Raw genomic sequence first — 57,671 nt, 5'->3', positions numbered from 1 at the left:
ACGGGGACATTATCTCAATTCGGATCAATCGGGACACTTGTTCTCGTGCTTGTATTTATGGGTATTGTATCAGGAGAGAGAAATACCGGTGCTACGTCTATGATTTTGGTGAAACCTATTTCATTTGGAGCCTATATTGCGTCTAAATGGGTAAGCATGCTCATTTTGACATGGGGCTCATTGTTTCTTGGTTATTTTGCATCATGGTATTATACAGGGCAACTTTTTGAACGGGTTGCTATGGCACCATTTCTGAACAGTTATTTATTATATGGTCTTTGGTTTTCATTTGTAATGTCGATTCTATTGTTATTTAGTTCTATGCTTCGAAGTGCAGCAGGTGCTGCTTTTATAACTTTGGGTTTATCTATCTTTTTGACTGTGCTTGTTGGTTTAATGCCTAAATATTTGGAATGGAGTCCGGGTTCATTAAGCAACTATGCTTATGAAGCAATTAGTGGAAGTATTGCCGAACCAACACATTTGATTTGGACGATAGGGGTCACGGGAATACTTGTCGTATTGTTGCTCGTATGTTCGGTAGGAATGCTGCGGCGTTCACCAGCACTTGATTAAATTCTTCATAAAAGCTACATTACGCTTTGATGTCTCTCGGGTTATAATAGAATAACCATACATCAAGTAAGGAGCTGAGAGCGATGAACTTAGTGGTAGAAGAAGCGGCTGCACGCTGGTACAGAGAGCAAATGGGGTTAGTGGATGGCGACAACTTGCGTATTTTCGTAAGATTGGGTGGTTGTGGTAGTATTCACTCCGGATTATCGCTTGGTATTACGAAGGATGAACCAAGAAGTCCAGGTCTTAACCATACGATAGAAGGAATTAATTTTTATATGGAGGACGATAATCTTTGGTACGTTGAAAACAAAGAGCTTCGTATCTCCTTCGATGAAAAGGTTGAAGAAATAAGTATGATTGTTGGATAAATGTGATCAAAAAAGAGCTGGCGAAGGTAATTCCTTCGCCAGCTCTTTTTGTGCGGCGAACAATGTATATGACTCCGCCAATGCTCTTCGTTATTGCTTTCACAGATCAAGCTGGTCTACGAACGAAAGAGCGGCTTTCGATAGAGGCATGTGCTTGAGAGTAATGATTGCTACCTGTGATGGCGGCAATTGTCGATCTAATTGCAGCTCGAAAAGTTCGCCATTTTCTAATTCCTTGGCGACAAATTCTTTTGTGACGAAGGAGATGCCGAGCCCTCTTTTGGCAAATTCAATCAATAAGTCTACACTACCAAGCTCGAATTCTGGTTCCAGCGTATATCCTTGATCCTGAAATAACTTCGTAATAGCAGTACGGGAATGACTTGTACGTGAGAACATGACGATGGGGTAAGCGAGCAGCTCAGGCAAGGACAAAGTTTGACCCTGTAAGGCAGCATACTTCGATCCAGCTACAAAAATATCTTGCAGCGATATGCCCTCTCTGACTTCCAACTGTGCATCTGCAATTGGCATTCGTGCTACCCCTAGATCGATCTTGCCTTCTTTCAAGTATGCAACAATTTCTGGTGTTGTTCCGTGAAGCAGATGTACTTGGACGGAAGGGTGCTGCTTATGAAAGGTTTCTAAATAAGGAAGCAGATAATGCTTAAACAAGGAGTCGCTACCGCCAATTCGCAGCTCTCCACCCTCCAAGTTTTTGAGCTCCTCCATCTTCATCTCGGCCATATTTAAATAGTTAAAAGCGGGTTCTACAAATGAAAACAGCATCATGCCTTCACTTGTAAGTTCAACCCCTCGGGAACCTCTGGCGAATAGTGTTGTTGAAAAAGCTTGTTCCAATTGTTTGATTGCATGGCTGACGCTAGGTTGTGTAATGTACAAGGCTTTAGCCGCTTGGGTTAGACTGCCTGTCTTTGCCGCCCAATAAAACACGCGATATAGTTCGTAGTTTATCATAGACCCTCTCTATGGCTGGTAGTCGTATTATTAATTACTTGTATGGTAGCTGACCCTATTATACTGGAATAAGAACGTTCAATCCAGTAAATGGGGGATGAGATAATGACTACAGCGATACAAAATTTAAGTATTAATGCAATCAGAACATTAACAATTGATGCAGTAGAGAAAGCAGCTATGGGTCACCCTGGTATGCCAATGGGGGCAGCTCCAATGGGTTACGCACTATGGACGAATGGGATGAAACATAATCCAAAGGATCCAAGCTGGTTCAACCGTGACCGATTCGTATTGTCAGCAGGACATGGCTCTATGTTGCTTTATAGCTTACTACATTTAAGTGGATATGATCTTCAAATGGACGATATTAAGCAATTCCGCCAATGGGGAAGCCGCACGCCGGGTCATCCGGAATTTGGGCATACACCTGGTGTGGAAGCAACGACTGGTCCGCTTGGTCAAGGATTGTCAATGGCAGTAGGTATGGCAATGGCTGAAGCGCATCTAGCATCGGTGTTCAACCGTGAGGAATCCGCTATTATTGACCACCACACGTTTGTTATATGTGGAGATGGTGACTTAATGGAAGGTGTAGCCGGAGAATCTATTTCGTTAGCAGGGCATTTGAAACTAGGAAAGCTAGTTGTTCTTTATGATTCAAATGATATTTCTCTCGATGGCGAACTTGGAATGTCTTATTCCGAAGATGTTGCTGCGAAGTTCGGCGCTTGCGGCTGGCATTACTTACGCGTAGATGATCAGAACGATGTAGAAGCTATTTCTGCAGCAATCGCAAGTGCGAAAGCTGAACTTGATCGCCCTACATTAATCGAAGTGAAAACGACAATCGGCTTTGGTAGCCCGAATAAAGCGGGCAAAGGCGGCCATGGCGGTACTCATGGTTCACCACTAGGCAAAGAAGAATTGAAGTTAACTAAAGAAGCACTTGGCTGGCCGCTTGAGCCCGATTTCTTCGTACCGGATGAAGTATACACTCATTTCGAGATGGTGAAGGAGCAAGGTCAGAGGGAGCAAGATGCTTGGAATGAAACTCTTCAGCAATACCGCAAGTCCTATCCAGAGCTAGCTGCAGAGCTAGAACAAGCGATTCGTGGCGAGCTGCCAGAGGGTTGGGAAGGAAGTCTTCCATCCTTTAATTCAGAAGCTGCGGACGTTTCTACACGGGTAGCTTCCGGTCAATCGATTAATGCATTAGCAGAAAGCTTACCGCTCCTTATTGGCGGATCGGCAGATCTAGCAAGCTCGAACATGACAGCAATGAACAAATACGCTGCATTTAGCAGCGGTAATTACAGTGGTCGTAATCTTTGGTTCGGAGTTCGTGAATTCGCTATGGGTGCTGCATTAAACGGAATGATGCTGCATGGCGGCTTGAAAGTATATGGAGGAACTTTCCTTGTATTTAGTGATTACTTGCGCGGGGCGATTCGTCTATCTGCTCTGATGAAGTTGCCTGTTGTTTACGTGTTCACTCATGATAGCATTGCAGTAGGCGAGGATGGTCCAACACATCAGCCAATCGAGCAAATTCCTTCGATGCGACTGATTCCAAACTTGACCTTGTTCCGTCCAGCAGACGGAAACGAAACGGCTGCTGCATGGAAGCACACCCTTACTGCGAAGGAAGGTCCGTTCGTACTTGCGCTTTCCAGACAAAATCTTCCGATACTGCCTAACACAGTCCATCTTGCGAGCGAAGGAGTTTCTAAAGGTGGATACATTCTTTCAGAAACAGCGCAAGGAGATAATGCTGCAACTCTAGACATTCAATTGGTTGCTACTGGCTCCGAAGTTAGCTTAGCGATGGAAGTAAAAGCAATGCTAGAGAATGAAGGTAAGCGAGTTCGTGTTATTAGTATGCCAAGTCGTGAATTGTTCGAGATGCAGTCAGATGACTATCGCAAATCAGTTGTTAATCCTTCCGTCAAAGCTAATGTTGCCATTGAGATGGCTCATCCTAGCGGCTGGGAATCGATTGTTGGCAGCGAAGGTTTACTCATTGGCATCAAACAATTTGGTGCATCAGCGAAAGCAAATAAAGTTCTTGAGGAATATGGATTTACAGCGGAACGTGTTGCAGCACGCATTCGCGCAGCCTTTCTATAAGTAATTGTTGAGTCATCTGGACTGTAATTAAGCAGTCCAGATGACTCTTACACTTTTTCGACACATAATCGAATTGAATTACGATTTTCGATTAATTTGGGAATAATAGTGTTGACTAGTACTAAGAGTAGTGACATAATAATGTTGCTTATGATAATCATTATCATCCGTAGGAGGGTGTTTGATTAAAGGAAGTTTATTTTTTTGACCAAACATTGAGAATGATTATCTTTCTAAGCGGAATGAAAACAGACGTGATTTGAGGTAAAGATATGAAGTTATGGTATCTGATTGGAGCATTAGTTGTTTTATCAATTACTTCGCTGTTTATAGGAGTAAAAAATATATCGCCGCTTGATTTGTTCAGTATGACGGAAGCCCAGTGGCAAGTAATGTCAATCAGCCGAATTCCACGATTAGTCAGCATATTAATCGCAGGTGTAAGTATGAGCATCGCCGGGCTAATTATGCAACAGCTAAGCCGAAACAAATTCGTATCGCCGACAACAGCAGGTACGGATGATGCTGCAAAGCTTGGTATTTTAGTATCGATGCTGCTATTCGCATCTGCTAGTACGATGACGAAGATGTTAATCGCTTTCGCTTTTGCTCTAGCTGGTACTTATATATTTATGAAGTTTCTTGATCGATTAAAGTTTAAGGACACAATCTTTATACCGCTCGTTGGTCTTATGTTCGGTAGTGTCATTAATGCAGTAACAACCTTTTTTGCTTACAAACATGATTTGATCCAAAATATTTCTTCGTGGCTTCAAGGAAGCTTCGGATCAGTCATGTCTGGAAGATATGAATTGCTTTATGTAAGTCTTCCGTTATTAATTGTCGCTTTCATCTATGCTAACAAATTCACGATTGCTGGAATGGGCGAAGAGTTTTCTGTCAATCTGGGGCTAAACCATAAGCTTGTTGTGAATATTGGCTTAGTTATAGTTGCTTTGATATCAGTTGTTGTCATTTTAACAATAGGTACGATACCGTTTCTAGGTCTTGTTATCCCAAATATCGTCACGCTGTATATGGGCGATAATTTAAGGAAAAGTCTAATACATACTGCTGTGCTGGGAGCTGTATTCGTCCTAGCATGTGATATCTTGGGCAGGATCATCATTTATCCTTACGAGATTCCAATTGGACTTACTGTAGGTGTTATTGGAAGCCTATTGTTCCTGTACTTGCTATTGAGGAGAAGAGCATATGAAGCTTAAACTTACACTGCTCGCCGTCATAGCCATTGCAGTCATAACAGCATTTCTTTTTTTGGATCTACCGCACAACTGGGATTTTGCATTGCCGCGAAGAGCCAAAAAAGTATTCGCAATTACGTTAACGGGCGGTGCTATTGCCTACGCAACTTTAATTTTTCAAACGATGACAAATAACAGGATACTAACACCAAGTATTATCGGTTTAGACTCGTTGTATATGCTTATCCAAACTTTCGTTATTTTTACCTTCGGAGCGGTGAGCTTGCCAAATACAAGTAAGGAGCTTAATTTTGCCTTTACAGTTGGTATCATGATTCTTTTTGTAGCATTACTTTATAGGCTTATCTTTAAGAGAGAAGGGAAAAATTTATTTTTCTTGCTCCTTGTAGGTCTCGTAATGGGAACGATGTTTGGAAGTATGACAACCTTCATGCAAGTGCTCATTGATCCTAACGAATTTCTGATTCTTCAAGGGAAGATGTTTGCGAGCTTTAACAATGTGCATACGGACATGTTAGTGTTTTCTATCATATTGATTGGACTAGTTGTACTGTATGCGTTGCGGTTCACAAAATATTTAGACGCAATGTCACTAGGTAAGGAACATGCAGTGAATTTAGGCATTCCGTATGATTATGTTGTGAAAAATTTGCTCATTATCGTAGCTATTCTAATTGCGATTTCGACTGCTTTAGTTGGCCCGATAACATTCCTTGGCCTGCTCGTTGTCAATTTGGCATATCAGTTCATGAATACTTACCGACACAGCGTCCTCATTCCGGGGGCAATATTGATCAGCATTATAGCTTTGGTAGGCGGACAGCTTATAGTGGAGCGGGTATTCTCCTTCGAAACGACGGTGAGCGTTATTATTAATTTTGTCGGCGGAGCCTATTTCTTATATTTGCTGCTAAGGGAGAGTAAGTCATGATTGAGGTTAAAAATATTTCTAAATCATACGGAGGTAAACCGGTCGTTGAAGAGGTTTCGATCAACATTCGGAAAGGTTGTATTACTACCTTCATTGGACCAAATGGCGCTGGAAAGAGCACATTGTTATCGATCATTAGCCGATTGCTTGCTAAAGACAACGGTGAAGTACTGATCGAGGGCAAAGAAGTGAGCGAGTGGAAAAGTACAGAACTTGCTAAAAAGATTTCGATCTTGAAGCAATCCAATCATATTAATCTTCGATTGACGGTTAGAGAACTTGTGAGCTTTGGACGTTTTCCCTATTCTCAGGGCAAGCTAAAAAAAGAGGATTGGGCAAAGGTTGATGAAGCGATTCAGTATATGGACCTTAAAGAAATCGAGCATAAATTTCTCGATCAATTAAGTGGCGGGCAAAACCAACGTGCTTTTATTGCAATGGTTATCGCTCAAAATACGGAATACATTTTGCTTGATGAACCACTGAATAATCTGGATATGAAACATTCAGTCCAAATCATGAAGGTGCTTCGCAGATTAGTTGAAGAGCTTGGCAAGACGGTAGTTATCGTTATTCATGATATCAATTTTGCTTCCTGTTATTCCGATTACATTGTGGCGCTGAAGGATGGAAGGGTTGTCAAAGAAGGACCTACTGAGACGATCATTGACAGTGCCGTACTGAACCAAATTTATGATATGGACATTCCCATCGAGCTTTTTAATGGCAACCGAATAGGTGTCTATTTCAAATAAAAAAAGATATAGGAGTGGTACAAATGAAAAAGACGTTTAGTTTAGCTGCAATCATCCTTGTATTTGCGATGGTTATAACAGCTTGTGGCGGTAATAATGCAAAAAATAGTGGAGCGGGCAATGCATCAAACCCACCAGCTTCTGAGACTACTGCAACTGCAACACCAGCACCAACTGAAATTACTGTGAAGCATAAATTGGGCGAGACAAAAGTAAAAGTTAATCCAAGCAATGTTGTTGTGTTTGACTATGGTGCATTAGATACACTTGATAAATTAGGTGTTGAAGTTAAATCAGTTGCAAAAAAGAGTTTGCCAACGTACCTTGAGAAATACAAGGATGAAAAATATGTGAACGCAGGAGGCTTGAAAGAGCCTGACTTCGAAACGATTGATGGTATTTCTCCAGAACTAATCATTATCTCAGGTCGTCAATCGGATCATTATAAAGCATTGAGCGAAATTGCTCCTACAATCTTCGTAGGTGTAGATAATGCCAATTACATGACTTCCTTTGCTACTAATGTGAACATCTTGGCTGACATCTTTGGCAAACAAGAAGAGGCTAAAGCTGCTCTAGCGGAAGTTGAAGCATCAGTTAAAGCTGTTAACGAAAAAGCGACAGCAGCTGGCAAAAAAGGTTTGATCATTCTTTCAAATGAAGGCAAAATCAGTGCCTATGGTCCTGGTTCACGCTTCGGTATTATCCATGATGTACTGGGCGTAGCACCAGTAGATGCAGACATTAAAATTGATACTCACGGTAATGAAGTGACGTTTGAATATGTTGCTGAGAAAAATCCAGACTACCTGTTCGTTGTAGACCGTAATGCAGCTTTGGCAACAGAGAGCGCTGCTAAAGAAACAATTGAAAATGATTTGGTGAAAAACACAAATGCATTTAAAAATGGTAAAATTATTTATCTTGATCCACAATATTGGTACCTTTCAGGTGGCGGCATAATGTCTGTTGCTGCAATGGTTGCAGAAATTGATAGTGCTATCAAATAAATAACGAGTGTAAATCCCTCTTTCCGAATCGGAAGGAGGGATTTTTTTCGAATATAAGAACTTATAAGTTTTTCATCTTATAAGAGGCATAAATATCTCTGCGAAACGAAAGCTAAGCCTCCAAAGTACGGTTTTAGCTGTTTACCCTTCGTACTTGTGTTAAAGAAGTTAGGCCTTTGCTAATCGAATGTTGCCGTCGTGTTCAGGGAACAATGACAGGGACATTATTACGGGAGGTCATTACCGATGTTTAACAGAGGACTTGTCACAGCACTAACTGCAGTTGGTGCTGCGCAATTACTAAAGCTGCCGATGCAATATGTAAGGACATCGGAGTGGGATACAAAAAAGATCATTGGGTCAGGCGGAATGCCCAGCTCACATTCTAGCGGAGTAACTGCGTTAGCAGTTTATAGTGCAACTAAATACGGGGTTAGCTCTCCAGAGTTTGCAATTGCAACTATGCTTGGCTTAGTCGTTATGTATGATGCAATGAATATCCGAAGACATGCAGGTGAAATTGCCATTCAGGTGAATGACCTTGACGTAGATGTAGAGAAGCTTTCAGGGCATCATCCGGGTATTGAACACAAAAAGCGGAAGGAAAGACTGAAGGAAACACTTGGTCATCAACCAAGTGAAGTTGCAGCAGGCGCGGTATTAGGCGCAATAATTGGTTTCCTTGGTGCAGCAGTGGGGAAACGTTAATCAGGTTCCGTCAGGCTTACATAGTCTGACGGTTTTTTGTTATTTAGGGGCGCATAAAAAATATTGACTGTCCAAATTAAATTGTATACAATTTAATTAAATGATAGATAAGTTGGAGGCGAATACTAATGTCCATATATGATATTGAAGTAAAGACGATTCGAGGAGAAGTTCAAACACTTGCTCCATATCGTGATCAAGTATTGCTAATCGTCAATACAGCGACAGGATGCGGATTTGCGCCACAATTTAAAGGTTTGCAAAAGCTGCATGATGATTACAACGATCGGGGTTTTGCAGTACTTGGATTTCCTTGTGCACAATTTGGTAATCAAGAAAAAGGCAGTGACAGTGAAGTGGCCGAAGCGTGTGAAATAAACTTCGGTGTATCGTTTCCGCTTTATTCAAAAATAAATGTTAATGGCAATGATGCGCATCCTCTTTTCAAGTTGTTGACGAATGAAGCTCGTGGCTTATTGGGTTCCAAGTCCATTAAGTGGAATTTTACAAAGTTTCTTGTTGATCGCCAAGGTAATGTTGTAAAGCGCTTTGGTCCAACGGAAGAGCCAAATAAAATCGAAGCTGATATTGTTAATATTCTTTGATCATACTATTATAAATAACCATCTGATGAATGAGACTTCTATTGCAATAATTGCAAGGGGGTCTTATTTGTTTCCGTCTTTACTACTATTGAAGGTTTTTATCTTTAGAGTTAATATTATACAATCTACTTTTTGAGAAGGGGCGATTTGATGAAGTTTGTCCAGCGTTTGAGCTGGTTTTTTAAGGATAGATGGCGCAGTTACACAATTGCTATTAGCTTGATGACCATTGTAAGTATTTTGTCTTCTATCCCACCGAAACTGATCGGTAACACGATTGACGAAATTAGGCTCGGTCAATTAACTCGTGATGAATTAAGCAGTACAGTATTACTGCTTGTTGGTCTTTCTTTATTACTCTATGTGCTTGTCTATTTTTGGGTGACAACCCTGTTCGGCAATTCTGCTCTCATCGAGAAGGTTCTACGAAGCCGGTTGCTCACTCATTTGACACGGTTAAAACCATCATTTTTCCAACGTAACAGTACGGGGCAATTGATGGCTCTTGCTACAAATGACGTGCTCGCTATTGGGCAAACTGCTGGCTACGGAGTTATGACGCTCGTGAATACAATTGTAGGTGCATCAGTTGTCGTATTTATGATGACGTTTTTCGTAAGTTTCAAGCTAATGATTGTAGCATTAATTCCACTCCCGTTGCTGGCATTTGTTATTAGTAAGCTTGGTGGCAAGGTGCGTACACGTTTTATGGCGGCTCAAACTTCCTTCGGGAAGATGAACGATCATGTATTGGAATCTATTTCGGGTATTCGCGTTATTCGTTCCTACGTACAAGAAAGTCATGATTTAAATGCATTTGATAAAGTAACTGCTGATGTTATGGAGAAGAACAAAAGGGTTTCGTTTTTAAACGCCATGTTCCACCCGCTTATTTCGATTATTGTAGGAATCAGTTATGCGATAAGCATTGGATATGGATCATACCTTGTATTGAAAGAAGAAATATTGATCGGACAACTTATAACGTTCAATATTTATTTAGGTATGTTGATATGGCCAATGATTGCATTCGGAGAGTTTATTAATGTTCTTCAGCGTGGTACAGCATCGGCTGAACGACTAGAAGGTGCATTTGCGGAGAAGCCAGATGTCATTGAACCTGCAAATCCCGTTTCTGTTGATATTCCGACAAGTATTGAACTTAAGGGATATGGGTTTACATATCCAACCGCTAATACTGCAAGTCTAACGGATATTAGCTTCCGACTAGAGCGTGGTCAAACCCTTGGAATTGTAGGAAAGACGGGTAGTGGGAAAAGTACTCTTTTGAAACAATTGCTTCGGCAATATCCGGTTCAACCGAATGGACTACTAATGTCGGAAATACCAATTGAGCAAATATCCATTGATGTAGTGAAACGTTGGATCGCTTACGTCCCGCAAGAACATCTATTATTGTCAAAATCAATCCGTGATAACATTGCCCTAGGCAAACCGGATGCAACTGCTGAACAAATTGCAAAAGCAATCGAAATGGCATCTTTCACTTCAGACATAGCAGGCATGCCGGAAGGATTAAATACGATCGTTGGGGAAAACGGAGTTATGTTATCGGGAGGTCAGAAACAAAGGCTTGCAATTGCAAGGGCGCTGCTAATCGACTCTGAAATATTATTATTAGATGATTCGTTATCAGCTGTTGATGCACGAACTGAAAGTCGGATCTTACATCATATTCGATTGGAACGTTCGGGCAAAACAACGTTAATTAGTACGCATCGTCTCTCTGCAGTTAGTCATTCGGATTGGATTATTGTTCTTAATGACGGGCGTATTAGTGAAGAAGGTACGCATGAACAGTTATTATTGTTCGGTGGTTGGTATAAAGAGCAATGGGAAAGACAGCAGATGGAAGCGAGTCTTGAAGAATGAGGAGGGGGCAACCAATGTCATCGCATGCAGCACCGCAAGCAAAACAATCAACGGCAAGGCGTTTAATCGGTTACGCACTTGTCTACAAATATCGAATTGCTTTAGCGATTCTTATTTTGTGTACTGCGGTAGGAGCAGAACTTGCCGTGCCTTTCATCGTAAAGACAATTATCGACAACCATCTCACAGATTTAAAGGGGAATATGACTTCAATACTATGGCTGCTTGCCCTCTTTGTTGGATTAATCATTATTTCCGGTGTGTTTCATTTCCTCCAAGCCTATATTTTGCAAAGTACAGCCCTACGTATTATTAAAAACATGCGTATGGATCTTATGAAACATATTGGACGAATTCCACTGCGTTATTTTGATAACACGCCTATAGGTCAAATCGTTTCTAGAATTGCGAATGACACGGAAGCGATTAGAGATTTGTTCATGAGTTTTATGGCTACTTTTGTTGTCAGCTTCGTTCAGTTAATTGGGATCTACACGGCATTGTTTATTTTAGATGTGAATCTTGCCCTGTTTTGTTTAATGCTCCCGCCAATTTTTGCGATTATTATGGTTATTCATTTGAAGTATTCCAAAAAGTATATTGCTATTATGAGGGCCAGGTTAAGCGATATGAATGCGATGATTAATGAATCCATTACTGTCATGCCGATCATTCAAGCTTTCCGCAGAGAAGGCAAAACGATGGAAGAATTCGAAACGCTTAATGAAGACCGATATGTAAACCAAATTAAGCAGTTCCGCATATTTTCGCTTTCTTCACGTAATATCGTTGGCACCATTGGCAGTTTGCTGACTGCACTGGTCATCTGGTATTTTGGAGGGCAAGCATTATCTGGTATCGTGTTGTTTGGGGTATTTTATGCGTTTATCGACTACTTGGGACGGATCTTCCAGCCCATCATAGGTATCTTCGATCAACTTACTAATGCTCAACGTGCTTTTGTTTCTGCGGAAAAAGTATTTGCGATTATGGACATTGAAGGCGCAGAAGTAGAGGAAGTATCTGCTCTAAAACGTCCACAAGGAGATATTCGTTTTCAAGACATTACTTTTGCCTATAAAGAAGGAGAAAATGTACTGAAAAATATTTCCTTCGACGTGCGCAAAGGAGAGACAATCGCTCTTGTTGGTCATACTGGCTCAGGAAAAAGTTCCATAATGAATTTGTTGTTAGGATTTTATGAACCGAATAGTGGTGCAATTACGATTGATGGCAGAGATACCAAGTTAATGTCTAAACAAGAATTGCGACAACATATGGGTATCGTGTTGCAAGACCCGTATTTATTCGCGGGCGATATATCGTTTAATGTGAGCCTTTATAATAAGGATGTTACAGAAGAACGTGTGAAAAAAGCGTTGCAAGAAGTTGGTGCGTCTGACTTTATCGAGGCATTGCCGAATGGTTATAAAGAAGAAGTAGTAGAAAGAGGCAGCACGTTGTCAGCTGGACAAAGGCAACTCATTTCTTTTGCAAGAGCACTTGCTTTTGATCCTGCTATTCTTATCTTAGATGAAGCGACAGCAAGTATAGATAGTGAGACGGAAGGACTTATTCAACGAGCCCTGCAAGTTGTAAGTGAAGGAAGGACGACCTTAATTATCGCTCATAGACTTTCCACCATTCGAGATGCGGATCAGATTCTTGTATTGCACAAAGGTGAGATTGTTGAGCGAGGCAACCATGAAGCACTGATGGCGATGAAGGGCAGGTACTTTAAAATGTATCAGCTTCAAAAGGGTGAAGGAGTATCATCAGGAGCAATTGCGAAATGATAAATCAAGGTGATTGGCGGACGTTCGCGTCACCAACACCTTTTTTTGTTGTGTGTATAGGTAAAAAGATGCGCGAATAGGCCTAAGTTGTATATAATAAGATTGATGAGCAGAAAAACGTAACAAGAGGAGTGAACAAAAATGAGTGATCAAGTTAACGAGCAAGAACTAGTAGCGTACATTTCAGAACGTACTAAGCTAAACATTAAGGATATTCAGTTGGTTTTGAAGCATGAACAAACGTTCATTAATAACGCCCAAGAAGATAAAAAGGGTGAAGTGGATATTGATAGCGATGAGCTTGTTGATTATATTCTAAGCAAGCGCGACGTTGCATTGGACGAGTTGAAAGTCGAAGAAATATTGGATTTGGAGATGGAGTATTTGATGGACAAAGGATTAGCTGGTTATATAGATTAATGTAATCCATAACGAGTTAATCAATTGACTGTTTCGGACAAAAAGAGATGGGGGTGCGCCTATTTTGGCGAATAATAAAGTACATAAGAAACTACCTAAGCTTGAAATTTTGAAACGATTCGTATTTATTACGATAGGCTCTATACTAATGGGTGTGGCGCTTGAAAAATTTCTTGTTCCCTATGAGATTATTGACGGAGGAATAGCCGGTATTTCTATTATGTTGTCGACCTTAACTCCGGTGCCTCTAAGTATTTATTTGTTTGTATTGAACTTACCTTTTCTCGTCTTAGGTTATAAGCAGCTAGGGAAAACGTTTGCTATATCTACCCTATACGGCATTATAGTTATGTCACTTACGACAGCCGCACTTCATCATACGGGAGCATTTCCGGAAGACAAGCTGTTAGCTGTATTATTCGGTGGTATTATTCTTGGAGCTGGGGTTGGACTTGTCATTCGTTATGGAGGATCGTTAGATGGAATAGAAATTGTCTCCATTCTCGTATCGAAGAAGCTTCGTACTGCTGTCGGACAAGTTATAATGGTGTTTAATTTAATTATCTTTATCATCTCAGGGTTCGTGTTCGAGTGGACTTCGGCTATGTATTCGATACTCACCTATTATATAGCCATTAAAGTAATCGATATTGTTGTGGAGGGCTTGGATGAATCCAAGTCGGTAACGATTATTTCGAAGGAATATGATGAAATTTCGCAAGCAATTATTGATCGACTTGGTCGGGGTACTACACTAATACAAGCTCGCGGCGGATATTCAGGTGATGAGACAGAAGTTATTTATTGCGTAGTCTCGCGTCTAGAGTTAGCTAAGCTTAAGGGCATCGTTCAGTCCATTGACGAAAATGCATTTATAGCAATTGAGCATGTATCAGATGTGATGGGCGGAAACTTTAGTAAAAAGAGCATTCATTAATCGTTTAATGAATACTCATTTTGAAGAAAAACAAGGACTCAAGCCAACAGGCTTGAGTCCTTGTTTAATTAGGATTAAAGGGCACTAGCTTGCTGTTCAGGTGAGATAGGGTGAGCCATTCCTCTGTCTTTTACTCCAAGTACTAGTAAGAGAGCTATGATCATGCCGCCAGAAGCAGTATAGAACAAAGAAGAGTAACCAAATTTGTCAATCAATGTACCCATAATAGGGGGTGAGGTTAAAGCTGCTAATGATGAGGCAATGTAATAGATGCCTGTTCTTGTACCAATACTGCTTTCTTTCCCCAATGCGATTACAAATGGATACGAGTTAATATTAATGAGTGCCCAGAAAACACCACTTATGAGCAACAGTATGCGAAGAGCGAACATCGTTTCAACAAATGTGATTAAACTAAATGTAATAATAAGACCAATAACGCCAGATATAATAAGACGTTTTTTGCCGAATCGTCTTCCAAGCAAACCGCTTGGTATTGCGGCAGCGACGAATGCGACCGAAAAGAAAGCGAGAGAAAAACCAGCTTGAGCCTCACTGAGACCAATATGATTTTTACCGTAAAGGGTAAAAAGTGCTTCAACACCTTGGTAAGAGAAAAACCAAAAGAAGATTGCGCCAATTAGGAAGAGAGTGGGTTTATTCCACTCTCCTTTGAAAGAGGTAAAGGTTGGAGGGCTTGATGGCATATAAGATAGGGAGTCCCTCTTCTCGCGAATGACCCATAAAAGTATGGCTAAGCAAAGTAGAGTTAATAAAGCAGTAACAAGAAACGGAAGCGAGTTATGTGTTTTATATAAATATGAACCACCTGCAAAGGCCAGTATCGCACCAACCCCGCCCATAAAATTGATGATTCCGCTTGCTTGTGTTCGCTTATAGTCCGGGGTAATGTCTGGCATTAAAGCAATCGTTGGTGAGCGATATATACTCATGGATAAATTCATGCCTACCATAAATACGACTAGCATGAACAAACTGTTATGCCATGGAATTAATGCGGCGAATAATGCAGCAATAGGCATTCCAATCAGAAGGAATGGCATCCGTTTTCCAATGAACGTATTGATACGGTCACTACGCCTCCCAACGAGTGGCTGTATGACAATCGCGAAGTAATTATCAATTGTCATCATGAAACCAATCAATGTAACACTTTTAATAAAATCTTCGAGAAAAAACGGTACAAATGCATTGTAAAGGGACCATGTAAAACTAATACTGAAAAGACCTAAGCCGAGGAGCCAAGTTTTTTTCATTCGGTTGCAGCACCCCTCTTATCTATAAGAGTAATTAGTCGATCTGGATAATCAGTAATGATGCCAGCAACCTCTGCTTGTAGCAATCGTTCCATCTCAGCAATTTCATTTACCGTAAAAGGATTATAAGTGATTCCATGTTGTGTAGCTTGGGCAACCCATTCGGGCAATACTGCGTATTTGTAAGCATGCAGGGCATCAGCATTTAAAGTTAATGCATACTCCCATGGTTTGTATAACCCTTCCATATACAATATTCCTGTCTTAATCTCCGGCGCTAGTTGTTTACAATGTGCAAGTGAATAATGATTGAAGCTGGATATGATGACTTGCTGGCTCATTCCAAAAGAACGTACCACATCGATTACCTCTTGTTCCATGCCAGGATAGAGGAAGATCCCGTTTTTTAGCTCTATGTTAATGATGAGATTTGTATGACGAGTTATTTCGAGCAATTGTTGGAGTGTAGGAACTCGTTCATCAGAGAATGAAGAATCAAACCAGCTGCCGGCATCTAGCAGGGATAATTGTTCGTAGCTAACATCTTTAACAAGCTTATCCATACCAGTTGTACGTAGTAATGATTCATCATGTATAAGAACAAGTTGACCGTCTTTTGTCCGTTGTACATCCGTTTCAATACCAGTAGCTCCGAGTTCAATTCCTTTTTTAAATGCAGCTAAAGTATTTTCCGGGCAATAAGCGCTTGCGCCTCTGTGTGCGAATATAATTGGTTGTTTCATGATGTTCATCCTCTCATTTAATGTTGCTGGTTATAAGTTACTTTTAGCATACTAGTGTTAAGACAGTGTTACTTTGGACTTTAAAAATGATTATATCTCTATTTGCTTATCGTATTGAAAACAAGACTTACTATTATTTGGATCGTAGCATAACTATGCGAATAATCATAGTACTAAAAGAATCGTATGATGGATGGAAAAAGGCTCTTTACATACCCTAAGGGGGTATGATAATATCATATTATAAACAGAATACCCTATGGAGGTATACGAAATGGACATAGTGGATGAAACTGCACAAGATAACAGCTGTCACTCTGATCCAGAGGACCGAAAGAGTCATCACTCCGATAAGTTAAAGCAAAATTTAAATTCTCGACTTAATCGGATTGAGGGCCAAATAAGAGGTGTCAAAGCAATGATTGAAAAGGATACTTATTGCGATGATGTCTTGACACAGATAGCTGCTGCACAATCTGCACTTGGCAGTGTAGCGAAGCTCCTGCTGGAGGGCCACTTGAAGAGTTGTGTAGTTGAGCGAATTCAAGCTGGTGAGAATGAAGTAATTGAAGAATTGTTAGTAACCGTAAATAAACTAATGAAATAATGAGAGGAGAATGAAAGATGGCAAATGCAGTATTGAATGTTGAAGGTATGAGCTGTGGACATTGCGTTAATTCGGTTGAGAAGGCACTTGGAGAAATTGGAGTTAGCGGAAAGGTCGACCTAGCTGGCAAAAAGGTGTCTGTAGATTACGAGGAAAGTAAAGTCACTATCGAAGCAATTAAGGCGGCAATCGAAGATCAAGGATATGATGTAGTGTAAAAAGCTTCAATAATATAGCTTTTTAAATTGGACAGGGCAGCCCTTATTGTTGCTTATATTTAACCGATCTGCCCATCAAGAACAGCGTGTTTGTATCCCCTTGTAAACTGCTAACAACATGTGTACTAAGTTGTGTGGTGTAGCATCCTAAAACAACGAAAGCCCTACCTCTCTTTCGTCCTTGCGGCTCCGTGACCGCGCCAGTGTGAATCAGAATTACATTGTGAAACATGAGTTGGAATGGTCAGTCATGAAATCAAAATCTGAGGGAAATTATTGAATCTCACTGGGGATTACCGGGGTTAAATATAACATTCCTTTTACTTTAACATATTATTGGGAAGAATGCAAGGAAATGCGCATGAGTTCACATAATTTGGACAATATAGAGTTGGAAGGGAGAGAGAGCAATGCCAGAATGGATACAAATTGTGTTGAGAACGTTAGTTGCCATCGTCATCTTATTTATAATGACGAAACTGCTAGGCAAAAGACAAATATCAGAGCTTTCCCTATTTGAGTATATTACGGGTATATCCATTGGGAATATTGCTGCTTATATTTCTCTTGATTTGGATAATCTCTGGTTTTTAGGACTAGTATCACTGATCGTTTGGGTTAGTGTATCTGTTGGAATTGAATTGTGGACACTTAAGAGCAAGAAGTTAAGAGATGTTATTGATGGCAAAGGAACTGTACTTATTCGAGACGGTAGATTGTTTAGGGACAAAATGAAAAAAGAACGACTAACATTGGATGAACTTCTGAATCAACTACGCAAAAAGGATGTTTACCGAGTTGCTGATGTCGAGTTTGCCGTTATGGAAGCTAGTGGCGAAATCAACGTTTTATTAAAGAAAGAACTCCAGCCAATTACGCCCGATATGTTAGGCTGGAGAATGGCTGAAGAGAAGGCACCATATACACTTGTAATGGATGGTCATATCCTTGAAGAGGAATTAAAAGATTCTGGTCATGATGCAGAGTGGTTTAACCATGAGCTGAATCAGCATAAACTCAATCTGGAGGATATTTATCTTTCGCAGCTCGACAGTAAAGGTGGGCTGACATTTATGACGATAGATGGGCGGAGTTTTCCAAAACAACATTCATCGAATGCTGGAGACAAAATTCAAGGGTTGACGAAGCAACTTGAAGAAGAGTTGAAGCGGCTAGTGTATCTTTCTAGAAACGAATCTGATCGCAAGATGTACCAATCAGCTATTCATCATCTTAATCAAGGGGTAGAAGCAATGCGATTGAAGGGTACAGAAAATTAACTTTATTTAAAGTGAAATAGGAAGAGGGCTCTCAATTGAGAACCCTCTTCAATAACGCATATATATAGGAAGAGATTTTTTAGCGACGCATTTGAGACTCAGAAGGAGTGTACCTACCTGGCTGAGTAATTGGTTCGGGCATAACGTTTCCTCCTGCGAAATGATACTGCACTACTGTGTTAAAGGAATCGATCCAAGGTGTAAGAGAGCGACCACCCCAAGCTTCTTTGGCGAATTGATTAAAGTAATTGACGAATTCCATGTTAGCAGAGATATGAACCTCCTGCACAGTAGGTACATATTGTCGAATAAGCTCAGCTACTGTCTGTTTTAACTCAGGTGAAAGATTGTTATGATCATTTACTGAGAAGTAGGAGTTATAAGGGTATACTAATACACCACTGGTACCAAATGGGCTTCCTGTATCTGCATTATAAACGCCACCATTTAATCCTGTATTATTTTGTTCTTCAGTACCTCCTGAACTTTTTGTGCCTACTGCCGTCCAATCGAGCATGAGACCAACGTATGCATTTTTGTCCGTAATCATGACGATTGCTGATGCAATTCCATTAACAGAGCTGACTTTCCCCGACAAAATAGAGCTGTACTCAAAGAAAGTATTGTTATGTCTATTGCTGTCCTTTGATAACGATCCATAGGCTTTCGCTTTTATTGTTTTTGGATCATGAGCTTTCCTGCTTCCATAATCGGAGTCACTCCGTTCAACAACCTGCTTGTAATTGCAGCCGGACATCGTACATATAAGAACAGTGGACAACAGGAGAAAGACTAAACGCTTCATCATTAATAGCTGGCCCCCATTTCATAATTGATGTCTTTAGTCTTGATCGAGGCGTAAGAAATATACGTTTCGGTCACTATACATAATTGACCATGGATTTGGTACACAATGAAGAAGTGATATATCGCCAAGAACGAACACATAGAGACTAATCAAGGGCCCAAAAGTGCCCGAAACACGCCTTTTTGACAGCTTTGAGAACAATTTGTGAACTCTCTGTGGAACATTGACAAATAAGGGCTTCAACTTTATATTTAATAAAGTGATTTAAGTTGCAGGAGTTGTCAAAACATCTGTGGAACACGCAGCAAAGCCGCTTGCCACGTGAAAAAAAAGGCAGCTGCGAAAAAGTCAAAAGTGGGGTTGATTAATGATGAATCGGTGGCAATTTTTAAAACGGCTAGCGCCGCTAATGGCCATGATGGCTTTAGTACTGGCTGCTTGCGGACGGGAAGACTTGTCGACGCTAAACCCTCAGGGGCCAGTAGCGCAACAGCAATTCGATTTAATGAAAACGTCAATCATTATTATGTCGGGCGTTGTCGTTGTCGTATTTGCGATTTCCTTGTATGTAATCATTCGTTTCCGTAGACGTTCTGGAGACAAAACGATCCCAAAACAAGTAGAAGGAAGCCATAAGCTAGAGATTATCTGGACGGTTATTCCAATTATTTTGCTTGTTATTCTTGGCGTGCCGACTGTACAATCGGTATTTGATCTATCTAAGGATTACAGTAAAGATCCTGATGCCGTAAAGGTTATTGTTACTTCACATCTATATTGGTGGGAGTTTGAGTATCCTGAACTGGGTATCAAGACAGCTCAAGAATTGGTTATTCCAACGGGGAAAACGATTGCAATCGAAGCCAAGACAGCTGACGTTCTTCACTCATTCTGGGTTCCATCACTTGCCGGTAAGATTGATACAAACCCAGCAGGCAATGAGAATAAAATGTTTTTCTCCGCTCCCAAAAAGGGCGTTTACTTAGGTAAATGTGCGGAATTGTGCGGACCATCTCATGGATTAATGGATTTTAAAGTTAAATCAGTGGATCCTGCTGCGTTTGATCGTTGGACAGCGGCAATTAAAGCTCCAGTAGCTTTACCAAGTGACCCAGCTATCGCTAAGACATTCGAAGACAGATGTCTTTCTTGCCATGCTGTCGGAGATATGGGCGGACCTGCTTATCCGAACCTTACTGGTATCGGCAGTCGTGAAAGTGTAGGCGGTATACTAGTCAATGTTGAAGCTGATGATAAGAAATACAGTCATGAGGATACAATATATAACAATCTTTACAAATGGATCAAAGATCCTGAGAAGTTTAAGCCTGGTAACCAAATGCCAGATCATAAAGATTTGACTGAGGCTGAACTAAAAGGAATTTCAGAATATTTGGCTGGTCTAAAGCTGGACTACGAGTAAAACTATCATCAGTGATTGAAGGAGGTACCTACATTGGCTCATGCACATGCACATACGCATGAGGTCAAACGTTACAGCGGCATAATGGACTGGCTGACTACGGTTGACCACAAAAAGATTGGCATTTTGTATTTGATAGCAGGAGGATTTTTCTTCCTTGTAGGCGGTTTGGAAGCCATTCTAATCCGTATACAGCTTTGGAAGCCGCAAAATACTTTCGTTTCTGCAGATACATATAACGAACTGCTTACGATGCACGGGACTACCATGATATTTTTGGCAGCGATGCCATTACTATTTGCTCTAATGAATGCTGTCGTGCCGCTGCAAATCGGCGCACGCGACGTTGCATTCCCTTTCGTTAACTCACTAGGTTTCTGGACTTTCCTATTCGGTGGTATTTTGTTGAATATCAGCTGGTTAACTGGAAGCGTTCCCGATGCAGGATGGACGTCTTATGCACCGCTCGCAGGTACAACCTATAGCGGGGATCATGGGGTCGATTACTATGTATTAGGCCTCCAGATAGCAGGTATAGGTACACTAATCGGGGGCATTAACTTCCTAGTTACTATTATTAACATGCGCGCACCTGGTATGACATTTATGCGTATGCCATTGTTTACATGGACTGCGTTCATTACTTCTGCGCTAATCCTTTTTGCTTTCCCTGCGCTAGCAGTAGGACTTGCAGCATTGATGTTCGACCGTTTGTTCGACGCAAACTTCTTTGATCCTGCAGGTGGCGGTAACGCAGTACTGTGGGAGCATATTTTCTGGATTTTCGGGCATCCTGAGGTTTACATCCTTATCTTGCCGGCATTCGGCATAATTTCAGAAGTTGTTAGTACATTTTCGAGGAAACGTCTATTTGGTTACAGCTCGATGGTATTCGCAACCATTTTGATCGGTTTCTTAGGTTTCATGGTTTGGGCGCATCATATGTTTACAGTAGGTTTAGGACCGGTAGCGAACGCACTGTTTTCTATCGCAACGATGTTGATTGCAGTACCGACAGGTATTAAAATCTTCAACTGGCTGTTCACGATGTGGGGCGGTTCCATTAAGTTCACATCAGCTAATTTGTATGCAGTAGGCTTTATCCCGACATTCGTATTAGGCGGGGTAACAGGAGTAATGCTTGCAGCTGCACCAGCTGACTACCAATATCATGATACGTATTTCGTAGTAGCACATTTCCATTACGTTATCGTAGGTGGATTGGTACTCGGTATATTCTCTGGTCTACACTACTGGTGGCCAAAGATGTTCGGTCGTGTACTTAATGAAACGCTTGGTAAATTTACTTTCTGGATGTTCTTTATTGGCTTCCACTTAACATTCTTTATCCAGCATTTCCTTGGACTACTTGGAATGCCTCGTCGTATTTGGCAGTACCTTGATGGTATGGGATTCAATGAAATGAATATGATCAGTACTGTTGGTGCTATTATGATGGGTGTCGGAACAATTATGTTCCTGCTCAACGTTGTTATTACACAAGTAAGACCACAAGACGCTCCTAACGATCCTTGGGAAGATGGTCGTACGTTGGAGTGGACAATTCCGTCACCTCCACCTGAGTACAACTTTGCTCAAACACCGTTGGTTCGTGGTTATGATGCTTACTGGAAAGAAAAACAAGATGGTCATAAGGGCATGACGCCAGCTGAGCCGATTGGTCCAATTCATATGCCATCTCCATCAATACTTCCATTCTTTATGGGTCTTGGATTATTTATCGCAGGTTTCGGCTTTATGTATGCTCCAGATTGGGGACATATCGGTCCGCTTAAGACAGGTCATGCTATCGGTATCGTTGGACTTGCAATTTTATTCCTTTGTATGTTCCTTCGTTCTGTTAATGATGATCCTGGCTTCCATATTGAAGAGGATGAAATTATTAGAGATATGGGGGGAAAAGCATGAGTGCACATTCACATTTAGACGGGCAACTGCCTCATGAGCCTGAAAAGGCTACCCTTGAGGGACGTAATAAAGTTTTAGGTTTCTGGCTATTCCTTGGAGGCGAAACGGTATTGTTCGGAACGTTGTTTGCAGCGTTCCTTGCATTACGTGATCAAGTACTGGATGGACCAACAGAAAATCACTTATTTAACCTTACATTGGTTGGAATTGCTACTGCAATCTTGTTGACTTCAAGCTTAACTAGCGTATTCGCTATACAGGCGATGCATCAACAAAATGTAAAAAGTCTTATAAACTGGTTAATTGTTACTGTCTTATTAGGAGTTTCCTTCCTAGGACTTGAGATTTATGAGTTTTACCACTATGTACATGAAGGACATGGCTTTACAACAAGTGCATTTAGTTCTTCATTCTATACACTTGTTGGATTCCACGGCGCTCACGTGTTGTTCGGAATAATGTGGATCACGCTTCTAATTGTTCAACTGAAAAGAAAAGGTCTGACCGTTGTAACAGCTCCTAAGGTCTATGTTGCTGGTATGTACTGGCACTTTATCGACGTTGTGTGGGTATTCATCTTTACAGTCGTGTACTTGATGGGAAAGGTGGTTTAACTTATGGCAAGTAATCATCCAGCCACAGAGCAAAACACCAGACGTCATAAGGTCGAAGGATCTAAAAAGCACGTCATTGCATTTATTTTCTCGATCTTGCTAACGTTTATTGCATTCGCAACTGTAATCAGCGGAGAGATTAACAAAGACTTCATCTACATCATCTTGCTTGGAACTGCGTTCCTACAAGTGTTTGTACAGATGGCATTCTGGATGCATATGAAGGACCGCGGTCATATGTATGCATTAATTGGAATTCTTATGGGTGTGTTTATCGTTTTCACATGTGTCATAATGGCAGAATATTGGGTTTGGTGGTAGGACAGGGATTTTATCATCAATTGAACGAAGTAGCGGAGGGTCCCGGTTTGGGTCCCTCTTCTTTTGTAAAATAAAGAGTTGTGTAAGAGAAAGGAGCCTCCATGATGTTAGACTTAAACAAATATTTCTCCTTTGCAGAATTGTGGACACCTATGTTTTTATTTGCTATGATCGCTGTGGTCATATTGTATTTCTATTTAATAGGGCCATGGAGAGAGAAGCACTTCCCAACTGAAACGAAGGCTACTGCTAAACAAAAATGGTTGTTTGTAGGCGGCATTTTTCTCGTTTATTTATGTCACGGCGGACCTATAAATTTGTTAGGACATTTGACGTTCACGTACCATATGGTCAATATGTCGATCTCTTATTTGGTCGTCCCGCCTATGATTCTTTTGGGGTTGCCCGCTTTTGTATGGCGAAAAGTGTTTTCGACTAACTTCTGGAGGAAGTTCCGCTTCTTAATGAATCCGATCATAACTCTAATCTTATTTAATATGCTGTTTTCTTTCTACCATATTCCAATGGTACATGATTACGTTATGACGAACTTCACCGTACATCGACTTTATTATGTTATATTGTTTATCACCTCATTCATGATGTGGTGGCAAATTGCTTGTCCTGTACCGGAATGGTCACGCCTCACAGACGTGAAGCGTATGGCATATGTATTCGCTAATGGAGTATTACTGACGCCTGCATGTGCACTTATCATTTTCGCTCCAGAGGCACTGTATGCAACGTATAGCGACCCTGAAGTATGGGCAACAGCAATGGGTTATTGTATGCCAGGGGATACAAGTTACCTTGTAAGTGAATTTGGAGGTCCTCAATTTTTTAATACGATGAGCATTGTAGAAGATCAGCAGCTTGGCGGTATCGTTATGAAGCTAGTGCAAGAACTAATGTATGGCGTTATTTTAGTATATATTTTCAAACAATGGTTCAAACGCGAACATGCTGATGATCTGCCAGATCCGGAAACAGCTTAGTCATAGGCAATTGAATTTTTTAATATGGATTGAGGGTGATTATGATGGATCTTAATACGCTTATGCCTACGGTCAGCACCTTTTTTATTGTGCTTAGTGCAGTGCTTGTAGCGATTGGCTGGAGACTAGCTATTAAACGCAAGCTGGAGCAACATCAGAAGATGATGGTTTATGCGGCAGTTGCAGCTACAATCTTTTTTATCATCTATGCTTCACGAACAATTTTTATAGGCAGTACGCCTTATAACGGTCCTGATGGACTGAAGCCCTACTACTTAGTTTTCTTACTGTTTCATATAGTAATGGCTACGGTTGCAGCGGTATTTGGTATTACAACTCTTACTTTGGGGTATAAAAAGAAATTCGCGAAACATAGGAAGCTTGGACGTGTGACGTCAATCATCTGGTTTTTCACAGCAATAACCGGTGTTATGGTATATTCTATTTTGTATGTACTATATCCAGCAGCAGATGCGAAGCCACTGTTTGATGCGATATTCGGATAAAGAGATGGTAAGAGAGTCGTCCTGAGGGACGGCTTTTTTATTTGAAATATTTACCCAAAATTGTATTGACATATAACAGAAGCCTGCATATACTGTGTATATAGATATATACAGTATATAGAGAGAGCACAGTATGCACAGTAAGCGATATAAGTAAATAAGAGAGACTTAAAGATGTATAGGAGGATATGGCATATGAGTACATGGCGAGGAGCTTGCTTTTTTGCCAAAGAGGAATTAAAAAAAGTTCGTTGGAAACATTTACTTACACTTATCATTATCGGCTATTTGACCCTGTTCATGACCTCAATGCTCCCTGTAGCAATTAAAGGTGAGGATGTTGGATTAGTTAACTGGGGGATAGACTTTGTGACATTTTCAATGTTGCCGATTCTTGGATTTATGTCAACGCAAACGACAGGGTTTTATTGGAAAACAGATGCGTTTACAAAGAAGCTAATTGTTTGGAGAATAATGCCAATACCTGTTAAACAAATTGCGCTGGGCAGGTTTTTAATCTTCATAACCATTCTACTTCCAGCACTTGTACTGCTTTTTATTTTATTATTTGTAACTTTAAGAGCAAACACTTCTGAAATAGCTTTATTACCGTTTAGTATGTTCGCCATATTTTGGACGGGGTATGCAATAACAGTTGGTTTAATTTATCTCTATTTCGAACTAACACAATCAGGGAAAGTTTACTTCTGGTTTAGTACGCTACTGCTATTCGGTTTCTTGGCTATCATGATTATATATACGTTTACCTTTAAGCAAAGTGTAGTCATTATGACATATAACACATTTGTTCAAGGAAATTGGTGGGTTGCACTTATATCTATACTCATATCAGTGTTAGCAACACTTTTCATGATTCCGAAAATTACTCAAAAATTAAAAGCACGAAGTTATATTAGTTAACTGATTGAAAGCAGGTGAAATGATGCAACTGCCCATTCAAATAAATGAGCAAAGTGCAGAGCCGCTCTATCAGCAAATTGAAGTTCAACTAAGAGCTTTAATAGTGAGCGGACAATTGGGTGAAGGTACGTTGCTTCCATCCATTCGAGAGCTTGCTCAAACCGTAAAGTGCAGTGTCATCACCGTAAAACGTGTATACAGCGATCTTGAAGGAGAAGGTCTGCTACGTACAAGGCAAGGTACGGGTACTTATGTAGCCCGTGTTGATAAGCAAGAGCGGGATCGACATCGACTTTCCACCGTTATTGAAGCGTTGGAGCAAGCTGTTACATCAGGCAAGCGGATGCAATGTTCGGAGGATGAGCTTAAGCAACTGTTTATGGAAGTGCTAAAGAAGCAATACGATCAAGGAGGTAATACGTGATGCATGATAGTGATGTAGCGATACAGTTCAAAGATATTGGACTGAAGAAGTCAAACTTTAAGCTAGGTCCTATAACACTAGATATTCCAAGCGGATTCATTACTGCAATTGTCGGACCTAACGGTAGCGGAAAGAGCACCTTGTTCCGAATGGCACTTGATCTAACAAAACCTGATCAAGGATCAGTTACTTTGCTAGGACACAAAGTTGGTCATGGCGACGATGAAGAAATGAAAGGTAAAATAGGTTTTTTAGCTGAAGAACCATACCCTCATGAAGACAGTATGAAAGCATATGACAAAGCAAACTTTAATAGTTTTTGGTATAACAATTGGGATGTTAATCGCTATCAAGAACTTCTACACATCCTGCAAATTAATGATAATAGCACATTAGGCAAAATGTCTAAAGGAATGAGACGAAAGTTTGAGCTTACTTTATCGTTATCACATGGGCCAGATCTATTATTGTTAGATGAGCCATCATCGGGTCTTGATCCGCTAGCTTGGAAGTCAATGATTGAAATTCTTCATCGATATATGGAAAAAGGCAATCGAACTATTTTAATGACGACCCACATCATAGATGAAGTAAAACGCCTAGCAGATTATATCGTGTTTATGGCTCAAGGCCGGGTGTTAGGTGTTTATGAGAAAGATGAATTATTTAGTAGCTGGTTTACCATTTATATACATGGCGAGGGACTGACTGCTGCGGCTGCAGCGAAGATGCCAGGACAATGTATCGTTAAACATGCGGGAGAAACAACTTACGCAGTAATCACTAACAAAGCGTTGGAAGCTGAACAATGGTGCCAGTTTGAAGGGCATCATATTGTAAGCAGGCAGGCGCTAGAGCTAGACGAAATTATGGAAACGTTACTTCAGCAAGATGGACTTGGAGCAAAAGTACATGAAGCGAGGGGAAAAAGCAAATGAAACCACTAGTAGTCGACAAGGTAATGAAACAGTACGGAGAAAAAACAGCAGTAAACAACATTAATTTTGAAGTTAGCGAAGGTGAAATTTACGGATTGCTTGGGGCAAACGGCGCTGGCAAAACAACAACAATGCGTATGGTACTTGGACTTATTTACCCGGATGGTGGAAAAATATTATACAACGGTAAGCCATATAGTAACGATATTCTTAGTAAACTGGGCTACTTACCGGAAGAAAGAGGTATGTATCCAAAGGTCAGTGTAAGCGACCAAATTCTTTATCTATCTCAGCTTCGCGGTATGTCCAAAAAGGATGCCGATAAAAATTTAAAATATTGGCTCGAAAGATTCGAAGTTCCTGAATACTACAATAAGAAAGTAGAAGAGCTTTCCAAAGGGAATCAACAAAAAATTCAGTTTATCGCAGCAGTTAACCATAAACCAAGCATCGTTATTCTTGATGAAGCATTCAGCGGCCTTGACCCTGTCAATGTAGAATTGCTTAAATCGACAGTGAAAGAACTACGTGACTCTGGTACGAGCATACTGTTTTCAACTCACCGTATGGAGCATGTAGAAGAATTGTGCCGCAATATTACAATTTTACATCGTTCAAACACAGTGTTAAAAGGTAGCCTAAAAGAGATCAAAGGCCAGTTTCCAAAAGAGAAAGTTTTACTAAATACAGACAAAGAAATTAGCGGTTTAGACAAAATAGTTGGTGTTAATAGTGTGACTCGTCTTGAACATGGATATGAAATCGGTATTCAGAAGGAAGAAGTAGGAGACGACATTTTACGATTAGCCATATCACAATCTAGAGTTAGCAAATTTGAGATTAAAGAACCAACTTTAAACGAAATCTTTATAAAAATGGTGGGTGATAAGCATGAATAGTATATGGACAGTAGTAGGGTTTACGATCAAAAACAAAATTAAAGGGAAAGCATTTCTTATTACAACATTGATTCTTGCTATCATACTTTGTATTGGAGCTAACCTTCCTTATCTTCTTACTCAACTTGATAAAGGCGAAAAGATTACAAATGTTGGTTATATTAAGGCTGTCGGAGGAGATCAGGCAGCAGGTACTATTACGGGGGACAGCTTAAAAGCTTATTATGAAAATCAAGAGAAAGCATCGATTAAGATGGTTCCGTTCCAAGATAAAGGTGATATAGCTGCTAATGAAAAGCAGCTTCAAGAAGCGATTGAATCAAAAGATATTAAAGGATTTCTAGATTTTGAAGTCGTCAGCGGAAGTATGCTTCCAAAAATGACTTATAAGTCAAAAAGTGTTATGGAATTTTCGATAGCAGCCAGTCTTCAAGGTGCTCTTCAGAAAATTCTTCAAGACGATATACTTAAAAATGTAGGCTTAACAGCAGAGCAACAAAACTTGCTCAATACACCAATTAAGATCGAAACGGCACAAATCTCAACTGGAAATAGCGGAGGAACAGCAACTGGAAAGTCACCAGAGGAGCAAGCTGTCAACATGGGGCTTATTTACGTCATACTATTCTTCCTCTTCTTCGCTATAATGATCTCTGGTCAATTAATAGCTACTGAAATTACAGCAGAGAAAAGTTCACGTGTAATGGAAATATTGATTACAAGCGTTTCACCACTAAAGAGCATGTTCGGTAAAATCTTTGGAATGTTCGTAGTCGTTGTGTGTCAGGTTTCCGTATATGCCATTATTATCTTCATAAATGCTTCTCTACCTCATAACAGAGAAACGTTAAATAGCCTTGATATTGATTTATCTTTGATCGATCCATTGGTGCTCATATACGCTATTTTATTCTTCTTAACAGGTTTCTTTTTATTCGCAACGTTGTACGCTGCAGTTGGTTCTATCGTAAGCCGGACAGAGGATCTTGGCCAAGCGACAATGCCAATGATGATCATCTCGCTTGCAGGATTCTATATCGCAGTCTTTTCTCTTTCGAATCCAGACAGTATGTTAGTAAAAATATCGTCATTTATACCACTGTTCTCACCATTCGTGATGATGCTTCGTGTAGGTTTGACAGATGTTGCATTATGGGAAATACTTCTTTCCTTCGGTTTGTTGCTTTTAGCGATCTATTTCTCGGTTTACGTATCGGCAAAAATCTACCGCACTGGTGTACTTATGTACGGTAAACGCCCGAGCTGGAAAGAAATTCGTAAGGCTATGAAGGCTTATAAGATTTAATCGATCATTTAGCTAACTTAATCTGTTTGTGACACGTAGAAAACCTTGATGACCAACAACATTGGTTATCAAGGTTTTTGCTTTTTACAATATTCATTGTGACCAGATTCCGTGATGCAGTTCGCTTATTTTACCTAGGAAAGTGAACACGTGCACTTGTAATTTTTTTTGTTTCTGCAACAAAAAGTAAAAATATACAGTTATATAAGAGTACAGATTTAATTACATATAAAAGAATATGAAAGGAATACTATATGAAAAAAATGATTGCTTTGATTGTGACTCTATTATTTATTGTTGGATGTGAAAACGCCCAAAAGAACGATGTGGTGGAATGGACTATTAGTCCATTATTTGAGTCAGGCTCATATTCAATGATTGGGGAAGAAGGAAAAGTTGGTTTTATTTATGATGATAGTGAGGTATTGAGGTTTTATCCTGAAAAAATCCAAAAATACATGTGGCATTTTTGGGGGGATAGTAAAGAACTTGAAGGCTCATTAAAAATTACAGCAACTAGTAAAGATAGCGGTGAGGTCATAATAGTTCATGAAGGAGCAGTTTCAAATCCCCTTAATGGAGCAGATGGGCATACTCCATCAAATCTTTCTTTACCAACAAGCGGGCTATGGAGATTTGATATTCAAATTGCAGGTAAACATTTTGGTTCCATAGTTGTGAAAGCTCATGAAGCAACTAATTAATTGTAGCCATTAGAGTTGATTTACGAAAATAGCCCACTCTCCAACGTACAAGTGGGGGAGTGGGCTATTTTATATCGACTATTCTATTGTCTACGTTCTTATTGGATTACAACCTTCTCTCCAACCTTTAACCCTTTCACAACCTCTGTTTTGTCCGGAGTTTCTTGTCCAATTTCGATATCTTTCCGTTCGTATACGCCGTTGCCTTTGTCTAGCATTACATAATGTTTGTCTGACTCACGCAAGATTGCAATCGTAGGTACAACAACAACATCTTCTTTACGACTAATTTCAATTTCGCCTTTTAGACTAAGTCCGGCAATTAAGTATTCGCTTGGTTCTAAACTAATAACAACTTCAAATTGAGCTGCTTGATTAGCAGTGGATTGCTCTGTACTGGCTTTAGCAAATTTAGAAACGCTAAGCACTTTGCCTTTAAGCGGGACTTCCTTCATCGCATTCATCTGTACAGCTACAGACATTCCTTCCTGTATACGGAACACATCACTTTCACCCACAAATACAACCAAATGAAGGGTACTCAGATCGACAACTTTACCAATGTACTCACGATCAGCTACAATTTGTGGAACTTTACTCGCAACGTCGAACAGAAATATACCTGACATTGGTGCTGTATAACGTGCTTCATTCAATTTTTTGCGTTTACGATCGAGTTCTTTTTGTTGAAGGGCAATCGTTTCAGTATTTAATTGCGCTTGCAGCTTATCAACTTCACGTTTTGCGAATGCTTGCTTCCGCTGCTCTACTGAGGCTTCAGTTGTTAATTCATCGCCGCTTGTATCGTTAATAAGTTTCTTAAGTTTATCTTCTAGAGCAACCTTTTTTATTGCTGCTTCTTCTTGAGTGATTTGATCTTGAAGCAATGATTTATCAAGCTCGAACAATGGCTGTCCTTTTTCAATTTGCTGACCATTTTTGACATGCCATTTCGCAACTTCTGCTCCATAAGGTGCATAGACGAGCTGTTCATGCTCATAAATTGATTTTCCTTTTACTTCAACAGAGCTAACAATTGTCTCTTTTGTTACATCAAACGTAAGTGAAGCTTCAGTCATAGTTGGTGCAGGTTGATTAGATGGATTAGCCATGTTGTACAAGAGAAAGCTAACTCCTGCTAATACGACCAATATTACGATCCATTTTATTTTTTTCTTCATAATGCAATCGGCTCCTTTAAGTTGTTAATCTCTGCGAATGGCAGTTAGTGCATCAGTGCGTGATGCGTTAATTGCGGGATAGATACCTGAGAGAATACCTGTCATAATAGCGAATATCATTCCAATCGGTATGACGCTCAGGGGTATATAGATATTAAGAGCACCCGTTTCTCCGCCTGACATGGCAATAATCAAAATATTTATTCCCCATACGACCCAGTGGGAGAATAAAACTCCAAGTAGCCCTCCAAGCAAGCCTAGTAATGCAGCTTCAATAATAAACATGTTCCGAATTTGTGCGAGATTCGCACCCAAAACTTTCATAATACCAATTTGTCTTCGACGTTGATACGTAGACATGGTCATTGCAACTACAATAGAGATAGATGCAATGATTAGTATGAAGATTCCTCCACCAAGTGCAACAGCTTTAATCATTTTGAACTGAGAGGCAATTCGCTCTTTTTGATGAAGGTTGGTGCTCGTTGTTAATGTTAATTTTTTGATTTTATCCTCCACAACCTTGACGTCTTTTTGATCTTTAACCTTCACAGTTAAGGATTGATAGAGCATACTGTTTCCGCCATTTTGAAGTAGAGGACTGTTCCGCAGTTGTAATATTTGTTCAGCCGTTTCCAGCGAAATATATGCTCGTTTGTCAAAAGCGATACTATGTGCATCATTAGATTTTGGTTTTTTTAGTACGCCTGAGACAAGGTAAGGAGCACTCGTTTGCAATTGACTTCGGTCATCATGCATACGAAATTGAATTTGTCTTTGATAAAGTGAGACGGGAACCTTGTTTAAGTTTTGATATTGATCCATCAACTCGTTATTGTAAGGATCTTTCTCCAACTGATCATACAAATTTTGTCGTGTTTTCTCATCCACAAGCCCAAGTGTTGCCCCGTAGCTTAGTATGACATTTCCTACAGTATTTGATGACGATCCTTGTCCTAGTGATTCTCCTAGACTCTCAAGCTGCTCTAGGTCAGTTGCGAAAAGTTGCAAATGAGCAGTCTTTCCATCCGTAGTCATATACTCTATGTACTCCATACCTAGCATGGGTACAACAGCTTCTACTTCAGGGAAGCTTGCGATAGCCTGCATCTTCTGCTCGGATAGTTTACCTCTTTCTAGCGTAGCTGTATCTATGTTAGAGCTTGCTTCTTTTACCCCTTCATTTGCACTGACCGTAATTTCATCCATCTTAAAAAAAGTATTCATCTCTTCTTCAATATAACTTTGTGCAGATTCCCCCATGCTCATTGCAACGATAATGGCGGCACAGCCAATAGAAATACCGATCGCGCATAGGCTGGTTACCACTTTCCTACGTCGTACCTGATCCCAAGATAGTCTTGTCAGATCTCCAATTCTCATCGTGCAACACCTTCTTCTGTGAGCATCTCATTTGTTGAAAGAGTGTCTGGCATCTCTTGTACTAAATAGCCGTCCTTGAGTGTAATAATTCGTTTTGTATGTACTGCAACTTCGCGTTCGTGGGTAACGATCATAAAAGTGGTGTCAAGCTCACGATTTAGTCGTTTCAGAATGGCTATAATTTCTTCTTCTGTTTTGGTGTCGAGGTTTCCCGTCGGCTCATCAGCGAAAATAATAGAAGGCTGAGTGATGAGAGAGCGGGCAATACTGACACGTTGCTGCTGTCCCCCTGAAAGTTGTGATGGGAACATAGCCCCTTTATCCGGAATACCTACTTGTTCAAGCAGTGACATTGCCCGTTTCTTTCGCTCGGAGGGTGCGACGGATTGGAATACGAGCGGCAACTCTATATTTTCACGGACAGTCAAATTAGAAATAAGTTCGTATGCTTGAAAGATAAAGCCAATATGTTTGCGCCGAAATTCTGCTAGCTCATTTTCGCTCATTTTTACAATATTGTGTTCAGCAATCAAAATATTGCCTTCGGTTGGCTTCATTAAGCCAGCCATTAAGTTGAGAAGTGTCGACTTGCCTGAACCGGAGCTGCCAAGCAGTGCGACCATATCGCCCTTTTCTACTGTGAAATCAATATGATTCAGCACGGGTGTTATTTCGGGGCCATTCGAGAATGAATGTGATAATTTGGATACTTGTAGCATGGATGGATGCTCTCCTCTCTATCAATTTTTATAATTCTATCTTACTGGTAAAGTTCAGTTTATATAAAGTTAATACATGGAAAATGATACAGGAACATCGTAAACTAAGAAAGTCGAAACAAACACAGGAAGAAATGAGAAGCAGACAATTTGCTTGTATAGCTCTGACCTTTCCTTAGATTTCGTTAATCAGACATAAAGGGGGTGTTACGGAATATGAAAAAAAACTACAGACAAAAGAGTAATAGACGCTTTGATCTTATACGTAAAATTTTTGCAAAAGATTCGTCGTCACTTAGTGTGGAAAATTATACTATGACAGGCTCGATCAATAATCGAGGTACTAACGTGCTTGATAAGGATGTAATAGCATTCTACTACTTCCTCAGTGTCTAATCTTCGCACTCCTCTAGTAATTGACGCCAATAAGCTCACTGACCCCTGCATTGCACAACGTTTCTTCCGAAAATTAGTGTTATAAGCTTCAATGAGCTTTATTCCTAGTCGTATCGACTGCAAAAAAGGACTTGTTTCTTTTATTTTCATTACTGGAAGATGTATTCTAGTTTAAATGCTTATAATAGAAACAAGTCCAATATCGTTATTTCCTCAACATTACCTCACTGAACCTGATATTCAATTTTCATTCCAATTGCTCTTCTGAAATATAGAAGGTTATTAGTCCATTATGGAAGTGGACAATGGTTGTACACTCGAAGATAGGATAGGGAAATTTTTTTGTACCATCAAATATGTTATGAATAATAACCTTGATTTGGCATATACCTATCAAGGTTTTTTTGTGAACAGGGAGCTATCATTGTAAATAAATTCTAAAAACAATATTGACAATACATACATATCCGATAAGAATAGAAGCTGTATGGTTAAATGGAAAAACAGTGTTAATATATGTAAAACAAGCCTCTTACATAATGAATGAAACGGGGTCAGGCACTATGATAGTTATTGATAAAGTAAGCAAACAATTTAAACAGCGTGACGGGAACAGCTTTCAAGCTTTAAATGAGATTAATTTCAGCATTAAAGAAGGAGAGTTCGTCTCTCTACTTGGTCCATCTGGCTGTGGTAAATCAACCGTCTTGAATTTAATAGCAGGGTTTGACTCAGGCTATAGCGGTTCTATTTTAGTTAATGGTAAAGCTATTAAAGATCCTGCGCCTGATCGAGTAGTCGTTTTCCAGGAGCATGGTTTATTTCCATGGTTGACGGTGCTAGAGAATGTAGCATTTGGCCTGAAGCAGAAGGGGATTCCAAAGAAAGAACGGATGGAACTTGCGATGGAGCAAATTCGTGCTGTTCACTTAAGTAAATTTGCTGACCGTTACCCTAATGAGTTGTCAGGTGGTATGAAGCAGAGAGCAGCAATCGCACGTGCTTTAATTATGGACCCGCAGATTCTTCTAATGGATGAACCATTCGCAGCATTGGACGAGCAAACGAGACTTGTCCTTCATCAAGAGCTTGAAGATATTTGGATGCGCACAGGTAAGACGATTTTATTTATCACTCATAATATTAGAGAAGCTGTCATGTTATCTGACCGAGTTCTTGTTATGTCTACACGTCCTGGGACGATTAAGAAGGAATTTGCTGTACAAGCTGCAAGGCCAAGGGACAGCGCAGATCCGTTGCTTCATCATGTAGAAACTTCCATTATGGAATGTCTAGCAGACGAATTGGAAAAAGTAATTAAGGAGGAAATGGACGATGACAGCTACAGTCTTAAGAAGAACACTTTTTCTGATCGGGATTTTGGTGGCATGGGAGGCGGCATATAGAATTATTGGCTGGGAAGCATGGAAGTTTCCGTCCCTGTTTCAAACGGTCGAATCTTTCTATAATGGCTTTGCCCATGGACAACTGCTAGAAGCTATTTTAAATTCTTTGAGAAGACTGCTTATCGCGTTCACCATTTCTATGGTTTTAGGAACTTTACTAGGCCTTATGTTCGCAAAATCCAAATTAATTGATGATACACTCGGCTTTGTAGTCGTTGCATTGCAAACAGTACCGAGTATAGCTTGGCTCCCATTCGCTATTATATGGTTTGGTTTTAATGACACATCCGTCATTTTCATCACTGCACTAGGTGCAACCTGGACGATGTCTATTGCAACACGAACCGGAATTAAAAATATTCCTCCTATTTATATTCGCGCAGCGCAAACCCTTGGAACGGGTAATGGATGGCGAATGTTTACACAAATACTTATTCCAGGTGCATTTCCTCATCTTATGACGGGAATTCGTGTTGCTTGGGCATTTGCTTGGCGTGCTCTGGTTGCGGGAGAATTGATAGCAAGTGGAGCGGGGCTTGGTCAATTGTTACAAGATGGTAGAGGGCTTGGAGATACGGCATTAATGTTGAATGTGGTCATTATTATAGCTGTGCTTGGTACGATCTCTGACCACTTCTGTTTCAAAAAGCTGGAGGACAAACTTCTCGTTCGTTATGGACTTGAAAGCGCAAATAAATAAAAGATTGACATTTTTTATTAATCCGATAGAATTAGTTGGAGAATGAAAGAAGGTAGTTTTTCAATAAAGAAGGGTAGGAAATAGAGATGAAAAAATATGTGGGTCTTATGCTAACTTTAGTTTTTGTATTGTTACTGACAGCATGTGGAGGCAACAACGCTGGTTCCTCATCTACTAAAGAAAACGTAACCGTTAAATTGGGTATATTCAAAAACGTAACACATGCTGCTGGCTATATTGCTTTGGAGAAGGAGTTTCTTCAAAAGCAGCTTGGTGAAAATGTGAAAATAGAAGTCCAGGCTTTCGATAATGGCTCAGATTTCTCAACAGCTATTGCAACAGGACAGATCGATCTTGGTTATGTAGGTCCTGGACCTTCCACTAATCAATATTTGAAAAGCAGTAATTTCAGAGTGATCTCGGGCGCTGATAACGGCGGAGCAGTTCTAGTCGCAGGCAAAGACTCTGGTGTTGCTACAGTGAAAGATTTGGTTGGTAAGACAATTGCTATTCCGACAAAAGGAAGTACAAATGAAATTTCTTTGCGACTACTTCTTGAGCAAGAAGGCGTGAAAGTAACGACAGATAACACAGGTGCTCAAATCGTAGCGCGCGCTCCGTCGGATACTCTTGTAGCTCTTCGCCAAAATGAGGTTCACGCTACTCTTATTCCAGAGCCATGGGGAACTCAAATTGAGCAAGAAGGAATCGGTAAAGTCATCGTACCTTGGGATCAAATTCCACCAAACAATGGGGATTATCCTCTAGTGATTTTGGTAGCTAGCGACAAATTTATTAAAGAACATAGAGATTTAGCTAAAGGGGCAGTTAAGGCGAACCTTGAAGCAATTGAGTTCATTGGAGCAAATCCAGATGAAGCATACGAGTTGATCAACAAACGCCTTAGTGAGCTAAGTGGTAAAGGACTTGATATTGCACTAATCAAAGCCGCACTTTCCCATATGAGATTAACTTCCGATGTGAACCAAGGGGCGCTTGAAGAAATGGCTAAAGTATCTATCGCAGCCGGCTACATTAAAGATGTTACCGAAGAGTCACTGGATCTAAGTAAATTCCTTGATCTGTCCCTGCTAGAAGAAGTGAAAAGCGGCAAATAACAAGTAATACCGCATACAATCCCCTCAAGCATAGTAGTGAAAGATGAGTTCATGATCGTATGAACGCTACACTGCTAGGATGAGGGGGTTTTTATGTTGATCTTTCTCTATATGAAGTGGATTATTTTAGTTGATTTCATCGAGAGGCAATGTATAAGATAGAGACATACTATACAGTGCAGATTGCACAGGGATAAAGAGGAGCGTTCCAATGACCATTAACTTTGACGAACTTATTGACCGCAGAAATACTCGATCCTACAAATGGGACCAGTCCGAGGTATTGTTCGGAAGCTCAGATATTCTTCCTCTATGGGTCGCTGACATGGATTTTCCTAGTCCACCTGCAGTACAAGAAGTATTAAAAAAACGTGCAGATTTAAGTGCGTATGGGTATGCGATCCGTAATGAGAGCTATTTTGATGCGATAAAGAACTGGTACTCACGCCGTCATAATTGGACGATAGAAAAGAGTTGGATAACGGACTCGCCAAGTGTTGTCACTTCTTTAAGTCTTGCAGTCGAAATGTTTACAAAGCCGGGCGAACAGGTTGTCCTTCAATCACCGGTGTATTATCCTTTCTATGATGTAATTGAAAGTAATGATAGAGTCGTAGCCAAAAACGCATTAGTTATCCGAAATGGCCGTTTCGAGATGGATCTTGATCACTTGGAGTCGCTATTCAAAGACGGAGCAAAGCTTCTGCTCCTATGTAGCCCACACAATCCAGGCGGACGAGTATGGGAACGTGAGGAACTGCGTGAGCTGGGCGAGCTATGCTTGCGTTACGGAGTTATCGTCGTATCCGATGAAATTCATTGTGATTTAACTTTCCCAGGCCATGTACACACGCCTTTTGCATCCTTGTCTCCAGAGATTTCTGACATTACAATAACGGCATTAGCGGCAACAAAAACGTTTAACTTACCAGGTCTTTTTACTTCATTTATGATCACTTCGAACCATAAAATTAGGGCGAAGATGGAGAAGAGACTGAGAACACTCAGCTTGCATATGGCACATCATTTTGCACAAGATGCGGTAGAAGCTGCCTTTAATGAAGGGGAAGAATGGCTTGAGGCGATGCTTGAATATGTCCATGGCAATTTAAATTATGCAATTGGATACTTCAAGGAGCATTTGACGCAAGTAGAGCCGCTCAAGCCAGATGGAACTTATTTGCTATGGATAGACTGTCGAGCGCTCGGATTGGATAAGAAGGGTATACAAGAGCTTATGTTCAAAAAAGCGAAGGTAGCATTTAGTGAAGGCTCTGTGTTCGGATCAGAAGGTGAAGGATGGCTTCGTATTAACTTAGCATGTCCGAGATTCATATTAGAACAGGCGCTTAAACAATTTGTTGAAGCAGTGAAGCAGCGTTAATCTAAATTAATTAACATGTATAATATATAAATGAAATGCCTAGCCATCGCATACGACGAAGGTTAGGCATTTTTTATATAAGTATAGAAACTCAAGCAACTTTATAAGAATAAGACGTAACAGCACAATTTCGCCCACAAGGCTGCAATTATTAGCTCTTATCATTATTTTACTGTGGGTTATTTTGTTCAAGCTCCAGCAGTGTAGATTTCATTTCTAAACCGCCGCGATATCCAGTTAAAAAACCTGATTTCCCGATTACCCGATGACATGGAACGATAATTAGAATGGGGTTTGCGCCAATGGCTGCTCCGACTGCGCGAACGGCAGCGGGTCTACCAATTACATTTGCAATTTCAGAATAGGAAGAAGTAGTGCCGTAAGGAATCATTCGAAGGGCATTCCAGACTTCTAATTGAAAAGCTGTTCCTCTAAGATCGGAAGGGGCAGTGAATTCGTTGCGTCCGCCTTCTAAATAGTGCGCAAGCTCAGTAAAGTATGGTTTCAGTTTCTCATCGTCACGAACGGGATCAATCCCAGGAAATCGTGTATTAGCCCATTTTGCGAGTTCATCGAACGATTCATAATTGGAGCCGATAAAACATAATCCCGAAGAAGTAGCTGCGATATACATCGACCAGCCTCCTTGTTCAAACTGGGACCAGTATAGGGAAGATTGTTGTTCGATCATTATTTGACCTCCTTAGTGTGTAGTTGCCTGTAATGTGCGGGAGTGTACCCAGTCAGTCGTTTAAACAATGTTATAAAATAAGGCGTATTCGCTAGGCCAACAGCTTCACCAATTTCGCTTACAGTTGAATTAGTTTCTATTAGCTTAGCTTTTGCACGATCGATTCGAAGTTGATGGATGTAAGCTGCTGGAGTTATTCCATTCACTCGCTTAAACGTTCTGTGGAGATGATAAGGGCTGCCATGGGCGATGTCTGCCAGCTTTGCTAACGTAATCTCTTCTGTAAAGTGATGATGGATATAATTTGTTATTTGTGTTATCCACTCTTCATTTGGAAGTGTTTGACCAGTTGGTTTACATCGTTTACATGGACGGTAGTCTGCTGCTTGTGCGGCCTTAGCATCAGGAAAAATATCGACATTTGCTCGATTAGGAGGTTTAGATTTACATGAAGGACGGCAGAAAATACCGGTCGTTTTTACAGCATAAAAAAACATGCCATCGCTAGAGATATCATTTGTATAAATGGCTTGCCATCTAAGTTCTGTCAATTCTAGCATACTCGCAACCTCCATTTCATCTATCATCGTCTCGCCAACAATATGAATAGTATAACCTTCTATAGTACTCTTTGTACGTATCCACGAATAGAAAAGCAAGATAACGAAATGAACAAAAGAAAGACTCGCCTAGGAAATACTATTTCCTAGGCGAGCCGATAAGTGAAATACTAATGACCTGAAGCTTCGTTATCGTTGGATAATTTTAATACTTCAAATGCTTTGAATAGAAGGCTTACTAAAATTGCAACAATAGTTGCAAGCGACATGCCGCTGAAGGATACATCGCCAATTGTAAGTTTTACACCGCTAAGGCCAATAACAAGAACGATAGTAGTTAAGAAGAGGTTAGTAGGCTTGCTATAGTTTACTTTTGCTTCGACCAGCATACGGAATCCGGAAGCTGCAATAACACCGAACAATAGCAGTGATACACCACCCATAACAGGTTCTGGAATGCCTGAGATAATTGCCGAAAATTTGCCTGAGAAGGACAATAGAATAGCGATTACGGCTGCGCCGCCGATAACAAAAGTGGAATAGACTCGTGTTATAGCAAGAACGCCAATATTTTCACCATAAGTAGTATTAGGTGTGGAACCAACAAATCCAGATAGAAGTGTAGAGATACCGTTACCTAACATAGAACGATGAAGTCCTGGGTCTTTGGACAAATCTTTGCCCACGATGTTTCCAGTGACGATCAAATGTCCGATATGCTCTACGATGACGACAAGTGCTGCAGGGGCAATTGCGATAATAGCTGCCCAGTGAAACTCGGGAAACGTTACTGTAGGCATTTGAATAAAGCTTACAGCATCTAGTTTGCTAAAGTCTGTCATACCCATAAAATAAGCTAGCGTATAGCCAAACAAAATACCGAACAAAATCGGAATAATACGCATAAAGCCACGGAACAGTACTGAACCAAGTACAGTTACTGCAAGAGTAGACACTGACAGGATAACCACTTCAGAGTTCATTACCCAAGTTTTCGGGTCATCTTGACCGCTTGGAATCCAACCTGCCATACCTGCTGCCACAGGCATAAGTTCAAGTCCGATGATAGCGACAATGGCTCCCATTGCTGCTGGAGGAAAGACGACATTTATCCAGCGTGTACCAGCTACTTGGATAATGAAACCCATAATAGTGAAAATAACACCTGCTGCGATAAAACCGCCAAGTGCAGCTGCATAACCGCCGCCAGATGCTTCACTTGCGATGACAGCACCTGCAGGACCAAGAAATGCGAAACTTGAGCCTAGATAGGCGGGAATCTTCCCTTTAGTAACAAGAATGTAGAGTAAAGTGCCGATACCGTTCATTAGCAAGCAAATAGCAGGATCTACTTTAAATATGTTTGGGACAAGTACAGTAGAGCCGAACATAGCGAATAAATGCTGTAAGCTGAGCAGAAAACTCTGGATGGCAGGCGGTTTTTCATGAATGCCGATTGTGGTGTTCATTCGTATTTTCTCCTCGATCTATATTAGGACTTGTAAATCGCCCTAGTAGATTCTAACTAGATCGGGATACTTTGGCAAGTGATTTATTTCATAATTACTAAGAAAATCAGCGGTTTTTCATTCAACTCGTTTACCCATATAAAGCGATGCCTACTAGTCCAGAAATGACGATAACCGAAAAGGGGTGTTTGCGTAAGAAAACTAGTGCGACCAATGAACCAGCAAAGATAACAATTTGACTCCAAGTGAACCACGAAAATGTTATGGTAGTGTTTAAACCTGAATTTTGTGCGAAAACGATCGCGGCATATGCAATCATACCTGCAATAGTAGGTCTAAGACCTAAGAAAGACGATTTGACGAGTTCGTTCTCTCGGAAACGAGAGAAGAACTTTCCTACAAGCACGATAATCGCTAATGAAGGAAGTATCATTGCGAATGATGCAGTTATGGCACCGAGTGGACCAGCTGTTTGAAAGCCAATTGCCACTGCAATGTTGGTTGCAATTGGACCCGGAGACATGCCAGCAACCGCAACAATATCTGAGAGTTGTTCAGCATTCATCCAATGATGCCGATGAAGTGCCTCTTCTTGTATTACTGGAATCATGGCGTAGCCGCCACCGAATGAGACAAGTCCAACCATTAAAAATGTTAAAAATAAATCGATGAGCATATCCATTCCCCATTATGATGAAATTAGATCATGTAGTCGTAAATGGTTTCTTCTTTGACTATCTTTGTTTTTTTGCCGAATAATGAGCGAACTTTCACGACTATGACACCCGAAACGGCTCCTAATGCGATTAGCCAAAGTGGATGTAAGTGCCCATTTCCAAGTAAGAGCAATCCTACTGTAATTGCTGCAATTGAACCTGTAGTGAAATCAACGATAGCGGTTTTTCCTATTTTGATGGCGGCATATACGATTAATGCTACAACTGTAGCTCGGATGGATAAGAAAGCAGCTTCAATTTTTGGGTTGTCCTTAATTTGCATATATACGATTGAAAGTCCGATCATTAAGAAAAACGAAGGTAGGAATATGCCGAGCAATGCCATAATCGCACCGCTAAATCCAGCAATTCTGTATCCGATGAACGTGGCAGCATTAATGGCGACTGCTCCAGGGATGGAACCTGATACCGTAATGCTATCGGCAACATCTTCTGTTTTGAGCCATTTACGCTTGACGACGATTTCACGTTCAATGACGGGAATTAGCGCATAGCCGCCACCGAATGAGAGAGGTCCCATTTTGAGGAAGGTCCAAAAAATTGCCCAAAGCAGTTTCCACTTCGCATTCATTATAATCCCTCCTTCTGTTCTTTCTTATTATACCACCTTAATTTCATTTTGGTATTAAGTTATATTGAAATGGACGATAAGATCTATTTATTAGTAATTGTTAGTTAGACTTGTTTTCATTAACGTAGTCTATCGGGTTTAATAGTCGTTTTTCCACGCTTTTAATAGTAGGAAAGGTAGCCGCTGGAAACGAAATAGGTTATACTATTGCTGTAATATTTCCAATGTGAATACTCGGATAAATGGGGAATACATATGAATATTCAACGGTCGATCGGCATGCCGTCGCCTAAACAATTAATCTATTATCATATTGCTGAGCAGGGAATTATCTCTAAAGCTGAATTACTTACCCGATATGAAATGACGAGTAGTACGCTCACTCGTTTGCTCGATGAGATGGTGTCAGAACGACTCATTCTTGCAACGGGTTTTGGGCCATCCAGTGGAGGCAGGAGACCAATCTTGTACGAAACCAATCCTGGTTACGGATATTTTTTTGGTTTAGAAATATCTAGGTTTTATTCTACTCTTGGTTTCTTCGATGTACGGATGAATCCAATGTCGTTCACACGATGGCGAATGGATGAAGACATGACACCAGAGCGGGTAGTTGATCATGTTGCTTCTAATATGAAAGCAATTTTACGAGATCACCGAATTGAGCGGAGCCAAGTTATCGGAGTTGGTGTCGGTGCAGTTGGACCGATTGATCGGGAGCACGGAATAATTGTAAAGCCGCTTTATTTCCCATCTCAAGGTTGGGTTAATGTGCCAATCTGTCGATTGCTAGAGGAGAGGACCGGATTTCAAGCACTTCTGGAGAATGGCGCCAATGCTGCTCTTATGGGAGAACAATGGGCGATGCGTGAACATAATCCGATGCACATGATGTATGTCCATGCAGGTGTAGGGCTTCGGTCGGCTATTATTTCTTCTGGACAAATTGTTCATGGGTCGATGGATATGGAAGGTGCAATCGGCCAGATGATAATTCAAACAGATGGACCAAGACTTAACGAAGGAGGGAACTTCGGTGCATTAGAGGCTCTCGTATCCGTGCAAGCGCTCGAGAAACAGGCTCAAGCTCAGGCGAAGATGGGAAGAAGCGGTTGGACATTAGATAACAATTTCCCTCCAGATCGAATTCGTTATGAATTTCTTCTCCAGAAGTTAAGGGCAAATAATGAACATGTCGAAGAACTATTTCAAAAATCTGCATCGTATCTTGGAATTGGGCTAGCTAATATGATCAACATGTTGCATCCAGAAATCGTCATTCTGGGAGGAGCACTAATTAATTCGTATGACCGTTTCTATGAAACTGCTATTGATATCGCTCGCAAAAATATTTATTACTTCCCTGAATATCAGCCATTGTTTTCAAAAGGGGAACTGCGCGAAGACGCAGTAGCGACGGGAGCGGCATTAGCGGTGTGGCGGGAGATGAAAATTCCATAATAGTTCACTCTATGAAATAACAAATAGGAAGACAACTAGCTAAGGGTAATCCTCTGCCCGTTGTCTTCCTATTCAGGTTGTTATTTTAATTCCACCTATGGAACAGGTACGGTATTGGGTAAAATGGCTGATATTCATAAAATGACTCTATCTCAATCGGTCGATGAGGGTAGTTGTACATTCCGCCATGCCTCCCCCGTTGCTGCTGATACACACCAGGCATAATTTGTCCTTGCTGAGACTGTCCATAGTTGCTATGCCCTTGACCGAATTGTCCTTGGTTCAACTGACTCTGATTTATGTGACCTTGATTCATTTGACCTTGATTAATTTGAGCTTGGTTCACTTGGTTCTGATTCACCTGACTCTGATTCATCTGCCCTTGCTGTACATAAGAATTACTCTGCCCTGAAAGATTCGATTTTTTGCAGTCTGCGGGAGGGCCGATTAACACACTGGAAGTAATCGGTGCGAATGTATCCGCCACTTTTGCTTCATTAAGACAATAGGAGTGTGCGAATACATTCGCTGGCGTTAGGCGCAGTATGTCCGATCCTAATATGACTTCAGGGATAGGTGCGTCAAAGATCGCAAGCAAATGTGTATTATTTTCTGTAGCAATTTCGTAATGCCACCAGCCCTGTGGAACATTCGTGACTTGACCCGGAGTAATCGGAAAGTTAAGGATTTTGTTTGTGAAGGGATTAAGCAGCGATACAACAGCAGCACCCGATATACAATAAACAAGCTCTGAAGCATTCTGATGATAATGAGGCTCGATGACATTTCCTTCACTCAAAAATATATCCAGAAGGGATGTATCAGTTAATGTGTTGAGCTGCTTATTAGATAAGACGTTAATATAGTTAGCATTGTTTTTCTTATAAAATAGACTATCCGAAACATCGTAAGTGAACTGCACGGTGGGAGCCGTATAGTCCATATAAGAAGTTGTCATTCTTGAATTCCTGCCCTTCAAATCTGAAGTTTGTTACGACAGGATTAACATATGCGTATGCCCATTAGGACGTGAAGATTAAAGCACTTTAGTCAATTTACGATATTCAGTAGCACTTATTCCTTCATGTTTACGGAATAGCCGGCTGAAATAATGAATGCCTGAATAACCAATCTCCTCACTGATACGCTCGATAGACATATCTGTCTCTCGCAGCAATCTACGCGCTTCTCGGTGTCTTGCTGCATGTATATACTCATTGGGTGGAAGACCCACAAGCTGTTTAAAGAGCTTAGCTGTATGGTCGATGCTCAAATTCATTCGTTCTGCGATTAACGTGTTTGTCCATGGGTCAGAGGGGGATTTGTCTATCATTTCGATTAACTTCAATAGTTTGTTGTCATGCTGTGAGGTAAGAAATTGTCTGCGAGAATTCGCATGTCGCAATAGGTGGGCAAGGATATTCAGCATATGAGCTTTGCATACGAGTTCGTAACCAAGCGGCCGCATCGTAAATTCATGTACGAGCTGTTCCATAAGTTGCACACACGCTAGTGTAGGGGTGTAAACCGGATGCAGGGAAAGTGGCTGGAAGGTGTCGGACACGGCTTCACATGCAAATCGATCATTTTGAACGTTTTTTTCATTTACGATTATATCCGATTCAGTCTGAATATCGATTTCGTCGAAGAAGTCGAAATGTATACCAAGAAATCGCGTATCCGGCCCAGATATAGCTTCATTCTGATGATAGACACCTGATGGCAGGAAAATAAGCTGGCCTGCCGTTAACGTAAATCGTTGACCAAGCATAGTAATAGCCGCTTCTCCTTGACTGACATAAAGCAGTTCAAAATCATATATTCTCCGCTCGAGCAGAGGCCCCGTTGGCATACGTTGATATTGGGCGTAATGAATGCTTGGCGACCACTCATGGAAAGGAGCGGAGCGAAGGCGCGGAAATTTAATGCCTCTCGTATCCACAACGCCTACCCCCTTAGTAGATATCACTTCAAAAGAAGACGGAATCGTACAAAAAATCACTTATACTGCTAAAGAAATGATCTCATATATTAATTAAAATTATGTAACATAACAGATTAATTGTTTAACTTCAGTATAACGGAATTATACAAATTATTGCTATTTTATTTCCTCTTTATGAAGCGATTCCTATTCTAGCAAAGGGAGAGGCCATTGGAATGAAGAAAGGAATAAATATTTGGTCGTGCAGAGAAGGTACTTCAATTAAAGAATGTATCCAAATCGCTAAGCGGGCAGGTTTCGATGGGATTGAGCTGTCACTGAATGAAGAGGGTGAGCTAGGCCTTCGTACATCCGACAAAGAAATTTTGGAGATTAAAGCACGTTTAGAAGAAGCGGAATTGGACATTGCGGGGCTTGCAACAGGACTATATTGGACGTATTCGATGACTAGTGGGAATGATAATAATCGAATTAGAGCAATGGATATTTGCAAGAAACAATTGGAGTTAGCTTCTGCCTTTGGTGTGGATGCAATCCTCGTGATCCCAGGTGCAGTTGGAATTGATTTTATTCCCGGAGCAGAAGTTGTTGACTATGAGCGAGCTTATGACCTGGCAATGGAAGCAATAGGCAAGTTAACGCCTTTTGCAGCTAGTGCAGGAGTCGCAATTGCAATCGAAAATGTCTGGAACAAATTTTTGTTGTCTCCACTAGAGCTGCGAACGTTCATAGATACGCATAACTCTAGTTTCATTGGCTCTTATTTCGATGTTGGTAATGTCGTTCATAGCGGATATCCAGAGCAATGGATAAAAGTTTTAGGTCAGCGCATTAAAAAGGTGCATTTCAAAGATTATCGGCGCGAAGCGTGTGGATTGCATGGTTTTGTAGACTTGCTAGCAGGAGATGTGGATTTTCCGGCTGTTATGGAAGCGCTTCACGAGATCGGATATACCAATTATGTAACGGCAGAGATGATTCCATCGTACGTTCATCATTCAGAACAAATGATTTTTAATACGTCCAGTTCAATGGACGTTATTTTGGGTCGAACTTAGAGGAGGTATTTCGATGTTAAAAGTAGGTCTAATCGGTTTCGGATTTATGGGTCGGATGCATTTTGATAGCTATATAAGATTAATGAGCGAAGGAGTAGAAGTGAAGCTTACTGCAATATGTGATTTACGAATTAAAGAGCTCAAAGATGGCTCAGCATGGGGAAACATCGCCACGGAACATGAGATTTATGACTTATCTCCTTATCAGTTATACGATGATATAACGACAATGCTGGATAATGAAGAGTTTGATATCGTTGATATTACATTGCCTACACCATTACATGCCGAACTTGCCATCTCACTTCTCCAAAAAGGAATTCATGTTTTGTGTGAGAAGCCTATGGCGAGAACGTCAGATGAAGCGTGGCGGATGGTGGAGGCAGCAAAACATTCTTCTGCGAAATTAATGATTGGACAATGCCTTCGTTTCTGGCCAGTCTATGAATATTTGAAAGAATGTGTTAGTGATGGACGTTATGGAGCAGTTACATCAGGACATTTTTTCCGAGGTGGACATCCTCCGGAAGGATGGTTCCTTGATGGTGAACAAAGCGGCGGTTGTATGCTAGATATGCATATTCACGACACCGATATCATTAATTGGTTGTTTGGCATGCCAGAGGCGGTATCAACTATAGCAAGCAACGTCATTCCTGGAAGTGGCTATGATATCGTTTCGACTAACTATATTTATCCAGATGGTAAAGTGCTTAGTGCAAGTGCGGACTGGACACTGCAAGGCGACAATGGTTTAACGATGATGTTTCGAGTAAATTTTGAAGGCGGAAACCTAGTTTTTGATTACAATCGGTTGAAAGTTTATCCGAATGCTGCACGAGGATTTTTTGCCACATTGTCGCGTGATAAAGGCTATTACAGAGAAATTCAATATTTTATTGAAGCTGCAAGTAGTGGAGAGGAAATTTTGATTTGTCCCCCTGAAAGTAGCGCCCAGTCACTTGAAATTATTGAAGCGGAGGGTCGTTCTGCTGCTAATAGGGGAGCAATTGAAGCAATCAGAGGAACTGCACATAGTGTTGCTGCAAAAGGCTAAGTTCATGCGAATATTGAATGATAGCAGTAAGGATAGCATTAGCGAAGATGGTTCTTTCGCTAAAGCTGTCCTTTTTTCATAAAACAATGCGTCTCAAACATCAACCCCCAGTGCGATAGTTGCAGGGGGATTTGCATTTGCTAACGCATTCGTACTAAGATTAATGAGTCAAGGTTTTTGATGAATGTGACCGTTCGAATGAAGGAGAATGGGTATGAATAACAATCAGATCGAGCAATTCAAGAAGATGAAAACGGAAGTAACCAGATTTATGATGATGTATCAATTCGCACTTAATGAGCTTGAGACCAAAATAGAAATTTTAAAAGAAGAGTTCCAATTTCTTCATGACTACAATCCGATTGAGCATACAAAATCAAGAGTGAAATCACTTGAAAGCATTATGAAGAAAATAGGACGCAAAGATATCCCATTTTCACTTGAAGCGATCAAGCACAACATTAAAGACATTGCTGGTTTACGAATTACTTGTTCGTTTATCGCGGACATTTATGGAATCAGAGATATGCTCAAAAACCAGTTTAATCTTAAAATTAATGAGATGAAGGACTATATCGAAAATCCGAAACCAAATGGCTACAGAAGTCTTCATCTTCTTGTAGAAGTACCGGTTGTTATGTCCGATGGCAGAGAAAACGTTTGTGTGGAAATCCAAATTAGAACAATAGCTATGGACTTCTGGGCAAGCTTAGAGCATAAAATCTTTTATAAATATAATCAGGCTGTTCCATCAAGCTTACTGTTGGAATTGAAAGAAGCTTCTGATTCCGCTAATAAGCTAGATCAACAGATGGAGAGACTGAACCGTGAAATAACAGCCATCAAAGAAAACCAAGAAGAAGATTACGGTCAAGAGCTGTCTCAACTACTTATGAACAATCAGCAGTTCAAGCTGCCTGCATCTATAATGAAGCTTGGTAATCAAGTGGACTAAATAGGATTATTGCCCATGGTAGATCCACCTAATATTTTTTTAACGTCGCTCATGACTGCTACTTATTTCTATTAAGTCGCGTTTAATTAGTAATCTATTGGACATGACTATTAAATTCTAGTAGGATAATAGAAAAGTAGAGTTGAAATCAGCAACGAAGAAATAGGGGTTGAGACTATTGTTGCAGCTAGGGTCCAAGGTCGTCATAGTGGCTGACCAATATGAACAGAAGCTTCCCATTGGTGAATATGGATTTATAATCGCTTATGATCGTAATGCCGATAATGTGTTTGACTATATAGTGAGGGTTCCGGCGGCAAATCGGAACTTTTTGGTACCGGACGAAGATATTGAATTAGAGGAAACGCTCATTCAACTTGAAGTTGAGCGAATTGAGCGTGACGCACTTATTGATTATGCACTCGCAACCTTCAATGAGGAATTGTTCAATCGAATCATGAAGGGTGATCAAGAGGAGATCGAGACGGACAATACGGCTAAGGAGCCGCTTAGTCGAGATGATTTTGTAAGGCAGGTTAACCTGAAGGCGTGGATATAACCATAGTATGAAGCTGCCCACTAGATCGATAGATCCAGCAGGCAGCTTCTTTTCTATTTCGCTTACTTGTCGCCGGCACTGCTTATCGTTGCTGTATGCCGCAATTGTAGGCTATAATAAAAAGAATGACTTTTTATGAAGGAGAGTACACCGATGAGCATAACGTTGAAGGATGTCGAGCATGTAGCCAATCTTGCACGGCTTGAGCTTACGGACACGGAGAAAGCACAGTTTACTGATCAGCTCAACGCTATTTTGAAATATGCAGAGAAGTTAAACGAGCTAGATACAGACCATGTCGAGCCTACTACTCATGTTCTTCCCATTACGAATGTGATGCGCGAGGATGTGCAGAAGGAATCGCTCCCAATCGAGAAGGTGCTGCGTAATGCGCCTGACGAGGAAGATGGACACTTTAAAGTACCTGCGGTACTTGAATAATTAGAATGGGTTTTATTTGAAGGGAGGAGCTACTGTTGGCACTGTTTGACTTACGCCTACAGGATGTACATAACAAGCTTAACAACAAAGAACTTTCTGTAACTGAGCTAGTTGATGCATCTTACGCAAGAATTACGGAGACTGAACCGTCGATAAAAGCTTTTCTAACATTAAATGAAGAAAACGCACGTACACATGCTGTGGAGCTTGATAAGGAAGTTCAAGCTGGTGGAGAGCGTGGATTATTATTCGGCTTGCCTGCTGGTATCAAGGATAATATTGTGACTGAAGGCTTGTTAACTACTTGCGCCAGTCAATTTTTGAGTAATTATAATCCGATCTACAGTGCAACATCTGCACGCAAGCTTAAAGATGCTGGTGCTATTACAATTGGCAAGCTCAACATGGATGAATTCGCTATGGGCGGTTCCAATGAAAACTCCAGCTTCTACCCAACTCGCAATCCATGGAATACGGATTATGTGCCTGGAGGTTCAAGTGGTGGATCAGCAGCATCAGTTGCAGCTGGACAAGTCTACTTCTCGTTAGGTTCGGATACGGGCGGATCAATTAGGCAGCCTGCAGCTTATTGCGGCATCGTTGGTCTTAAGCCAACGTATGGTCTTGTTTCTCGGTTTGGACTCGTAGCATTTGCTTCTTCGCTTGATCAAATCGGTCCATTAACTAAAAATGTAGAGGACTCGGCGTATGTGCTTCAAGCAATCGCAGGTTATGATGCCAGCGATTCCACATCTGCAAACGTGGAGATCCCCGATTACACAGCTGCATTAACAGGTGATGTTAAAGGTCTACGAATTGGTGTGCCGAAGGAATATTTAGGCGCTGGAATTGACCCTCGCGTGAAGGAAGCTGTAATGAATGCACTGAAGGTGTACGAATCGCTTGGAGTTACGTGGGAAGAAGTATCTCTTCCACATACTGATTATGCGATTGCAGCTTATTATTTGCTCGCTTCGTCAGAAGCGTCATCTAATTTGGCTCGATTCGATGGCGTACGTTACGGCGTGCGTGCTGATAATCCAGATAATTTGATCGATCTATATCGCAAGTCGCGCAGCCAAGGCTTTGGCAATGAAGTGAAACGCCGTATTATGCTTGGGACGTATGCACTAAGCTCTGGATACTATGATGCTTATTATTTGAAGGCGCAGAAAGTTCGGACTTTGATTAAACAAGATTTTGATAATGTCTTTAACCAATTTGATTTGATCATCGGACCAACGGCTCCTACTCCAGCTTTCCGCATTGGAGAGCAGGTAGGCGATCCGCTTACGATGTATCTGAATGATATTTGTACTATCCCTGTAAGTCTTGCAGGCGTTCCAGCGATTAGTGTCCCTTGTGGCACAGCAGATGGACTCCCAATTGGCTTGCAAATTATCGGCAAGGCGTTCGATGAGTCTACGGTGCTTCGCGCCGCACATGCTTTCGAGGCTCATACCGACCATCATAAGCTGCGTCCGCAGCTATAATCTTTGCGTTCGAGAAGTACGCTTACGAAAGGATCGATAAGAATGTCTGAAACGAACAAATATGAGACGGTCGTTGGACTGGAAGTGCATGTCGAGTTGCACACAAACAGCAAAATCTTTTGCGGTTGCTCTACTGCATTCGGCGCTCCTGCAAATACGCATACCTGTCCGGTATGTTTAGGCCATCCCGGTGTATTGCCGGTTCTTAATCGTCAAGCTGTAGAATTTGCAATGAAAGCCTCTATGGCACTTAATTGCCAAATTGCTGATATTAGCAAGTTTGATCGTAAAAACTATTTTTACCCTGATTCACCTAAGGCTTATCAAATATCACAATATGATCGTCCAATTGGTGAAAATGGATGGATTGATATTGAAGTGAACGGTGAGACTAAGCGGATTGGAATTACACGGCTACACTTGGAAGAAGATGCTGGAAAGCTGACGCATGTTGACGGTGGCTTTGCTTCGCTCGTTGACTTTAACCGTGTTGGTACTCCACTTGTTGAGATCGTATCGGAGCCAGATATCCGTACACCTGAGGAAGCAAAAGCTTACCTAGAGAAAATTAAGGCGATCATGCTGTATTGCGAAGTTTCTGATGTGAAGATGGAACAAGGAAGTCTTCGCTGCGATGCCAATATTAGTCTTCGTCCTTACGGACAGGAGGAATTTGGAACTCGTGCAGAACTCAAAAACATGAACTCCTTCCGCGGCGTTCAACGTGGTCTTGAGTACGAGCAAGTTCGTCAAGCTGAAATTCTTGACAGCGGTGGTGTCGTCGTACAAGAAACTCGTCGTTTTGATGATGCGTTAGGTAAGTCCTTTTCCATGCGTGGCAAGGAAGAAGCACATGACTATCGCTACTTCCCAGACCCGGATCTTGTTCAACTTCATATTAGCGATGAATGGAAAGAAACGATTCGTGCAACGATTCCAGAGCTTCCTGATGCGCGTAAAGCGAGATATATTGCAGAAAACGGGCTATCCTCCTATGATGCAGAGGTCATTACAGCTTCGAAGAAGATGGCTGATTTCTTTGAAGAAAGCTTAATGCATACAAAGGATGCCAAAGCAGTAGCGAACTGGATTATGGGTGATCTGCTTGGTTACTTGAATACGAATGGTTTTGAGCTGTCTGATGCGAAGATTACTGGACAAGGGCTTGGCGAGATGATTGGATTGCTTGAGCAAGGCACCATAAGTGGTAAGATTGCCAAAACAGTTTTCAAAGAAATGCTTGAAAGCGGTAAGCTGCCAGCACAGATAGTTGAAGAGCAAGGTCTTGTACAAATTAGTGATGAGGGTGCATTGCTTGCTGTAGTGGACTCCATAATCGAGAAGAACCCGCAATCTGTAGAAGATTTCCGGGCAGGCAAGGAGAAAGCAATTGGTTTCCTTGTAGGTCAAATTATGAAAGAAACAAGAGGCAAGGCTAATCCTGCACTTGTTAACAAGCTGCTTCTGGAGCGTCTATCCTAACAGATTACTCAAAATTAGTAGGGCGTGGTTCATCTTTATGGATGTTCCGCGCCTTTTGTTGCATAGAAATAGTTATAATAATGGTTAAAACATACTACATCAGTGAGAAAGGTAAGGATCGCAAATGTTGCAAAGCACAATAAACAGTCCCTGGTATATTAGTGAAGTGGACATTTTGATTCGCCTGTTTCTAGCATTGCTTTTGGGTGGCCTAATTGGCCTCGAGCGGGAACAATCGAATCATGCAGCAGGTCTCCGCACCAATATTTTGGTTTGCTTAGGTGCTTGCTTGCTAATGTTATTGTCTATCTATGGCTTTTCAGACTTTGTAGAGGAAACGAATGTAAGGGTTGATCCTGCTCGTCTAGCAGCAGCTGTTATTACAGGTGTTGGTTTTCTTGGGGCTGGAACGATTCTGTTTACGGGTAAATCTATTACAGGTTTGACAACGGCAGCTTCACTTTGGGTAGTTGCTGCAATTGGGCTTGCTGTAGGAGCGGGGTTCTACTTTGCTTCAGCATCCGTGACAATTATGGCACTCCTCACACTTTGGTTGTTTAACAAGTTGGAGAAACGTTTTATAAATGCAAAGAAGGAATATATAATCAAAATTCACTCCGTCGATCTAACGTTGGTCATAAGTAACCTAAGCGGCATAATGGGTGAAAGAAATATTACGATTAGAAAAATGTTTCTGGAAGACGTGGAATCGAGTGAAAAAGTTGGCAGTCATGCCGAAGAGCAGTTACTAACAAGACTTGTCCTATATATTACGATGCCACATCGTAAAAATGAGACAATGATTAAGCTGCTGGACGAACTGAAAAAAATGGAGGGCATACGTTGGGTAAGCTCGGAATAAAAGAACGGGGCAAAGCTTGGGTGACGGTGTTGCTAGCATTCCTGCTGCCAGGTATGGGACATGTCTATAATGGACAATATTCCAAAGGTTTTTTATTACTAGCAGGATTGTTGCTTGATTATACGGCAATCTTTCGACTTGCGAATTCAGATGGAGGCAGACATTTATTATTAATCGTCTACTTAAGTCTCATGTTGCCCATTTTTTATTTCATAAGCGTATTTGATGCTTTGCAAAGTGTAGAGAGAGGAAGTAAAGAGCATTCCTCGATCCGGTTTTATCATGGGGTATGCCTAATAGTTGCTGGAGTCACTATGCTAATCCTAATAAAACCTCCGACGTTTATGGAACCATGGATGAACGAGCTAGCGGAGTGGACCGTTGGTCCACTTCTTATCCTTATAGCGACTTTGCTCATAAATCCAATTCGGAGAGGAGCAATAACCATGTTCAAATTAGGTCGAATAACAGCAGCTGTGCTTGTTATTACGGTTGGCGCGTTGCTTGTTTGGGACCTCTGGAAAGAGCGGAACGATATTGCAACAGTCGGTGAATGGTGGCCAGTTGTGTTTATCATCCTGGGACTTGAAGTTATTTTATATAGCACAGTCCTTCATCATAAAGCAGCTAAGCTGCGTTTAGACGTTGCGGGAATTTCAGCAGCGATAGTCATTGCGGTGATGGCCTATGCAGTTACACAATATGCAGAATTTCCTGTTCGCTGGCTGGATCAATTTAATGTTGATTTGAAAAGTAACGTTGATTATGGAGAAGAAAAAGGCTTTCGTTATGACAAAAATGTAGTGAAAATTCCTTTCGATCAAAATATACATACATTTCGCATTTTGAATGTAAATGGTGATATTACCGTTCGATCTGATGACGTAGATGAAATCGAGCTATACACGACCGTTTGGGTTGATGTCGAGGATAAGGTAGAAGCAACTGCGATTGCTGAGCAATCAATAGCCAATATTTCACCTGGTGAAGAAACGTTAATTGAAGGAAAAGGACATCTGCATGGTGATAAAGGGAATCGACTACCAAAGATGAATCTAGAAATTGTCATACCGATTATTGATCTTGCGAGCACAGAAGTAAATAATGAGGAAACAGTGCTGCCCGAAAGTAATCAGCCTACACCAAGCACAACATCTCAAGTGAAATTTCCAATCGCAACAAATAATGCATTTCCCACTCCTACTAGCTCCGATGTTGACAATGGTGTGGATGTAAACGTTACGAATGCTCCTGAATCCGTACACGCGATCAAGCTAGAGATAGAAAGTGGTAATGGAGCGGTAACGGTAAACGGAGTGAATGCGCAAGATGGAGTTGTAGTCAAAAGTAACAGTGGGCTTGTCAAACTTGCTAATATACACGGTCCTGTGAATGTAGCAGGTAATAATAGTAGTATTGAAGCATATACTGTTGTTGGGAAAACTAATCTCGAAACAAAGAATGGAAGCATTATTGCAGATTTGATCTCTGAAGGGGAGCTGTTTGCAAGTACATTGAACGGCGATTTGGATTTAAATAATGTACAAGGTGACCTTGATGCAGAAACGAAAAATGGGAAAATCAATGTATTAGAAGCAAAGTCAGCTCTCAAAGCAGATACACTCAACGGAAGTATCCAGGTAGAGAGCTCGAGTGTTGGCGGTAACTGGGATATAGATAGTTCGGTTGGTGAAATTAAACTGTCTATACCTGAACTTGGAGATTATAGTGTTAATGGTTCGGTAACATTTGGAAATATTACGACGGATTTCCCGTTCGAGAAAAGTCGCAAGTCGATTAAAGGTGCTATAGGCAATGGTACTTATCGTATTCATATAAACGCAACGAATAGTATATCGATAAGTCGTCATATTGTTTCCTCATGATGCGCTTTCATTGACAAATTCGTGACAGTGACCGTACAATAGTGATAACTACAATACAGAAAGGCGTGAGGGGAATGGCAGCCAGCGTTCATTTGGCATTAGAACAATTGAAGATGAATGGCGTCCGAATGACCCCGCAACGACACGCCATTTTAAGCTTCTTGATGGATACCAAGTCCCATCCAACTGCGGATGAGATTTATAAGGCGCTCTCTCCGGCATACCCGAGTATGAGCGTAGCGACAATATACAACAATTTGAGATTGTTTGTTGAAGCTGGCTTAGTGCGTGAACTAACCTACGGTGATGATTCAAGTCGGTTTGATGCGGATTTATCTGATCATTACCATGCCATTTGCAAGGGTTGCGGACAGATCGTTGATTTTGGACATCCGCCGCTACTTGAAGTGGAGAAAGTTGCTTCGAAAGAAACGGGCTTCATGGTACAAGGACATCGGATGGAAATATACGGATTATGCACAACTTGCAACACTATTACGAAATAATACGTCTAATAAATCAGATATGTGTTATCAAATAACGTGCCGGAAGCGATCAAACGCTACACAGCACGTTTTTATTTTAAACAAACTATTTTGGAATTAAGAAATTGTTTAGGAGTGTGATAAATTGGAAACGAACTACAGTCGATCGCCTCGTAAAAAACGTAGAGGTGGATTCGGTTTATTACTACTATTATTTGTAGCCGCAGCCATTGGATCAATGGGTTGGTTTGGTTACATGAAGTTTATACCGAGTAATGAACAACAAGATCCGAACTATACTTTAGAGTATCCTATTATGATTAAAGGCAAAGTAATGAAATACGGTGCCCAAATTGAAAGTGATCTAGTGAAGTTGCCATTACCTTTAGTAGAAGAAATATTTAGTAAGGACAAGCCTATCCATTATGAAAAACAATCAGGAACAATAGTAATGACGACAACGGATAAGGTGCTCAGGTTAAAGACTGATGCATTAACAGGTATTATTAATCAAAAACCTTACAAGTTGACGATCGCAGCAGAGATAGTAAAAGATGTTGTTTACATTCCGGCTGCTCCATTAGAGGAACTGTTCGGATTAAGGGTTGAGTATGATAAAACGAGCAAAATTGTAACACTCCTAATGGAGGGAGATGTTATTCAGCATGCTGATGTGTCTTCAAAAGATGGAGCAGCTATTCGTGTCGCACCATCTATCCGTGAGCCTTATTTACTTAAAGTGAAGCAAGGGGAATCTATTCGGATATGGGACGAAGCAAAGGGATGGTTGCTAGTACAAAATAATAATGGTCATATTGGCTATATTAATAAGAAAGATGTAAACCTAACAACCATAGAAGAAGTACCGGAACAAGTGAGTGATAAGAACTTTGTGCCTTGGAAATTGACAGGCAGCAAAATCAATCTAACTTGGGAAGCGGTATACAACCGAAGAATCGATCCAGCACAGATTGGTGAGATGCCAGGCGTTAATGTCGTTAGTCCAACATGGTTTAAGCTGACAGACGGTAAAGGAACAATTGAAGGGAAGGCTGATCCAGCCTATGTGAAATGGGCTCATGAACGTGGTTACCAAGTATGGGCACTGTTCGATAATGGCTTTAAACCAGATTTGACGACGGCAGCATTAGCTACAGTTGAGAGTCGTTTCTTCATGATCCAGCAGCTGCTCGCATTTGCAAAGATCTATAATCTGCAAGGTATAAATGTAGATTTTGAAAATGTATATACTAAGGACAAAGAAAATCTCGTTCAGTTTATGAAAGAGATGACTCCTTTGCTTCATGAACAAGGATTGGTAGTTTCAATCGATGTTACCCCTAAATCAAAAAGCGAGATGTGGTCAGTATTCCTCGATCGTGAGGCACTTGGCAAAGTCGTCGATTATATGATGGTAATGGCA

59 protein-coding genes (2 of these 59 running past the window's edge) are annotated in these 57,671 nt (G+C 40.8%); 45 read left to right on the top strand and 14 right to left on the bottom strand.

Features of this window, described 5'->3' with window-relative positions; translation table 11 throughout:
* Positions 1 to 576 carry the 3' portion of an ABC transporter permease gene (locus MFF31_RS02835; RefSeq protein WP_238186615.1) on the top strand. It extends 291 nt beyond the left edge of the window, so 576 of the gene's 867 nt are visible here — the last part of the coding sequence; its start codon lies beyond the left edge, outside the window; it ends in the stop codon at positions 574 to 576.
* An 83-nt stretch (positions 577 to 659) separates the two neighbouring features.
* Entirely contained in the window at positions 660 to 947 is a 288-nt protein-coding gene (locus tag MFF31_RS02830; protein ID WP_238186614.1) for a HesB/YadR/YfhF family protein, read from the top strand.
* A gap of 99 nt (positions 948 to 1,046) precedes the next feature.
* On the opposite strand, the gene MFF31_RS02825 is transcribed toward MFF31_RS02830, so the two are convergent.
* Positions 1,047 to 1,925: a LysR family transcriptional regulator gene (locus MFF31_RS02825; RefSeq protein WP_238186613.1), complete on the bottom strand. Its 879-nt coding sequence runs from the start codon at positions 1,923 to 1,925 to the stop codon at positions 1,047 to 1,049.
* Positions 1,926 to 2,030: 105 nt separating this feature from the next.
* Here MFF31_RS02825 and tkt point away from each other — a divergent pair, with 105 nt between their 5' ends.
* From tkt to MFF31_RS02770, 11 genes are all read left to right on the top strand, one after another.
* Complete coding sequence (tkt, locus tag MFF31_RS02820) at positions 2,031 to 4,055, top strand: transketolase (RefSeq protein ID WP_238186612.1); 2,025 nt, start codon at positions 2,031 to 2,033, stop codon at positions 4,053 to 4,055.
* A 272-nt stretch (positions 4,056 to 4,327) separates the two neighbouring features.
* On the top strand, positions 4,328 to 5,281 hold the full coding sequence (locus MFF31_RS02815; RefSeq protein ID WP_238186611.1) for an ABC transporter permease: 954 nt from the start codon (positions 4,328 to 4,330) through the stop codon (positions 5,279 to 5,281).
* Positions 5,271 to 6,212 (top strand): iron chelate uptake ABC transporter family permease subunit, encoded by a 942-nt coding sequence (locus MFF31_RS02810; RefSeq protein ID WP_238186610.1) that lies wholly within the window; start codon positions 5,271 to 5,273, stop codon positions 6,210 to 6,212. The genes MFF31_RS02815 and MFF31_RS02810 overlap by 11 nt, the downstream gene beginning before the upstream one ends.
* Complete coding sequence (locus MFF31_RS02805) at positions 6,209 to 6,967, top strand: iron ABC transporter ATP-binding protein (protein ID WP_238186609.1); 759 nt, start codon at positions 6,209 to 6,211, stop codon at positions 6,965 to 6,967. The genes MFF31_RS02810 and MFF31_RS02805 overlap by 4 nt, the downstream gene beginning before the upstream one ends.
* A 23-nt stretch (positions 6,968 to 6,990) precedes the next feature.
* Complete coding sequence (locus MFF31_RS02800) at positions 6,991 to 7,977, top strand: siderophore ABC transporter substrate-binding protein (RefSeq protein WP_238186608.1); 987 nt, start codon at positions 6,991 to 6,993, stop codon at positions 7,975 to 7,977.
* Between the two features lie 246 nt (positions 7,978 to 8,223).
* Positions 8,224 to 8,685, top strand: a complete 462-nt coding sequence (locus MFF31_RS02795; RefSeq protein ID WP_238186607.1) for a divergent PAP2 family protein — start codon at positions 8,224 to 8,226, stop codon at positions 8,683 to 8,685.
* A gap of 128 nt (positions 8,686 to 8,813) precedes the next feature.
* Positions 8,814 to 9,290, top strand: a complete 477-nt coding sequence (locus MFF31_RS02790) for a glutathione peroxidase (RefSeq protein WP_238186606.1) — start codon at positions 8,814 to 8,816, stop codon at positions 9,288 to 9,290.
* A gap of 150 nt (positions 9,291 to 9,440) precedes the next feature.
* Positions 9,441 to 11,183, top strand: coding sequence for an ABC transporter ATP-binding protein (locus MFF31_RS02785; RefSeq protein WP_238186605.1), 1,743 nt, complete (start codon positions 9,441 to 9,443; stop codon positions 11,181 to 11,183).
* Between the two features lie 14 nt (positions 11,184 to 11,197).
* Positions 11,198 to 12,979 carry an ABC transporter ATP-binding protein gene (locus MFF31_RS02780; RefSeq protein WP_238186604.1) on the top strand — a complete coding sequence of 594 codons (1,782 nt, stop codon included), beginning with the start codon at positions 11,198 to 11,200 and terminating at the stop codon, positions 12,977 to 12,979.
* Positions 12,980 to 13,120: 141 nt separating this feature from the next.
* Positions 13,121 to 13,399: a hypothetical protein gene (locus MFF31_RS02775; protein ID WP_238186603.1), complete on the top strand. Its 279-nt coding sequence runs from the start codon at positions 13,121 to 13,123 to the stop codon at positions 13,397 to 13,399.
* 64 nt (positions 13,400 to 13,463) lie between these two features.
* On the top strand, positions 13,464 to 14,336 hold the full coding sequence (locus tag MFF31_RS02770) for a YitT family protein (RefSeq protein WP_238186602.1): 873 nt from the start codon (positions 13,464 to 13,466) through the stop codon (positions 14,334 to 14,336).
* A gap of 74 nt (positions 14,337 to 14,410) precedes the next feature.
* On the opposite strand, the gene MFF31_RS02765 is transcribed toward MFF31_RS02770, so the two are convergent.
* Both MFF31_RS02765 and MFF31_RS02760 read right to left on the bottom strand, forming a co-directional pair.
* Entirely contained in the window at positions 14,411 to 15,613 is a 1,203-nt protein-coding gene (locus MFF31_RS02765; protein WP_238186601.1) for an SLC45 family MFS transporter, read from the bottom strand.
* Entirely contained in the window at positions 15,610 to 16,356 is a 747-nt protein-coding gene (locus MFF31_RS02760; RefSeq protein WP_238186600.1) for a glycerophosphodiester phosphodiesterase, read from the bottom strand. Before MFF31_RS02760 ends, MFF31_RS02765 begins: the two co-directional genes overlap by 4 nt.
* A gap of 274 nt (positions 16,357 to 16,630) precedes the next feature.
* Here MFF31_RS02760 and MFF31_RS02755 point away from each other — a divergent pair, with 274 nt between their 5' ends.
* The 3 genes from MFF31_RS02755 (at position 16,631) to MFF31_RS02745 (ending at position 18,461) form a co-directional block, all read left to right on the top strand.
* Positions 16,631 to 16,963 carry a metal-sensitive transcriptional regulator gene (locus MFF31_RS02755; RefSeq protein ID WP_238186599.1) on the top strand — a complete coding sequence of 111 codons (333 nt, stop codon included), beginning with the start codon at positions 16,631 to 16,633 and terminating at the stop codon, positions 16,961 to 16,963.
* 17 nt (positions 16,964 to 16,980) lie between these two features.
* Positions 16,981 to 17,181, top strand: a complete 201-nt coding sequence (locus tag MFF31_RS02750) for a copper ion binding protein (protein WP_238186598.1) — start codon at positions 16,981 to 16,983, stop codon at positions 17,179 to 17,181.
* Between the two features lie 410 nt (positions 17,182 to 17,591).
* On the top strand, positions 17,592 to 18,461 hold the full coding sequence (locus MFF31_RS02745; protein ID WP_238186597.1) for a DUF421 domain-containing protein: 870 nt from the start codon (positions 17,592 to 17,594) through the stop codon (positions 18,459 to 18,461).
* A gap of 79 nt (positions 18,462 to 18,540) precedes the next feature.
* On the opposite strand, the gene MFF31_RS02740 is transcribed toward MFF31_RS02745, so the two are convergent.
* A complete protein-coding gene (locus tag MFF31_RS02740) occupies positions 18,541 to 19,269 on the bottom strand; it encodes a hypothetical protein (protein ID WP_238186596.1) in 729 nt (242 codons plus the stop codon).
* Positions 19,270 to 19,636: 367 nt separating this feature from the next.
* Here MFF31_RS02740 and coxB point away from each other — a divergent pair, with 367 nt between their 5' ends.
* The 12 genes from coxB to MFF31_RS02680 all read left to right on the top strand — a co-directional run bounded on the left by coxB (position 19,637) and on the right by MFF31_RS02680 (position 30,249).
* Positions 19,637 to 20,692 (top strand): cytochrome c oxidase subunit II, encoded by a 1,056-nt coding sequence (gene coxB / locus MFF31_RS02735; protein ID WP_238186595.1) that lies wholly within the window; start codon positions 19,637 to 19,639, stop codon positions 20,690 to 20,692.
* 84 nt (positions 20,693 to 20,776) lie between these two features.
* A complete protein-coding gene (gene ctaD, locus MFF31_RS02730) occupies positions 20,777 to 22,621 on the top strand; it encodes a cytochrome c oxidase subunit I (RefSeq protein ID WP_238188462.1) in 1,845 nt (614 codons plus the stop codon).
* Positions 22,618 to 23,235: a cytochrome (ubi)quinol oxidase subunit III gene (locus tag MFF31_RS02725; protein WP_238186594.1), complete on the top strand. Its 618-nt coding sequence runs from the start codon at positions 22,618 to 22,620 to the stop codon at positions 23,233 to 23,235. Before ctaD ends, MFF31_RS02725 begins: the two co-directional genes overlap by 4 nt.
* Positions 23,236 to 23,238: 3 nt before the next feature.
* Positions 23,239 to 23,556 carry a cytochrome C oxidase subunit IV family protein gene (locus MFF31_RS02720; protein ID WP_238186593.1) on the top strand — a complete coding sequence of 106 codons (318 nt, stop codon included), beginning with the start codon at positions 23,239 to 23,241 and terminating at the stop codon, positions 23,554 to 23,556.
* Positions 23,557 to 23,660: 104 nt separating this feature from the next.
* Positions 23,661 to 24,551: a cytochrome c oxidase assembly factor CtaG gene (gene ctaG / locus MFF31_RS02715; RefSeq protein WP_238188461.1), complete on the top strand. Its 891-nt coding sequence runs from the start codon at positions 23,661 to 23,663 to the stop codon at positions 24,549 to 24,551.
* A 44-nt stretch (positions 24,552 to 24,595) separates the two neighbouring features.
* Positions 24,596 to 25,057, top strand: a complete 462-nt coding sequence (locus MFF31_RS02710; protein ID WP_238188460.1) for a DUF420 domain-containing protein — start codon at positions 24,596 to 24,598, stop codon at positions 25,055 to 25,057.
* Positions 25,058 to 25,252: 195 nt separating this feature from the next.
* Positions 25,253 to 25,978: a hypothetical protein gene (locus MFF31_RS02705; RefSeq protein WP_238186592.1), complete on the top strand. Its 726-nt coding sequence runs from the start codon at positions 25,253 to 25,255 to the stop codon at positions 25,976 to 25,978.
* A gap of 22 nt (positions 25,979 to 26,000) precedes the next feature.
* A complete protein-coding gene (locus MFF31_RS02700) occupies positions 26,001 to 26,402 on the top strand; it encodes a GntR family transcriptional regulator (RefSeq protein ID WP_238188459.1) in 402 nt (133 codons plus the stop codon).
* Positions 26,402 to 27,340: an ABC transporter ATP-binding protein gene (locus tag MFF31_RS02695; RefSeq protein WP_238188458.1), complete on the top strand. Its 939-nt coding sequence runs from the start codon at positions 26,402 to 26,404 to the stop codon at positions 27,338 to 27,340. The genes MFF31_RS02700 and MFF31_RS02695 overlap by 1 nt, the downstream gene beginning before the upstream one ends.
* The gene (locus MFF31_RS02690) at positions 27,337 to 28,239 is read left to right on the top strand and encodes an ABC transporter ATP-binding protein (RefSeq protein ID WP_238186591.1); all 903 of its coding nucleotides are present in this window, start codon (positions 27,337 to 27,339) and stop codon (positions 28,237 to 28,239) included. Before MFF31_RS02695 ends, MFF31_RS02690 begins: the two co-directional genes overlap by 4 nt.
* Complete coding sequence (locus MFF31_RS02685) at positions 28,232 to 29,545, top strand: ABC transporter permease (protein WP_238186590.1); 1,314 nt, start codon at positions 28,232 to 28,234, stop codon at positions 29,543 to 29,545. Before MFF31_RS02690 ends, MFF31_RS02685 begins: the two co-directional genes overlap by 8 nt.
* Positions 29,546 to 29,799: 254 nt before the next feature.
* Positions 29,800 to 30,249 (top strand): DUF4871 domain-containing protein, encoded by a 450-nt coding sequence (locus MFF31_RS02680; RefSeq protein ID WP_238186589.1) that lies wholly within the window; start codon positions 29,800 to 29,802, stop codon positions 30,247 to 30,249.
* A 98-nt stretch (positions 30,250 to 30,347) separates the two neighbouring features.
* On the opposite strand, the gene MFF31_RS02675 is transcribed toward MFF31_RS02680, so the two are convergent.
* The 3 genes from MFF31_RS02675 to MFF31_RS02665 are packed head-to-tail and all read right to left on the bottom strand — an operon-like array spanning position 30,348 to position 33,532.
* Positions 30,348 to 31,430 (bottom strand): efflux RND transporter periplasmic adaptor subunit, encoded by a 1,083-nt coding sequence (locus MFF31_RS02675; protein ID WP_238186588.1) that lies wholly within the window; start codon positions 31,428 to 31,430, stop codon positions 30,348 to 30,350.
* 24 nt (positions 31,431 to 31,454) lie between these two features.
* Positions 31,455 to 32,813 (bottom strand): ABC transporter permease, encoded by a 1,359-nt coding sequence (locus MFF31_RS02670; protein WP_238186587.1) that lies wholly within the window; start codon positions 32,811 to 32,813, stop codon positions 31,455 to 31,457.
* Positions 32,810 to 33,532, bottom strand: a complete 723-nt coding sequence (locus tag MFF31_RS02665; protein WP_238186586.1) for an ABC transporter ATP-binding protein — start codon at positions 33,530 to 33,532, stop codon at positions 32,810 to 32,812. Before MFF31_RS02665 ends, MFF31_RS02670 begins: the two co-directional genes overlap by 4 nt.
* Before the next feature lie 216 nt (positions 33,533 to 33,748).
* Between MFF31_RS02665 and MFF31_RS02660 the strand changes: the two genes are divergently transcribed.
* The 5 genes from MFF31_RS02660 to MFF31_RS02640 all read left to right on the top strand — a co-directional run bounded on the left by MFF31_RS02660 (position 33,749) and on the right by MFF31_RS02640 (position 38,536).
* A complete protein-coding gene (locus MFF31_RS02660; protein WP_238186585.1) occupies positions 33,749 to 33,928 on the top strand; it encodes a hypothetical protein in 180 nt (59 codons plus the stop codon).
* A gap of 563 nt (positions 33,929 to 34,491) precedes the next feature.
* Positions 34,492 to 35,334 carry an ABC transporter ATP-binding protein gene (locus MFF31_RS02655; protein ID WP_238186584.1) on the top strand — a complete coding sequence of 281 codons (843 nt, stop codon included), beginning with the start codon at positions 34,492 to 34,494 and terminating at the stop codon, positions 35,332 to 35,334.
* Positions 35,264 to 36,034: an ABC transporter permease gene (locus MFF31_RS02650; RefSeq protein ID WP_238186583.1), complete on the top strand. Its 771-nt coding sequence runs from the start codon at positions 35,264 to 35,266 to the stop codon at positions 36,032 to 36,034. The genes MFF31_RS02655 and MFF31_RS02650 overlap by 71 nt, the downstream gene beginning before the upstream one ends.
* A gap of 86 nt (positions 36,035 to 36,120) precedes the next feature.
* Positions 36,121 to 37,152, top strand: a complete 1,032-nt coding sequence (locus MFF31_RS02645; RefSeq protein WP_238186582.1) for an ABC transporter substrate-binding protein — start codon at positions 36,121 to 36,123, stop codon at positions 37,150 to 37,152.
* A gap of 211 nt (positions 37,153 to 37,363) precedes the next feature.
* The gene (locus tag MFF31_RS02640; protein WP_238186581.1) at positions 37,364 to 38,536 is read left to right on the top strand and encodes a MalY/PatB family protein; all 1,173 of its coding nucleotides are present in this window, start codon (positions 37,364 to 37,366) and stop codon (positions 38,534 to 38,536) included.
* 169 nt (positions 38,537 to 38,705) lie between these two features.
* On the opposite strand, the gene MFF31_RS02635 is transcribed toward MFF31_RS02640, so the two are convergent.
* The 5 genes from MFF31_RS02635 to MFF31_RS02615 all read right to left on the bottom strand — a co-directional run bounded on the left by MFF31_RS02635 (position 38,706) and on the right by MFF31_RS02615 (position 42,564).
* Positions 38,706 to 39,224 carry a methylated-DNA--[protein]-cysteine S-methyltransferase gene (locus MFF31_RS02635; RefSeq protein WP_282570464.1) on the bottom strand — a complete coding sequence of 173 codons (519 nt, stop codon included), beginning with the start codon at positions 39,222 to 39,224 and terminating at the stop codon, positions 38,706 to 38,708.
* 2 nt (positions 39,225 to 39,226) lie between these two features.
* Positions 39,227 to 39,787 carry a bifunctional transcriptional activator/DNA repair enzyme AdaA gene (locus MFF31_RS02630; protein WP_238186579.1) on the bottom strand — a complete coding sequence of 187 codons (561 nt, stop codon included), beginning with the start codon at positions 39,785 to 39,787 and terminating at the stop codon, positions 39,227 to 39,229.
* A gap of 170 nt (positions 39,788 to 39,957) precedes the next feature.
* Positions 39,958 to 41,256, bottom strand: coding sequence for a uracil permease (gene uraA, locus MFF31_RS02625; protein WP_238186578.1), 1,299 nt, complete (start codon positions 41,254 to 41,256; stop codon positions 39,958 to 39,960).
* A 130-nt stretch (positions 41,257 to 41,386) separates the two neighbouring features.
* Positions 41,387 to 41,938, bottom strand: coding sequence for a chromate transporter (locus tag MFF31_RS02620; RefSeq protein WP_309296654.1), 552 nt, complete (start codon positions 41,936 to 41,938; stop codon positions 41,387 to 41,389).
* A gap of 17 nt (positions 41,939 to 41,955) precedes the next feature.
* Complete coding sequence (locus MFF31_RS02615) at positions 41,956 to 42,564, bottom strand: chromate transporter (RefSeq protein WP_238186576.1); 609 nt, start codon at positions 42,562 to 42,564, stop codon at positions 41,956 to 41,958.
* 255 nt (positions 42,565 to 42,819) lie between these two features.
* On the opposite strand from MFF31_RS02615, the gene MFF31_RS02610 reads away from it, so the two are divergent.
* A complete protein-coding gene (locus tag MFF31_RS02610; RefSeq protein WP_238186575.1) occupies positions 42,820 to 44,025 on the top strand; it encodes an ROK family protein in 1,206 nt (401 codons plus the stop codon).
* Between the two features lie 85 nt (positions 44,026 to 44,110).
* On the opposite strand, the gene MFF31_RS02605 is transcribed toward MFF31_RS02610, so the two are convergent.
* Both MFF31_RS02605 and MFF31_RS02600 read right to left on the bottom strand, forming a co-directional pair.
* Positions 44,111 to 44,983: a cupin domain-containing protein gene (locus MFF31_RS02605; RefSeq protein WP_238186574.1), complete on the bottom strand. Its 873-nt coding sequence runs from the start codon at positions 44,981 to 44,983 to the stop codon at positions 44,111 to 44,113.
* A gap of 78 nt (positions 44,984 to 45,061) precedes the next feature.
* The gene (locus MFF31_RS02600; RefSeq protein WP_238186573.1) at positions 45,062 to 45,967 is read right to left on the bottom strand and encodes a helix-turn-helix transcriptional regulator; all 906 of its coding nucleotides are present in this window, start codon (positions 45,965 to 45,967) and stop codon (positions 45,062 to 45,064) included.
* 218 nt (positions 45,968 to 46,185) lie between these two features.
* Between MFF31_RS02600 and MFF31_RS02595 the strand changes: the two genes are divergently transcribed.
* The 11 genes from MFF31_RS02595 to MFF31_RS02545 form a co-directional block, all read left to right on the top strand.
* Complete coding sequence (locus MFF31_RS02595) at positions 46,186 to 47,028, top strand: sugar phosphate isomerase/epimerase family protein (protein WP_238186572.1); 843 nt, start codon at positions 46,186 to 46,188, stop codon at positions 47,026 to 47,028.
* 13 nt (positions 47,029 to 47,041) lie between these two features.
* Positions 47,042 to 48,085: a Gfo/Idh/MocA family protein gene (locus MFF31_RS02590; protein WP_238186571.1), complete on the top strand. Its 1,044-nt coding sequence runs from the start codon at positions 47,042 to 47,044 to the stop codon at positions 48,083 to 48,085.
* Between the two features lie 214 nt (positions 48,086 to 48,299).
* Positions 48,300 to 49,040: a GTP pyrophosphokinase gene (locus MFF31_RS02585; RefSeq protein WP_238186570.1), complete on the top strand. Its 741-nt coding sequence runs from the start codon at positions 48,300 to 48,302 to the stop codon at positions 49,038 to 49,040.
* Between the two features lie 178 nt (positions 49,041 to 49,218).
* Positions 49,219 to 49,599, top strand: a complete 381-nt coding sequence (locus tag MFF31_RS02580) for an ATPase (RefSeq protein WP_238186569.1) — start codon at positions 49,219 to 49,221, stop codon at positions 49,597 to 49,599.
* Between the two features lie 153 nt (positions 49,600 to 49,752).
* Positions 49,753 to 50,040: an Asp-tRNA(Asn)/Glu-tRNA(Gln) amidotransferase subunit GatC gene (gatC, locus tag MFF31_RS02575; protein WP_238186568.1), complete on the top strand. Its 288-nt coding sequence runs from the start codon at positions 49,753 to 49,755 to the stop codon at positions 50,038 to 50,040.
* A 35-nt stretch (positions 50,041 to 50,075) separates the two neighbouring features.
* A complete protein-coding gene (gene gatA / locus MFF31_RS02570) occupies positions 50,076 to 51,533 on the top strand; it encodes an Asp-tRNA(Asn)/Glu-tRNA(Gln) amidotransferase subunit GatA (protein ID WP_238186567.1) in 1,458 nt (485 codons plus the stop codon).
* Between the two features lie 42 nt (positions 51,534 to 51,575).
* Entirely contained in the window at positions 51,576 to 53,015 is a 1,440-nt protein-coding gene (gene gatB / locus MFF31_RS02565; RefSeq protein WP_238186566.1) for an Asp-tRNA(Asn)/Glu-tRNA(Gln) amidotransferase subunit GatB, read from the top strand.
* Between the two features lie 139 nt (positions 53,016 to 53,154).
* A complete protein-coding gene (locus tag MFF31_RS02560; RefSeq protein WP_248565481.1) occupies positions 53,155 to 53,877 on the top strand; it encodes an MgtC/SapB family protein in 723 nt (240 codons plus the stop codon).
* Positions 53,859 to 55,763, top strand: a complete 1,905-nt coding sequence (locus tag MFF31_RS02555) for a DUF4097 family beta strand repeat-containing protein (RefSeq protein WP_238186564.1) — start codon at positions 53,859 to 53,861, stop codon at positions 55,761 to 55,763. Before MFF31_RS02560 ends, MFF31_RS02555 begins: the two co-directional genes overlap by 19 nt.
* A 74-nt stretch (positions 55,764 to 55,837) precedes the next feature.
* Positions 55,838 to 56,269: a peroxide-responsive transcriptional repressor PerR gene (gene perR / locus MFF31_RS02550; protein WP_238186563.1), complete on the top strand. Its 432-nt coding sequence runs from the start codon at positions 55,838 to 55,840 to the stop codon at positions 56,267 to 56,269.
* Positions 56,270 to 56,393: 124 nt separating this feature from the next.
* A protein-coding gene (locus tag MFF31_RS02545) for a glycosyl hydrolase family 18 protein (RefSeq protein ID WP_238186562.1) crosses the window boundary here: on the top strand, positions 56,394 to 57,671 show its 5' portion. Its footprint extends 456 nt past the window's final position; only the first 1,278 of its 1,734 coding nucleotides appear in the window; its start codon is at positions 56,394 to 56,396; its stop codon lies beyond the right edge, outside the window.

The organism is Paenibacillus sp. L3-i20, assembly GCF_022180385.2.
GTDB lineage: Bacteria > Bacillota > Bacilli > Paenibacillales > Paenibacillaceae > Pristimantibacillus.
The sequence above is the reverse complement of the archived record's forward strand: the minus strand, read 5'-3'. Positions and strand labels throughout refer to the sequence as shown.

Bases quoted from the DNA above. Each gene is read 5' to 3' on its own strand.
- MFF31_RS02800 (WP_238186608.1), top strand. From the start codon at position 6,991: ATGAAAAAGACGTTTAGTTTAGCTGCAATCATCCTTGTATTTGCGATG.
- MFF31_RS02710 (WP_238188460.1), top strand. From the start codon at position 24,596: ATGGATCTTAATACGCTTATGCCTACGGTCAGCACCTTTTTTATTGTG.
- MFF31_RS02795 (WP_238186607.1), top strand. From the start codon at position 8,224: ATGTTTAACAGAGGACTTGTCACAGCACTAACTGCAGTTGGTGCTGCG.
- ctaD (WP_238188462.1), top strand. From the start codon at position 20,777: ATGGACTGGCTGACTACGGTTGACCACAAAAAGATTGGCATTTTGTAT.
- MFF31_RS02780 (WP_238186604.1), top strand. From the start codon at position 11,198: ATGTCATCGCATGCAGCACCGCAAGCAAAACAATCAACGGCAAGGCGT.
- MFF31_RS02810 (WP_238186610.1), top strand. From the start codon at position 5,271: ATGAAGCTTAAACTTACACTGCTCGCCGTCATAGCCATTGCAGTCATA.
- MFF31_RS02615 (WP_238186576.1), bottom strand. From the start codon at position 42,564: ATGAATGCGAAGTGGAAACTGCTTTGGGCAATTTTTTGGACCTTCCTC.
- MFF31_RS02670 (WP_238186587.1), bottom strand. From the start codon at position 32,813: ATGAGAATTGGAGATCTGACAAGACTATCTTGGGATCAGGTACGACGT.
- MFF31_RS02755 (WP_238186599.1), top strand. From the start codon at position 16,631: ATGGACATAGTGGATGAAACTGCACAAGATAACAGCTGTCACTCTGAT.
- MFF31_RS02815 (WP_238186611.1), top strand. From the start codon at position 4,328: ATGAAGTTATGGTATCTGATTGGAGCATTAGTTGTTTTATCAATTACT.
- MFF31_RS02605 (WP_238186574.1), bottom strand. From the start codon at position 44,983: ATGACAACTTCTTATATGGACTATACGGCTCCCACCGTGCAGTTCACT.
- gatB (WP_238186566.1), top strand. From the start codon at position 51,576: ATGTCTGAAACGAACAAATATGAGACGGTCGTTGGACTGGAAGTGCAT.
- MFF31_RS02655 (WP_238186584.1), top strand. From the start codon at position 34,492: ATGATAGTTATTGATAAAGTAAGCAAACAATTTAAACAGCGTGACGGG.
- MFF31_RS02790 (WP_238186606.1), top strand. From the start codon at position 8,814: ATGTCCATATATGATATTGAAGTAAAGACGATTCGAGGAGAAGTTCAA.
- tkt (WP_238186612.1), top strand. From the start codon at position 2,031: ATGACTACAGCGATACAAAATTTAAGTATTAATGCAATCAGAACATTA.
- MFF31_RS02610 (WP_238186575.1), top strand. From the start codon at position 42,820: ATGAATATTCAACGGTCGATCGGCATGCCGTCGCCTAAACAATTAATC.
- MFF31_RS02680 (WP_238186589.1), top strand. From the start codon at position 29,800: ATGAAAAAAATGATTGCTTTGATTGTGACTCTATTATTTATTGTTGGA.
- MFF31_RS02665 (WP_238186586.1), bottom strand. From the start codon at position 33,532: ATGCTACAAGTATCCAAATTATCACATTCATTCTCGAATGGCCCCGAA.
- MFF31_RS02765 (WP_238186601.1), bottom strand. From the start codon at position 15,613: ATGAAAAAAACTTGGCTCCTCGGCTTAGGTCTTTTCAGTATTAGTTTT.
- MFF31_RS02720 (WP_238186593.1), top strand. From the start codon at position 23,239: ATGGCAAGTAATCATCCAGCCACAGAGCAAAACACCAGACGTCATAAG.
- MFF31_RS02750 (WP_238186598.1), top strand. From the start codon at position 16,981: ATGGCAAATGCAGTATTGAATGTTGAAGGTATGAGCTGTGGACATTGC.
- MFF31_RS02775 (WP_238186603.1), top strand. From the start codon at position 13,121: ATGAGTGATCAAGTTAACGAGCAAGAACTAGTAGCGTACATTTCAGAA.
- MFF31_RS02650 (WP_238186583.1), top strand. From the start codon at position 35,264: ATGACAGCTACAGTCTTAAGAAGAACACTTTTTCTGATCGGGATTTTG.
- MFF31_RS02805 (WP_238186609.1), top strand. From the start codon at position 6,209: ATGATTGAGGTTAAAAATATTTCTAAATCATACGGAGGTAAACCGGTC.
- coxB (WP_238186595.1), top strand. From the start codon at position 19,637: ATGATGAATCGGTGGCAATTTTTAAAACGGCTAGCGCCGCTAATGGCC.
- ctaG (WP_238188461.1), top strand. From the start codon at position 23,661: ATGTTAGACTTAAACAAATATTTCTCCTTTGCAGAATTGTGGACACCT.
- MFF31_RS02690 (WP_238186591.1), top strand. From the start codon at position 27,337: ATGAAACCACTAGTAGTCGACAAGGTAATGAAACAGTACGGAGAAAAA.
- MFF31_RS02640 (WP_238186581.1), top strand. From the start codon at position 37,364: ATGACCATTAACTTTGACGAACTTATTGACCGCAGAAATACTCGATCC.
- MFF31_RS02760 (WP_238186600.1), bottom strand. From the start codon at position 16,356: ATGAAACAACCAATTATATTCGCACACAGAGGCGCAAGCGCTTATTGC.
- MFF31_RS02705 (WP_238186592.1), top strand. From the start codon at position 25,253: ATGAGTACATGGCGAGGAGCTTGCTTTTTTGCCAAAGAGGAATTAAAA.
- MFF31_RS02700 (WP_238188459.1), top strand. From the start codon at position 26,001: ATGCAACTGCCCATTCAAATAAATGAGCAAAGTGCAGAGCCGCTCTAT.
- MFF31_RS02725 (WP_238186594.1), top strand. From the start codon at position 22,618: ATGAGTGCACATTCACATTTAGACGGGCAACTGCCTCATGAGCCTGAA.
- gatC (WP_238186568.1), top strand. From the start codon at position 49,753: ATGAGCATAACGTTGAAGGATGTCGAGCATGTAGCCAATCTTGCACGG.
- MFF31_RS02585 (WP_238186570.1), top strand. From the start codon at position 48,300: ATGAATAACAATCAGATCGAGCAATTCAAGAAGATGAAAACGGAAGTA.
- MFF31_RS02645 (WP_238186582.1), top strand. From the start codon at position 36,121: ATGAAAAAATATGTGGGTCTTATGCTAACTTTAGTTTTTGTATTGTTA.
- MFF31_RS02630 (WP_238186579.1), bottom strand. From the start codon at position 39,787: ATGCTAGAATTGACAGAACTTAGATGGCAAGCCATTTATACAAATGAT.
- perR (WP_238186563.1), top strand. From the start codon at position 55,838: ATGGCAGCCAGCGTTCATTTGGCATTAGAACAATTGAAGATGAATGGC.
- MFF31_RS02595 (WP_238186572.1), top strand. From the start codon at position 46,186: ATGAAGAAAGGAATAAATATTTGGTCGTGCAGAGAAGGTACTTCAATT.
- MFF31_RS02620 (WP_309296654.1), bottom strand. From the start codon at position 41,938: ATGGATATGCTCATCGATTTATTTTTAACATTTTTAATGGTTGGACTT.
- MFF31_RS02825 (WP_238186613.1), bottom strand. From the start codon at position 1,925: ATGATAAACTACGAACTATATCGCGTGTTTTATTGGGCGGCAAAGACA.
- MFF31_RS02675 (WP_238186588.1), bottom strand. From the start codon at position 31,430: ATGAAGAAAAAAATAAAATGGATCGTAATATTGGTCGTATTAGCAGGA.
- MFF31_RS02695 (WP_238188458.1), top strand. From the start codon at position 26,402: ATGCATGATAGTGATGTAGCGATACAGTTCAAAGATATTGGACTGAAG.
- MFF31_RS02590 (WP_238186571.1), top strand. From the start codon at position 47,042: ATGTTAAAAGTAGGTCTAATCGGTTTCGGATTTATGGGTCGGATGCAT.
- MFF31_RS02685 (WP_238186590.1), top strand. From the start codon at position 28,232: ATGAATAGTATATGGACAGTAGTAGGGTTTACGATCAAAAACAAAATT.
- MFF31_RS02785 (WP_238186605.1), top strand. From the start codon at position 9,441: ATGAAGTTTGTCCAGCGTTTGAGCTGGTTTTTTAAGGATAGATGGCGC.
- MFF31_RS02745 (WP_238186597.1), top strand. From the start codon at position 17,592: ATGCCAGAATGGATACAAATTGTGTTGAGAACGTTAGTTGCCATCGTC.
- MFF31_RS02830 (WP_238186614.1), top strand. From the start codon at position 660: ATGAACTTAGTGGTAGAAGAAGCGGCTGCACGCTGGTACAGAGAGCAA.
- MFF31_RS02740 (WP_238186596.1), bottom strand. From the start codon at position 19,269: ATGATGAAGCGTTTAGTCTTTCTCCTGTTGTCCACTGTTCTTATATGT.
- uraA (WP_238186578.1), bottom strand. From the start codon at position 41,256: ATGAACACCACAATCGGCATTCATGAAAAACCGCCTGCCATCCAGAGT.
- MFF31_RS02660 (WP_238186585.1), top strand. From the start codon at position 33,749: ATGAAAAAAAACTACAGACAAAAGAGTAATAGACGCTTTGATCTTATA.